This window comes from Halorubrum sp. JWXQ-INN 858 (assembly GCF_009806985.1).
Lineage (GTDB): Archaea > Halobacteriota > Halobacteria > Halobacteriales > Haloferacaceae > Halorubrum.
Map to the genome: position 1 here is coordinate 1 of NZ_WUAX01000001.1, position 55,675 is coordinate 55,675.

At 68.9% G+C, this 55,675-nt stretch carries 53 protein-coding genes and 3 tRNA genes (1 of these 56 cut by a window edge); 30 read left to right on the top strand and 26 right to left on the bottom strand.

Annotated elements, in window-relative coordinates; all coding sequences use genetic code 11:
* Positions 1 to 52 precede the first annotated feature (52 nt).
* From GRS48_RS00005 to GRS48_RS00015, 3 genes are all read right to left on the bottom strand, one after another.
* Positions 53 to 1,528, bottom strand: a complete 1,476-nt coding sequence (locus GRS48_RS00005; protein WP_159482907.1) for a hydantoinase B/oxoprolinase family protein — start codon at positions 1,526 to 1,528, stop codon at positions 53 to 55.
* Between the two features lie 144 nt (positions 1,529 to 1,672).
* Positions 1,673 to 3,028, bottom strand: coding sequence for a CapA family protein (locus GRS48_RS00010; protein WP_159482908.1), 1,356 nt, complete (start codon positions 3,026 to 3,028; stop codon positions 1,673 to 1,675).
* A gap of 149 nt (positions 3,029 to 3,177) precedes the next feature.
* Positions 3,178 to 4,944 carry a hydantoinase B/oxoprolinase family protein gene (locus tag GRS48_RS00015; RefSeq protein WP_159482909.1) on the bottom strand — a complete coding sequence of 589 codons (1,767 nt, stop codon included), beginning with the start codon at positions 4,942 to 4,944 and terminating at the stop codon, positions 3,178 to 3,180.
* Positions 4,945 to 5,227: 283 nt separating this feature from the next.
* Here GRS48_RS00015 and GRS48_RS00020 point away from each other — a divergent pair, with 283 nt between their 5' ends.
* Positions 5,228 to 6,637: an MmgE/PrpD family protein gene (locus GRS48_RS00020; RefSeq protein WP_159482910.1), complete on the top strand. Its 1,410-nt coding sequence runs from the start codon at positions 5,228 to 5,230 to the stop codon at positions 6,635 to 6,637.
* A gap of 153 nt (positions 6,638 to 6,790) precedes the next feature.
* On the top strand, positions 6,791 to 8,854 hold the full coding sequence (locus GRS48_RS00025; protein WP_159482911.1) for a hydantoinase/oxoprolinase family protein: 2,064 nt from the start codon (positions 6,791 to 6,793) through the stop codon (positions 8,852 to 8,854).
* 34 nt (positions 8,855 to 8,888) lie between these two features.
* Here GRS48_RS00025 and GRS48_RS00030 read toward each other — a convergent pair whose 3' ends face one another.
* Complete coding sequence (locus GRS48_RS00030; RefSeq protein ID WP_159482912.1) at positions 8,889 to 9,839, bottom strand: LLM class flavin-dependent oxidoreductase; 951 nt, start codon at positions 9,837 to 9,839, stop codon at positions 8,889 to 8,891.
* A 153-nt stretch (positions 9,840 to 9,992) separates the two neighbouring features.
* Here GRS48_RS00030 and GRS48_RS00035 point away from each other — a divergent pair, with 153 nt between their 5' ends.
* Positions 9,993 to 11,165, top strand: coding sequence for an MFS transporter (locus tag GRS48_RS00035; protein WP_200840174.1), 1,173 nt, complete (start codon positions 9,993 to 9,995; stop codon positions 11,163 to 11,165).
* A gap of 77 nt (positions 11,166 to 11,242) precedes the next feature.
* On the opposite strand, the gene GRS48_RS00040 is transcribed toward GRS48_RS00035, so the two are convergent.
* Positions 11,243 to 12,325: a mandelate racemase/muconate lactonizing enzyme family protein gene (locus GRS48_RS00040; RefSeq protein ID WP_159482913.1), complete on the bottom strand. Its 1,083-nt coding sequence runs from the start codon at positions 12,323 to 12,325 to the stop codon at positions 11,243 to 11,245.
* A gap of 77 nt (positions 12,326 to 12,402) precedes the next feature.
* Entirely contained in the window at positions 12,403 to 13,443 is a 1,041-nt protein-coding gene (locus GRS48_RS00045; RefSeq protein ID WP_159482914.1) for an LLM class flavin-dependent oxidoreductase, read from the bottom strand.
* Between the two features lie 405 nt (positions 13,444 to 13,848).
* On the opposite strand from GRS48_RS00045, the gene GRS48_RS00050 reads away from it, so the two are divergent.
* From GRS48_RS00050 to GRS48_RS00095, 11 genes are all read left to right on the top strand, one after another.
* Positions 13,849 to 14,616: an IclR family transcriptional regulator gene (locus GRS48_RS00050; protein WP_159482915.1), complete on the top strand. Its 768-nt coding sequence runs from the start codon at positions 13,849 to 13,851 to the stop codon at positions 14,614 to 14,616.
* A 547-nt stretch (positions 14,617 to 15,163) separates the two neighbouring features.
* A complete protein-coding gene (locus GRS48_RS00055) occupies positions 15,164 to 15,745 on the top strand; it encodes a cysteine hydrolase family protein (RefSeq protein ID WP_159482916.1) in 582 nt (193 codons plus the stop codon).
* 98 nt (positions 15,746 to 15,843) lie between these two features.
* A complete protein-coding gene (locus GRS48_RS00060; RefSeq protein ID WP_159482917.1) occupies positions 15,844 to 16,359 on the top strand; it encodes a twin-arginine translocation signal domain-containing protein in 516 nt (171 codons plus the stop codon).
* A 191-nt stretch (positions 16,360 to 16,550) separates the two neighbouring features.
* Entirely contained in the window at positions 16,551 to 16,721 is a 171-nt protein-coding gene (locus GRS48_RS14965) for an HVO_2523 family zinc finger protein (RefSeq protein WP_200840178.1), read from the top strand.
* A gap of 171 nt (positions 16,722 to 16,892) precedes the next feature.
* The gene (locus tag GRS48_RS00065) at positions 16,893 to 17,852 is read left to right on the top strand and encodes a phytoene/squalene synthase family protein (protein WP_159482918.1); all 960 of its coding nucleotides are present in this window, start codon (positions 16,893 to 16,895) and stop codon (positions 17,850 to 17,852) included.
* Positions 17,853 to 17,869: 17 nt separating this feature from the next.
* Positions 17,870 to 18,079 carry a hypothetical protein gene (locus tag GRS48_RS00070; protein ID WP_159482919.1) on the top strand — a complete coding sequence of 70 codons (210 nt, stop codon included), beginning with the start codon at positions 17,870 to 17,872 and terminating at the stop codon, positions 18,077 to 18,079.
* Between the two features lie 137 nt (positions 18,080 to 18,216).
* Complete coding sequence (gene hisD / locus GRS48_RS00075; protein ID WP_159482920.1) at positions 18,217 to 19,494, top strand: histidinol dehydrogenase; 1,278 nt, start codon at positions 18,217 to 18,219, stop codon at positions 19,492 to 19,494.
* Between the two features lie 59 nt (positions 19,495 to 19,553).
* Positions 19,554 to 19,919 carry an iron-sulfur cluster assembly accessory protein gene (locus GRS48_RS00080; RefSeq protein WP_159482921.1) on the top strand — a complete coding sequence of 122 codons (366 nt, stop codon included), beginning with the start codon at positions 19,554 to 19,556 and terminating at the stop codon, positions 19,917 to 19,919.
* A gap of 42 nt (positions 19,920 to 19,961) precedes the next feature.
* A complete protein-coding gene (locus GRS48_RS00085; protein ID WP_159482922.1) occupies positions 19,962 to 20,207 on the top strand; it encodes a DUF5816 domain-containing protein in 246 nt (81 codons plus the stop codon).
* A 68-nt stretch (positions 20,208 to 20,275) separates the two neighbouring features.
* Positions 20,276 to 20,611, top strand: coding sequence for a hypothetical protein (locus tag GRS48_RS00090; RefSeq protein ID WP_159482923.1), 336 nt, complete (start codon positions 20,276 to 20,278; stop codon positions 20,609 to 20,611).
* Positions 20,612 to 20,756: 145 nt separating this feature from the next.
* A complete protein-coding gene (locus GRS48_RS00095) occupies positions 20,757 to 20,957 on the top strand; it encodes a dodecin (protein ID WP_159482924.1) in 201 nt (66 codons plus the stop codon).
* An 18-nt stretch (positions 20,958 to 20,975) separates the two neighbouring features.
* On the opposite strand, the gene GRS48_RS00100 is transcribed toward GRS48_RS00095, so the two are convergent.
* Complete coding sequence (locus GRS48_RS00100) at positions 20,976 to 22,133, bottom strand: NAD-binding protein (protein ID WP_159482925.1); 1,158 nt, start codon at positions 22,131 to 22,133, stop codon at positions 20,976 to 20,978.
* A 191-nt stretch (positions 22,134 to 22,324) separates the two neighbouring features.
* On the opposite strand from GRS48_RS00100, the gene GRS48_RS00105 reads away from it, so the two are divergent.
* The 4 genes from GRS48_RS00105 (at position 22,325) to GRS48_RS00120 (ending at position 26,518) form a co-directional block, all read left to right on the top strand.
* Entirely contained in the window at positions 22,325 to 23,599 is a 1,275-nt protein-coding gene (locus GRS48_RS00105; protein WP_159482926.1) for a potassium channel family protein, read from the top strand.
* Complete coding sequence (locus GRS48_RS00110; protein WP_235027954.1) at positions 23,596 to 24,861, top strand: potassium transporter TrkA; 1,266 nt, start codon at positions 23,596 to 23,598, stop codon at positions 24,859 to 24,861. Before GRS48_RS00105 ends, GRS48_RS00110 begins: the two co-directional genes overlap by 4 nt.
* A 54-nt stretch (positions 24,862 to 24,915) precedes the next feature.
* On the top strand, positions 24,916 to 25,188 hold the full coding sequence (locus GRS48_RS00115) for a ubiquitin-like small modifier protein 1 (protein ID WP_159482927.1): 273 nt from the start codon (positions 24,916 to 24,918) through the stop codon (positions 25,186 to 25,188).
* A gap of 214 nt (positions 25,189 to 25,402) precedes the next feature.
* Positions 25,403 to 26,518, top strand: a complete 1,116-nt coding sequence (locus GRS48_RS00120) for a deoxyhypusine synthase (RefSeq protein ID WP_159482928.1) — start codon at positions 25,403 to 25,405, stop codon at positions 26,516 to 26,518.
* A gap of 124 nt (positions 26,519 to 26,642) precedes the next feature.
* On the opposite strand, the gene GRS48_RS00125 is transcribed toward GRS48_RS00120, so the two are convergent.
* Both GRS48_RS00125 and GRS48_RS00130 read right to left on the bottom strand, forming a co-directional pair.
* A complete protein-coding gene (locus GRS48_RS00125; protein WP_321168210.1) occupies positions 26,643 to 27,143 on the bottom strand; it encodes a DUF367 family protein in 501 nt (166 codons plus the stop codon).
* A gap of 218 nt (positions 27,144 to 27,361) precedes the next feature.
* Entirely contained in the window at positions 27,362 to 28,654 is a 1,293-nt protein-coding gene (locus GRS48_RS00130; RefSeq protein WP_159482929.1) for a KaiC domain-containing protein, read from the bottom strand.
* 124 nt (positions 28,655 to 28,778) lie between these two features.
* Here GRS48_RS00130 and GRS48_RS00135 point away from each other — a divergent pair, with 124 nt between their 5' ends.
* Positions 28,779 to 29,414, top strand: coding sequence for an alpha/beta hydrolase (locus GRS48_RS00135; RefSeq protein WP_321168211.1), 636 nt, complete (start codon positions 28,779 to 28,781; stop codon positions 29,412 to 29,414).
* A gap of 95 nt (positions 29,415 to 29,509) precedes the next feature.
* Here GRS48_RS00135 and GRS48_RS00140 read toward each other — a convergent pair whose 3' ends face one another.
* Entirely contained in the window at positions 29,510 to 30,007 is a 498-nt protein-coding gene (locus tag GRS48_RS00140) for a GNAT family N-acetyltransferase (RefSeq protein WP_159482931.1), read from the bottom strand.
* 31 nt (positions 30,008 to 30,038) lie between these two features.
* Positions 30,039 to 31,286, bottom strand: a complete 1,248-nt coding sequence (locus GRS48_RS00145; protein ID WP_159482932.1) for a TIGR00300 family protein — start codon at positions 31,284 to 31,286, stop codon at positions 30,039 to 30,041.
* Positions 31,287 to 31,504: 218 nt separating this feature from the next.
* On the opposite strand from GRS48_RS00145, the gene GRS48_RS00150 reads away from it, so the two are divergent.
* A complete protein-coding gene (locus GRS48_RS00150) occupies positions 31,505 to 32,407 on the top strand; it encodes a Vms1/Ankzf1 family peptidyl-tRNA hydrolase (protein ID WP_159482933.1) in 903 nt (300 codons plus the stop codon).
* A 153-nt stretch (positions 32,408 to 32,560) separates the two neighbouring features.
* Complete coding sequence (locus GRS48_RS00155; RefSeq protein ID WP_159482934.1) at positions 32,561 to 34,906, top strand: catalase; 2,346 nt, start codon at positions 32,561 to 32,563, stop codon at positions 34,904 to 34,906.
* 183 nt (positions 34,907 to 35,089) lie between these two features.
* Here GRS48_RS00155 and GRS48_RS00165 read toward each other — a convergent pair.
* Positions 35,090 to 35,161: transfer RNA gene (locus tag GRS48_RS00165), tRNA-Thr, on the bottom strand.
* A 124-nt stretch (positions 35,162 to 35,285) separates the two neighbouring features.
* On the bottom strand, positions 35,286 to 35,951 hold the full coding sequence (locus tag GRS48_RS00170; protein ID WP_159482935.1) for a hypothetical protein: 666 nt from the start codon (positions 35,949 to 35,951) through the stop codon (positions 35,286 to 35,288).
* Positions 35,952 to 36,010: 59 nt separating this feature from the next.
* Between GRS48_RS00170 and GRS48_RS00175 the strand changes: the two genes are divergently transcribed.
* From GRS48_RS00175 to GRS48_RS00185, 3 genes are all read left to right on the top strand, one after another.
* A complete protein-coding gene (locus tag GRS48_RS00175; protein ID WP_159482936.1) occupies positions 36,011 to 36,700 on the top strand; it encodes an enoyl-CoA hydratase/isomerase family protein in 690 nt (229 codons plus the stop codon).
* A gap of 253 nt (positions 36,701 to 36,953) precedes the next feature.
* Positions 36,954 to 37,024, top strand: a tRNA-Gly gene (locus tag GRS48_RS00180).
* Between the two features lie 100 nt (positions 37,025 to 37,124).
* Positions 37,125 to 37,607, top strand: a complete 483-nt coding sequence (locus tag GRS48_RS00185; protein ID WP_159482937.1) for a hypothetical protein — start codon at positions 37,125 to 37,127, stop codon at positions 37,605 to 37,607.
* Between the two features lie 113 nt (positions 37,608 to 37,720).
* Here GRS48_RS00185 and GRS48_RS00190 read toward each other — a convergent pair whose 3' ends face one another.
* The 3 genes from GRS48_RS00190 to GRS48_RS00200 all read right to left on the bottom strand — a co-directional run bounded on the left by GRS48_RS00190 (position 37,721) and on the right by GRS48_RS00200 (position 39,146).
* Positions 37,721 to 38,029 carry a DUF5827 family protein gene (locus tag GRS48_RS00190; protein WP_159482938.1) on the bottom strand — a complete coding sequence of 103 codons (309 nt, stop codon included), beginning with the start codon at positions 38,027 to 38,029 and terminating at the stop codon, positions 37,721 to 37,723.
* A gap of 220 nt (positions 38,030 to 38,249) precedes the next feature.
* On the bottom strand, positions 38,250 to 38,849 hold the full coding sequence (gene sod, locus GRS48_RS00195; protein ID WP_159482939.1) for a superoxide dismutase: 600 nt from the start codon (positions 38,847 to 38,849) through the stop codon (positions 38,250 to 38,252).
* Between the two features lie 213 nt (positions 38,850 to 39,062).
* Positions 39,063 to 39,146, bottom strand: a tRNA-Ser gene (locus tag GRS48_RS00200).
* A gap of 315 nt (positions 39,147 to 39,461) precedes the next feature.
* Here GRS48_RS00200 and GRS48_RS00205 point away from each other — a divergent pair.
* A complete protein-coding gene (locus tag GRS48_RS00205) occupies positions 39,462 to 39,668 on the top strand; it encodes a cold-shock protein (protein ID WP_159482940.1) in 207 nt (68 codons plus the stop codon).
* A gap of 144 nt (positions 39,669 to 39,812) precedes the next feature.
* Here the strand turns inward: GRS48_RS00205 and GRS48_RS00210 are convergent, their stop codons facing one another.
* The 4 genes from GRS48_RS00210 to GRS48_RS00225 all read right to left on the bottom strand — a co-directional run bounded on the left by GRS48_RS00210 (position 39,813) and on the right by GRS48_RS00225 (position 43,418).
* Positions 39,813 to 40,568 carry a DUF2064 domain-containing protein gene (locus GRS48_RS00210; RefSeq protein ID WP_159482941.1) on the bottom strand — a complete coding sequence of 252 codons (756 nt, stop codon included), beginning with the start codon at positions 40,566 to 40,568 and terminating at the stop codon, positions 39,813 to 39,815.
* A 209-nt stretch (positions 40,569 to 40,777) separates the two neighbouring features.
* Entirely contained in the window at positions 40,778 to 41,389 is a 612-nt protein-coding gene (gene idi, locus GRS48_RS00215) for an isopentenyl-diphosphate Delta-isomerase (protein ID WP_159482942.1), read from the bottom strand.
* 131 nt (positions 41,390 to 41,520) lie between these two features.
* On the bottom strand, positions 41,521 to 41,934 hold the full coding sequence (locus tag GRS48_RS00220; RefSeq protein WP_159482943.1) for an Lrp/AsnC family transcriptional regulator: 414 nt from the start codon (positions 41,932 to 41,934) through the stop codon (positions 41,521 to 41,523).
* A gap of 161 nt (positions 41,935 to 42,095) precedes the next feature.
* Positions 42,096 to 43,418: a M28 family peptidase gene (locus GRS48_RS00225; protein WP_159482944.1), complete on the bottom strand. Its 1,323-nt coding sequence runs from the start codon at positions 43,416 to 43,418 to the stop codon at positions 42,096 to 42,098.
* A gap of 72 nt (positions 43,419 to 43,490) precedes the next feature.
* On the opposite strand from GRS48_RS00225, the gene GRS48_RS00230 reads away from it, so the two are divergent.
* Positions 43,491 to 43,814, top strand: coding sequence for a hypothetical protein (locus GRS48_RS00230; protein WP_159482945.1), 324 nt, complete (start codon positions 43,491 to 43,493; stop codon positions 43,812 to 43,814).
* On the opposite strand, the gene GRS48_RS00235 is transcribed toward GRS48_RS00230, so the two are convergent.
* Positions 43,802 to 43,996, bottom strand: a complete 195-nt coding sequence (locus GRS48_RS00235; protein WP_159482946.1) for a hypothetical protein — start codon at positions 43,994 to 43,996, stop codon at positions 43,802 to 43,804. The two genes, GRS48_RS00230 and GRS48_RS00235, sit on opposite strands and share 13 nt — an antisense overlap.
* 121 nt (positions 43,997 to 44,117) lie before the next feature.
* On the opposite strand from GRS48_RS00235, the gene GRS48_RS00240 reads away from it, so the two are divergent.
* The gene (locus GRS48_RS00240) at positions 44,118 to 45,638 is read left to right on the top strand and encodes a metallopeptidase TldD-related protein (RefSeq protein ID WP_159482947.1); all 1,521 of its coding nucleotides are present in this window, start codon (positions 44,118 to 44,120) and stop codon (positions 45,636 to 45,638) included.
* Between the two features lie 128 nt (positions 45,639 to 45,766).
* On the opposite strand, the gene GRS48_RS00245 is transcribed toward GRS48_RS00240, so the two are convergent.
* From GRS48_RS00245 to GRS48_RS00265, 5 genes are read right to left on the bottom strand one after another with little or no spacing between them, the layout of a single operon-like run.
* Complete coding sequence (locus tag GRS48_RS00245) at positions 45,767 to 46,879, bottom strand: ABC transporter ATP-binding protein (protein ID WP_159482948.1); 1,113 nt, start codon at positions 46,877 to 46,879, stop codon at positions 45,767 to 45,769.
* Complete coding sequence (locus GRS48_RS00250; RefSeq protein ID WP_159482949.1) at positions 46,876 to 47,913, bottom strand: ABC transporter ATP-binding protein; 1,038 nt, start codon at positions 47,911 to 47,913, stop codon at positions 46,876 to 46,878. The genes GRS48_RS00245 and GRS48_RS00250 overlap by 4 nt, the downstream gene beginning before the upstream one ends.
* Positions 47,914 to 48,903, bottom strand: a complete 990-nt coding sequence (locus GRS48_RS00255; protein WP_159482950.1) for an ABC transporter permease — start codon at positions 48,901 to 48,903, stop codon at positions 47,914 to 47,916.
* 15 nt (positions 48,904 to 48,918) lie between these two features.
* Complete coding sequence (locus tag GRS48_RS00260) at positions 48,919 to 49,896, bottom strand: ABC transporter permease (protein WP_159482951.1); 978 nt, start codon at positions 49,894 to 49,896, stop codon at positions 48,919 to 48,921.
* Between the two features lie 48 nt (positions 49,897 to 49,944).
* On the bottom strand, positions 49,945 to 51,618 hold the full coding sequence (locus tag GRS48_RS00265) for an ABC transporter substrate-binding protein (protein ID WP_159482952.1): 1,674 nt from the start codon (positions 51,616 to 51,618) through the stop codon (positions 49,945 to 49,947).
* 416 nt (positions 51,619 to 52,034) lie between these two features.
* Here GRS48_RS00265 and GRS48_RS00270 point away from each other — a divergent pair, with 416 nt between their 5' ends.
* From GRS48_RS00270 to surE, 3 genes are all read left to right on the top strand, one after another.
* Complete coding sequence (locus tag GRS48_RS00270; protein WP_159482953.1) at positions 52,035 to 53,309, top strand: amidohydrolase; 1,275 nt, start codon at positions 52,035 to 52,037, stop codon at positions 53,307 to 53,309.
* A 204-nt stretch (positions 53,310 to 53,513) separates the two neighbouring features.
* Positions 53,514 to 54,575 (top strand): glutamine-hydrolyzing carbamoyl-phosphate synthase small subunit, encoded by a 1,062-nt coding sequence (gene carA / locus GRS48_RS00275; protein WP_159482954.1) that lies wholly within the window; start codon positions 53,514 to 53,516, stop codon positions 54,573 to 54,575.
* Between the two features lie 288 nt (positions 54,576 to 54,863).
* Positions 54,864 to 55,675 carry the 5' portion of a 5'/3'-nucleotidase SurE gene (surE, locus tag GRS48_RS00280; protein ID WP_321168212.1) on the top strand. 25 nt of this gene lie beyond the right edge of the window, so 812 of the gene's 837 nt are visible here — the first part of the coding sequence; it begins with the start codon at positions 54,864 to 54,866; its stop codon lies beyond the right edge, outside the window.

Sequence of the window (55,675 nt, forward strand, 5' to 3'; positions counted from 1 at the left end):
GGTCAGATCGTTGGCGTAGTTGGCGCAGGGCGTTGTCGGATTCATCCCCGCGCTAAAGCACGGGGCTTTCTCCTTGCCACCTCCGTAACCCCCACGGCTGGAAGTCGTGTCGGTCGCGCCGATGTGTGAGCGTGACGTCGTCCGAGAGGGTCTCGAACCGCTTCCGGAAGCCGAGCCCGCCGCGGTGTTTCCCGGGCCCGCCGGAGTCACGCCAGAGGTCGTAGCGATGGACGCGGATCGGGTACTCGATCTCCGTGGCCTCGGCCGTCGTGTTCATGCAGTTCGTCACGTCGGTCTCGATGCAGTCGAGCCCGTCCTTCGTCGGGCGGGCACCGCTCCCCCCCGCACCGACCTCGCCGTAGATCCACTGTTCGTCGTCGATCCCGGCGAAGGTCAACGCCGCCAGCTGGCCGCTTCCCGGGGCCGACACCCGGTCCGGAACCGCCTGCGCGAGCGCGCCGAGCAGCACGTCGGCGATCCGCTTGAACGTCACCGTCCGCGCGTTCACGGGGGCGGGCGGGAGCGGGTTGACGAGCGATCCCTCCGGCATCGTCACCTCCACCGGGAGGAAACAGCCGGCGTTGTTCGGGATGTCGGGGTCGGTTATCGCCCGGACGACGTAGTACACGCCGGAGAGCGTCGCCGCGGGCACCGCGTTCACGGGACCCGTCGCCTGCTCGTCCGTGCCGGTGAAGTCGACGTGCATGTCGCTCCCGTCGACGGTCACCGTCGCCTCGATCCGGATCGGCTGGTGCATCTCGACCCCGTCGTCGTCGATGAAGTCGTGGAACGCGTACGACCCGTCCGGGATCTCCGCTATCTTCGACCGCGTCAACCGCTCCGCGTGGTCGATTATCTGTTGGACCGCCGCGGCGAACGCGCCGTTTCCGTGTTCGTCGGCGACCGCCGCCAGCCGCCGCTCGCCCGTCGTCACCGCGGATATCTGGGCGTTGAGATCGCCGAGAACGATGTCCGGGATACGGACGTTCTTCGCGAGAACGGCCCGTGCGGTCTCGTTGACGGCCCCACGGTGGTGGTACCGTAGCGGCGGGAACCGGATCCCTTCCTGATAGATCTCGGTCGCGTCCGTCGGGATGCTCCCGGGCGTCTTCCCGCCCATCTCCTGGTGATGCGCCATCGTCACCCCGAGGGCGATCACCTCGCCGTCGTTGAAGACGGGTTTGACCACCGTGATGTCGGGAAGGTGGGTGCCCCCGTCGTACGGGTCGTTCATCAGGTAGACGTCCTCCGGCTCCATCTCCCCGGTCGGGAACGCCTCCAGGACGCTCTCGACCGCGGGCACCATCATCCCGAGGTGAGCGGGGATCGCGACGGCTTGGGCGATCGTCCGCCCGTCGGGGTCGAAGATCGCCGCCGACGCGTCCTGTGCTTCCTTCACGATGCTCGAGTACGCGCTGCGGAGCAGCGTCGACTCCATCTCGTCGGCGATCGCGTCGAACTTGTGTCGCAGGACCGACCGCGTGACGGCGTCGACGTCTCCCTCGGCGGGTGGGGTTCGGGCACTCATCCGGCGATCAGACTTGCCGAGCGGGCATAAATCTCTGGGTCATGTTAGCTAAACGCATGACGGACGGTTCCCGTCGACGCGCTCACCGACCGCCTCCCGTCGACACGACCGGCCACCGTCTCTCCCGTCGTCACGTTCGGCCGCCTACAGCGCTACCCGCGCGTGGTCGCCGTCGACGACCAACTCCGTGTCGTACGGTTCCGAGAGTTCGGCGATCGATCCGAGGATCTCCTGTGCGCGCTCGCCGCTCGCCAGCAGCGGCCGTCCGCGGCGTGGGCGGGGCTTCTCGGGGCCGAGGTCCAGCGGGTACAGCCGCACCGACTCGAGCTCCTTCGTCTCCGAGTCGAACGTACACACCGGGAGGACGCTCTCCCAGAACGCGCGGTCGCCGAGGAACCCGGTCCGCTCCCCGTCGTCGAACACGCGCGCGTCGAACGCGGCCGACGGGAGGTCGTCGTCGCCGAGGCCGTACCGCTCGTACATCTCGGGCGGGACGAACTCCACGGTCTCGTTCTGGAACAGGAAGTTCCCGAGGCTGTACCAGATCGGCGACCCGCGATACACCTCGACGCCGCGGAGGACGTGGGGGCCGTGCCCGAGGAAGGCGTCCGCGCCGTGGTCGATACACGACCGCGCGAACGACTCGAGGAACGGCGGGACCGTGTGGTCGTTGCTTCGACCCTGCGCGCCCTCGTGGGCGTGTAACGACACGACGACCCAGTCGGCCTGCCGGCTCGCGTCCTCGATCCGGTCGATGACTGCGGCGACGTCCGCTTCCCGGGCCCGCTGTTCGACGGCGAACTCGTCCCCGACCTCGAACGCGGGGTGTGCGCCACCGTCGAGGTTGAGGAGCCGGAGGGCGTCGTCGTCGTGGCCGGGGATGGGGAACCCGAGCTCCGCGCGGCGGCGTTTCAAGTCCTCCAGGCCGAGTGCCTCGCTCGTCTCCCGCAGGCGCTCCATCGCGTCGGGCGGCAGTCGGTATCGGGTGTCCAGCCGAAGGGGCGCGATCCCCGGACGGCCGCCGACGTCCGGCCCGCGCTCGCCCGCGACGCTTCCGGGGGTTATCGTCGAACAGACCGAAACGAGCGCACACCGCCCGGCGGGCGTGTCGACGTACGCCGGCGCGCGGGCCCGGGTGAGGGTGGTCCCCATCCCCGAGTACGGGATCGCCCGCGCCTCCAGCTCGCGCATCGTCGCCTCCATCCCGCCGTGTGAGTAGTCGAGCGCGTGGTTGGTCGCCACCGCGAACGCGTCGAAGCCCGCCCACGTCAGCTCGTCGGCGACCCACGGCGGCGACTGCATGTACGTCCCGGGCGCGTTCGCCGCGGGGTATCCCTCGTAGTCGTGGAGGAGAGTCTCGAGGTTCACGACCGAGAGGTCGGCCTCTCTGACCCGATCGACGATCGCCCGGAACGGTTCCTCCCCGTCGAACACCCGCAGTCGTCGGTTGAGTATCGCGTCGCCGGCCGCGGTGAGCGTGAACGTGTCGTCCGTGTCCATACCACTTGCCCGTAGGGGATCGTATTCAATACACGGGGCGTTCGCCGGGTCCCTCGTTCGGGACCGGACCCGATTCCCGTCGGCTCCGTTCACCCCAATTCGACCCCTTTCGACTCCCTTCAGCTCCCGTCAGTCCAGTTCGACCCCGCTCAGTCGGCCACCCGGCCGTCCCCTCGATCGAACGTCCCGGCGGGGCGTTCCGCCCGGAGCCGGTCGCGACGGGCGCGCGTCGCCTCCCGGTCGACCCCGCCGTCCGCGAGCACGACTCCGTACTCGGTCTCGGCGACGGCCTCCGACACCCGGTCCTCTCGGAGGTCGCGCACCACCGCCTCAACGGGGCGATCGATCGGCCGACCGTAGCCGCCGCCGCCGGTCGTGTGCACGTCCACGACGTCGCCGGCGTCGAGTCGGACGATCGCCTGAGAGGGGAGCGACTCCGTCTCGCCGGACGTGCGGTGAACGTCGGTTCGACACGTCGGTGCCGGGCGGCCGCCGTGGATCCCCCACGGCGGGAAATCGTGCCGGTCGCGGCGGTGGGTGAACGTCACGCCGTCGACCAACGGCTCGAACTGCTTCCGGTAGCCGAGCCCGCCGCGGTGCTTCCCGGGCCCGCCGGAGTCACGCCAGAGGTCGTAGCGACGCACCCGGATCGGAGCCGACAACTCCGTCGCCTCGACCGGCGTGTTCATGCAGTTGGTGATGTCGGTGTCGATGCAGTCGAGCCCGTCCTTCGTCGGGCGGGCACCGCTCCCCCCCGCGCCGACCTCACCGTAGATCCATCGTTCGTCGTCGTCGAAGCCGCTGAACCGGTGTGACAGCAGCTGTCCGTTCCCGGCGGCGGTGACGCTCTCCGGGGCCGCCTCCGCGAGCGCCCCGAAGAGGACGTCGACGATCCGCTTGACCGTCAAGCTCCGAGCGTTCACGGGGGCGGGCGGGAGCGGATTGACGAGCGAGCCCTCCGGCATCGTCACCTCCACCGGGAGGAAACAGCCGGCGTTGTTCGGGATCGTCGGATCGGTTATCGCCCGGACGACGTAGTACACGCCGGAGAGCGTCGCCGACGGGACGGAGTTGACGGGGCCCTTCGCTTGGGCACCGGTGCCGGTGAAGTCGACGTGCATGTCGCTCCCGTCGACGGTCACCGTCGCCTCGATCCGGATCGGCTGGTGCATCTCGACCCCGTCGTCGTCGATGAAGTCGTGGAACGCGTACGACCCGTCCGGGATCTCCGCTATCTTCGACCGCGTCAGCCGCTCCGCGTGGTCGATTATCCGGTCGACGACCTCCCCGAACGCCTCGTTCCCGTACTCGCCGGCGACCGCCCCGATCCGCCGGTTCGCGATCGAGACCGACGACACCTGCGCCCGCAGGTCGCCGAGCGTCGTGTACGGCGTCCGAACGTTCTTCTCGATGAGCGAGACGAGCGTCTCGTTGATCTCGCCGCGGTCGTGGTACTGCAACGGCGGGAGCCGAAGCCCCTCCTGATAGATCTCGGTCGCGTTCGGCGGGAGGCTTCCCGGGGTGAGCCCGCCCATCTCCTGGTGGTGGGCCATCGTCGCCCCGAGGGCGATCACCTCGCCGTCGTTGAAGACGGGTTTGACCACCGTGATGTCGGGGATATGGGTGCCGCCGTCGTACGGGTCGTTCATCAGGTAGACGTCCTCCGGCTCCATCTCCTCGACCGGGAACGCATCCAGGATGCTCTCGACCGCGGGCACCATCATCCCGAGGTGTGCGGGGATCGCCATCGCCTGCGCGATCGTCCGCCCGTCCGGGTCGAAGACCGCCGCCGACGCGTCCTGCGCCTCCTTCACGATGCTCGAGTACGCGCTGCGGATCAGCGTCGTCTCCATCTCGTCGGCGATCGCGTCGAACTTGTGTCGAAGGACCGACTGTGTGATCTCGTCGATAGTCATGAGGAATCGTGTCGTGTGGGTTCATACCATGACTGAGTACTTATATTTACGCGCGACAGCCGCCGCGTCGTGGAGCCGCCCCCGACACGGCCGCTCCGCACGCCGGCACGGCCACTCCCGACATGCCGCTTCGACGCCGACACGGCCGCTCCCGACATGCCGCTTCGACGCCGACACGGCCGCTTCCGTCCCCGTCAACTGCACCGCGACCGCGTGGAAGCGTCCGCCGTCCGCCCGCGATCCCGTCGTATAGGTTTAAGCGACCCGAGCCGTACACGAACCCATGGCAGGCACGGACACGCATGCGATGCGTCTCGGCCGGTTCGTCGACGGGTTCTCGCTGGACGACGTCCCCGACGACGTGCTCGAACACGTCCGGCACCTGGTGTTGGACTCCCTCGGGGTGACCCTCGGCGGGTCGCGCCTCCCACAGGCGGAGGCCGTCACGGGGTTCTGGGCCGAACGGGGAGGCACGCCGGAGTCGACGGTCCCAGGCGCCGACGGACGGCTCCCGCTGACGACCGCCGCCTACCTCAACGGCTACCTCGCGAACCTCATGGATTACGACGACACCTACAGCGGCCGCGCCATCGGCCACCCGGGCGCGACCGTGATCCCCCCGACGCTGGCCGTCGCCGAGGCGATCGGCACGGACGACCGGTCGTTCCTCGAGGCGGTGATCGTCGGCTACGAGGTCTCGATCCGCGTCGGCGACGCAATCATGCCGTCGCCGGAGCGGTCGAAGGCGGTCGTCGGGACCGGGACGTGGCAGGTGTTCGGGCCGGCCGCCGCGACCGCGAAGCTGCTCGACTGCTCGCCGGCGGCCGTCGCCGACGCGCTCGGGATGGCCGCGATGAACGCGCCAGTTCCGCTCGTCCGAAAGGTCGGCATCGAGGCCGACCGGTTCCAGTGGCTGAAGAACAACTACGGCTGGGCGTGTCTCGGCGGCGTCGTCGCCGGCGAGCTCGCATCCAGAGGGTTCCGCGGTAGCCGCGACGTCTTCGATGGCCCGACGGGGTTCTGGCGGATGGCGGCGTCCGACTCGTTCGACGCGGACGTCCTCCATCGCGACGTCGCGGAGTGGTTCGCCGTCTCGGACGTCTCCGTGAAACCGTACTCCTCCTGCCGATGGACACACGCCGCGCTCGACTGCGTCGACGAGGTCCGGTCGCGGAGCGTCGACGTGGAGGCGATCGACCGCGTCGACGTGGCGACGTTCCACGAGGGGGCGAGCCTCGATTCGGTCCCGGAGACCGTCTTCGACGCCCAGTTCAGCCTCCCGTACGTCGTCGCGGTCTCGCTCCTGGGGTACCCGCCGGGGTTCGAGTGGCTCTCGGCGGAGCGGCTTCGGGACCCGGCCGTCCACGCGTTGATGGAGCGCGTCCACGTCCGCGCCGACGAGGCGATGTCCGCGCGGTACGAATCGACCGGCGGGATGGGCGCGGCCGTGACGGTCAGGCGTCGTGACGGGACGGAGCTGCACGCCGAGACGGACGACCCCCGCGGCGATCCGGAGCGACCGCTGCCGTACACGTCGGTGCGGTCGAAGTACCGCGACCTGGCGGAGCCGTTGTTGGGAGGGACGGGGGCCGCGGAACTCGAGACGCGCGTCCTGTCCATGCCGACCGACCGTCCCGTCGCCGAGGTGGGGGCGGCACTCGACGGCGCGTCCTGCCCCGTAACGGACGACTGAGGCGGCCGGGGGGTCGACGGGACTTTCGGTGTCCGACGATACGAGATTCCCGATGTTCGGCGATACGAGATCTCTTGATAGTCGGCGATACGAGTTCCCTTGATAGTCGGCGACGCAAACCGTTATGTATGATACCAATCCACGTGACAGTGTATGACGGTCCAGATAGCGATCGATATCGGCGGGACGTTCACGGACGTCGTCGCCCGGGAGGACGATGCAGTGTATTCGACGAAGGTCCCGACCACGCCCGAGGACCTCATCACGGGCGTGAGACGCGGGATCGACGAGATCGTCGCCGAGACGTCGGGCGAGCGCGCGGACGTCGAGCGGCTCGTTCACGGAACGACCGCCGGGACCAACGCGGTCATCGAACGGGAGGGCGGCCGGGTCGGCGTCCTCATGACCGAGGGCTTCAGGGACACGCTGGCGATCGGTCGACAGAAGCGGCAGGACATGTACGACCTGTTCTTGGACGAACAGACGCCGACGTTCCTCGCCCCGCGTGAACGCCGCGCGGAGGTCACGGAGCGGGTCGGCCCGGACGGGGAGGTCCTCACCCCGCTCGACGAGGCGGACGTCCTCGACGGTGTGACGCGACTCGTCGACGAACACGACGTCGACTCGATCGCCGTCTGTTACCTCTTCTCGTTCGCGAACACCGACCACGAGGAGCGCACCGCCGAGCTGATCGCGGACGCCTTCCCGGAGGTGGACGTCTCGCTGTCGTCGTCGATCAACCCGCGCTTCCGCGAGTACGAGCGGCTCGTCGTGACGGCGTTCGACGCGTACCTCCGGCCGGTGATCGAGTCGTACATCGCGCGGATGAACGACATGCTGCACGAGGAGGGGATCGGCTGTGAGCTCCAGATCATGCAGTCGCGCGGGGGGATCGCCGGGGCGGAGCTGATGCAGGAGAAGCCGGTCGGGTCCGTGCTCTCGGGGCCGGCGGCCGCCGTCTCGGGCGCGAGCGACATCGGGGGTCGGATCGACCGGCCGGACCTGATAACGATCGACATCGGCGGGACGTCGAGCGACGTCTCGCTGGTCGAGGGCGGGGCCGCACAGATCACGAGCGAGGGGGAGATCCAGGGCTACCCCCTCCGGATGCAGATGGTCGACATCAACACGATCGGCTCCGGCGGCGGATCGATCGCCAGCCTCGACGAGGCGGACAGCCTCCACGTCGGCCCGGAGAGCGCCGGCGCGGACCCCGGCCCCGCCTGCTACGGCCGCGGCGGCGAACGTCCCACCGTCACGGACGCGTCGGTCGTCCTCGGCTACCTGAACCCGGAGAACTTCGCGGACGGCTCGTTGGACCTGGACGTCGACGCCGCGCGAGCCGCGATCGAGTCCGAGGTCGCGGACCCCCTCGGCTACGACCTCGTGGACGCGGCGAAAGGGATCCACAAGATACTGAACACGAAGACGGCCCAGCAGCTCCGGCTGACGACCGTCCAGCGCGGCTTCGATCCCCGCTCGTTCAGCCTGTTCGCGATGGGCGGGGCGGGCCCGATCCACGCCGGGCGGCTCGCGGAGGAGCTCTCGATCCCCGAGGTCGTCATCCCGCGGTCGCCCGGCGTCCTCTCGGCGAGCGGGCTCCTGTCGGCGGCCGTCGAACACGACCACGAGACGACGTTCCTCCGGTCGCTCGCGGACCTCACCCCCGGCGATCTCGAGGACCGATACGCGCGCCTCGTCGACCGCGGGGAACGGGCCATGACTCGAGAAGGGGTGCCGCTCGACGCGGTCGACGTCGCGTTTCAGGCCGACATGCGGTACGAGGGACAGTCGTTCGAGATCGAGCTCTCGATCCCCGACGCGGAGGCGTACGACGCGGCGGTCGTCGACCGGATCCGCGACCGGTTCCACGACCGCCACAAGGAGGTGTACGGCCACGAGAACGTCGACGACCCGGTCGAGTTCGTGAACCTCCGGGCGGTCCACTCGTACACGCCCGAGAGGCTTTCGATGCCGACCCCGGCCGCGGACGGGTCCCTCGACGACGCGAAGGTCACCGCACGGGAGGCGCATTTCGTCGACGACGGCTCCTACGAGACGCCGGTGTACGCCCGATCGGCCCTGCCCGCCGCCGAGGCGTTCGAGGGGCCGGCGATCGTCGAGCAGAGCGACACGACGACCGTCGTCTACCCCGGACAGCGCTGCCGGACCGACTCGTTCGGGAACCTCCTCATCGAGACGAGCCACGCGGAATAACACGGCCGACGGGGCCGCGACGGCGGGATCAGGGTCAGTCGAACCGCGGGATCACGTGCTCCGCGAACACCTCCGCACCGTCGAGGCGGGGGAAGTCGACGAACTCGACGACGACCTCGTCGATGCCGACGTCGACGTATCGCTGGATGTCGTCCGCCACCGTCTCCGGCGTTCCGACCAGGAAGTGTTCGCCCTCCGCGGCGTTCTCCGGGCGGAACCGGGGAACGACGTCGAGCAGCTCCTCGACTTCCGCCTCGGTTTCGCGGATCACACAGCGTGCGAACCACGACTTCTGTATCTCGTCGTACTCCGTCTCATACGTCTCACAGTGGTCCGCGAGCACCGACAGCTTCCGAGTCATGACGTCGAGGGGCCCCCAGTAGTTCCACACGTCGGCGTGTTTGGCGGTGATGCGGAGCGTGAACTCCTCCCCGCCGCCGCCGACCATGATGGGCGGGGCCGGCTCCTGGACCGGTGTCGGCTTGCAGATCGCGTCGTCGAGCTCGTAGTAGTCGCCCCGGTACGTGACCGGCTCGCCGGTCCAGAGCTCCTTCGTGAGCTCGATCGCTTCCTCGAGCTCCCGGAGGCGGGTCGGCGCGTCCGGCCATTCGTAGCCGTACGCCTCCGCCTCGTCCGCCTTCCACCCCGCGCCCATTCCGAGCTTGAGGCGGCCGTCGCTGACGACGTCGAGCGTTGCCATCGCCTTGGCGAGCAACGGCGCGTGTCGGAGCGGGTTGTTGATCGTTTTCGGGTAGAGGTACACGTCCTCCGTCACGGCGGCGAGAGCGGTGATCGACGTGAGACACTCCATCGTGGACCCGTTGCCCGTGATCAGGTGGTCCGGAACGGCGAGGCCGTCGAAGCCGAGCGCCTCGATCCCGGTCCCGAAGTCGCGCTGTTTCTCCCAACTGATGGCGTCACAGAACGCCAGGTTCGTGTACTCGCCCGAGCCGCAACTGGTTGGAACGTTCACGGCGAATTCCATGTCCCCGCTACGCGAACGGGTCATTTAAATCTACGTCGCCCGCCGGAACCGCCGAGGTTACCGGCTTCGACACGGCTTTGACCGCTGACCCGAAACCGGGGGACCGTACCCACCGTGTCATCGTTTGCCGTAGTCGGACCGATCCGCTCGACCGTGCGTGACCTCCGCGAAGGGGGCCGCGGGCCGATCCTGCTCACCGTCGCGGGCGGCTGGTTCCTCGCGCTCGGGACGCAGCTGATCTTCCCGGCGATCCTGCCACAGCTTCGCGCCGAGTTCGGGCTGGACCTCACGACGGCCGGGCTGTTGCTGACGGCGATGTGGACGACGTACGCGCTCTGTCAGCTCCCGAGCGGCTTCGCCGGCGACCGGTTCGGGGGCGGCCGCGTGCTCGTGGCGAGCACCGTCGGGGCGGCCGCCGTCCTCGCGGCGCTCGCGCTCTCGACGACCGTCGCCGCGCTCGTGGCGGCGACCGTGCTGTTCGGATTGGCGACCGCCCCGTACGGGCCGCTACGGTACTCGATACTCACCGACGTGTACACGAGACGCGACGGCACCGCCATCGGGGTGACCCTCGCCGCCGGGAACGTCGGAAACTCCGTGCTCCCGGTCGCCGCCGGCGCCCTCGCGGCGTACTACTCCTGGCGCGTCGGGTTCGGCCTGTTGGTCCCGCTGTTCCTGCTCGCGGCCGTCGGCCTGTGGAGGTTCGTCCCCGCCCGGACGGGCCCGCCCGCCTCCGCCGCCCGCGTGTCGCTCGGCTCGCTCCGATACGTCGTTCGGAACGTCGGGTCGAAGCAGGTCCTCATCGTCGCGGTGGTCCAGATCTGTGCGTTCTTCACGTGGCAGGGCTTCGCCGGGTTCTACCCGACGTACCTCGTCGAGGTCAAGTCGCTCGCGCCGGCGGTCGCGTCGCTCGTCTTCGGCCTGTTCTTCGCCGTGGGGGTCGTCGTCCAGCCGCTCGCCGGGGCCGGCATGGACCGGTTCGGGATCAAACCCTGTCTGTACGTCCTCGGAACGGTGACGGTGCTCGCGCTCGCGGCGACCCCCTTCGTCGACGGGATCGTCGGGATCGTCTCGTTGACCGTCCTCTCGAGCGCGCTCCTCGGGTTCACCCCCGTGACACACACGTACCTCACGAACCGGCTCCCGGCCGATATGAAGGGACGCGGGCTCGGACTCCTCCGAACCGTGTTCATGACCGTCAGCGGGGCGGGCCCGCTGGTCGTCGGCGCCTTGGCCGACCGCGGGTCGTTCGAGTACGTGTTCGTGCCGCTGGCCGGCGTCTGCCTGTGTGCGTTGGTGCTCGTGTTCGTCCTGCCGGCCGACTGATACGCTGCGGGGCCGCCTCGCGGCGTCGCATCCCCGTCGAAGCCGCCCTCGCTGAGCGGGCGATCCCCGCGAGACGGTCAGAACAGCGAGTCGCCGAGTTCGACCCCGACCCCCGGTCCGTCGGGGACCGGGATCGTCGGTGCCTGGTCCATGGGCGGGACGCCCTCGACGTCGGCGAGCAGGTCCGTACAGATCTCGACGCCCGCGGAGAGGTTCGTCACGACCGCGGCCAGGTGGAGGTTCGCCGACGCCTCGAGCGACGTCCCGAACGCGCTCACGACGGACGCGGTCATCCCGTGCTGGCGGGCGCTCGTCGCCATCCGCGCGAGCTCGCGCAGCGACCCCGATTTGGCGAGTTTGAGATGGAAGCCGGGGATGGACGCGTCGCGGGCGTACCGTTCGACGTCGCGTACCTCGCCGACGGACTCGTCGGCGAACACCGGCACGCGGAAGTCGGCCCACAGCCGCTCCATGTGGTCGACCCGGTCGACCCCGACCGGCTGTTCGAGGTATTCGATCCGCTCCAAGTCGTCGATCCCGTCGATGGCCCGCGCGGCGGTCGGGTACGTCCCCCACGACGTGTTGGCGTCGACACGGAGCGTGCCGTCGGGGGGGAGCTCCGCGAGCACCGCGTTGATCCGGGCGACGTCCCCGTCGACGTCGCCGTCCGCCTTCACCTTCAGTCGGGTGTAGCCATCCGCCACCGTCGCGGCCGCCCGGTCCGCCGTCTCCTCGGGCCCGAGCGCCGGGAGGACCGAAACGACGGGGATCTCGTCGCGGACCGCCGCGCCGAGGAGCCGGTGGAGCGGCGCGTCGAGCCGTTTCGCCTGCAGGTCGAGCAGCGCCATCTCGACGGCGGCCGTCGCGCCGTACGCCCCGGGGAAGTCGTCCTGAAACGCGGTCAGCTCGGTGAATGCCCCCTCGAGCGTCCGGCCCTCGATCAGGGGTCGGATCCAGTCGTCCGCGACGGACTCCAAGCCCGCCGTCACGTCGCCCGTGAACCACGGAAGCGCCGTGCCCTCACCGTACCCGGTCAGTCCCTCGTCCGTCGCGATCCGAACGAAGACGTGGTGCGTGCTGTGTTCGATCCCGTAGCTGACGGGGAAGTCGTCCGCGAACGGGACCTCGACGCCGGCCACGTCCGTGTGAGTGATCTCCATTACTGATCCGTGTGGACACACCTCAATATAAAGCTATTCGCCGAGCCGTTCGCCGGAGGACGGGGCGAGGACGTCGATCAGGACAACGCCGGGATGACCTCCTCGCCGAACAGCCGGAGCGCGTCCGCGTGCTCCTCGAACGAGAGCCCCGGATGCCACATTCGGGCGAGGAAGTGGAGCTCGCCCGGGACCGCGTCCTCGTACGCGCGGAGCCGTTCGATCACGGATTCGGGGTCGCCGACCATCGCGCCGGCCCGGAGCCCGGCGAGCCGCTCGTCGGTCATCGTCTCCCGGTCCCACCGCGAGGCGTCCCGGTTGTCGGCGTGTTCGGCGTACTTCCGCCGCGAGTAGACGAGCGGGGGTTCGAGCGTCTCCCACGCCCCCTCCGGGTCGTTCTCGACGTGCGTGTACTGCATCACCGAGAGAGTGAACGCGTCGGCGGCGACGTCCCGCATCGACTCGAGGAGCTCGACGTTGTCGGCGAACTGCTCGAAGGAGGACTTGTACTGCATCGCGCCGTCGTAGTAGACGATACCGATGTGGCCGTCACACAGGTCGGCGGACCGACGGATCGCCGGCTCCGAGGTCCCGCCCAGATGGATCGGCGGGCCGCCCTCCTGTACCGGCTTCGGCTCCACGCGGAGGTCCTCGTACGCGAAGAGGTCGCCGTCGAAGTCGAACGAGCCCGGTTCCCACGCGCGTCGACAGATCTCGACCGTCTCCTCGACGCGCTTGGCTCGCTGTCGGCGCGGGGAGTCGAACACGTCGAACTCCCGCTGCATGTAGCCGTTCGCCAGCCCGAGGGTGAACCGTCCCCCGGACAGGATGTCCACGGTCGCGGCGTCCTCCGCCAGCCGAACCGGGTCGTACAGCGGGGCGAGCGCGATGCTGGTTCCGATCCCGACGCTGTCGGTCTCCCGCGCGATCGCCGCTGACAGCGGGAGCACCGACGGGGAGTACCCGTCGTCGAAGAAGTGGTGCTCCGACGTGTGGACCGTGTCGAAGCCGTACTCCTCGGCCATCGCCGCCAGCGCGAGCGTCTCCTCGTACACCGTCTCGTAGGACGCGTCGGACCCCGGCGGCCGTTGCCCCGTCAACAGTCCGTAGCCGAACTTCATACGGATCCCGTCACCGTGTGACCGCTTAACTCCGCCGACGCCGGTAAGGGAGCTCTCTCCCGCGCGATCGGAGATGATCCACACCGTCGGCACGTCGCGAATGTGCGTTCGCGTGTTGCGAACGAAGGGGCGATTTATACGAACCGTTCGGATCGTGTATTAACAACACCGCCGGCAAATATTGCTACGGTGCGACGATCCTGCGGATCGCCGATCGGATCCATCCGTTCGCTCGTAGCGAACGAGATTTGGTACTCATTGTCACGGGACTCGATAAGTCGGTTCGAATATCGCGACACTCTTCGGGGGTACGTATCGTCCCGTCGCCGAGACGGGCGATCCGGTTCCTTGGTACCTGTTCACAATAGGCGAACGTATATGTAGCACCTCCCCGTAACGGGTGCCATGACCGCCCCGAAACCACGGACGGTGAACGCCTCGCGGACGCTACTGGAGATCCTCGAATCGCTCCGGGAACTCGACGGCGCGGGAGTGACCGAACTCGCCGCCCATCTCGACATGGCCAAGAGCTCGGTTCACAGCCACCTCGCGACGCTCGAGGAGACGGGGTACGTCACGAACGACGACGGCACCTACACGATCGGGTTCAAGTTCCTCAGGTTGGGCGAGTACACCCGGACCAACCACGACGCCTACCGGATGGCGAAACCGATCGTCGCCCAGCTGGCCGAGGAGACGAACGAACGGTGCCAGTTCATCGTGGAGGAGCACGGGAAGGGCGTCTTCGTCCACAGACGAACCGGCGAGTACGCGGTGCGTACGAACACGAACATCGGGAAGCGGATCTACCTCCACGCGACCGGCGCGGGAAAGGCGATCCTCGCGCACCTCCCTCCGGACCGGATCGAGGCGATCGTCGACGGGATCGGGCTCCCCGCCCGAACGGACCAGACGATCACCGACCCCGACGAGCTGTACGACGAGCTGGCGGCGGTCAGGGAGCGCGGGTACGCGTTCAACAAGGAGGAAGGGATGCACGGGCTTCGAACCGTCGGAGTGCCGGTGTTCGACCCCGACGGCGACGTGTTCGGCGCGCTGAGCGTGTCGGGCCCGTCCTACCGCATGCGAGGGGAGCGCTTCAACGAAGAGATCCCGAACATGCTCCTCGGGAAGGCGAACGAGCTCGAGTTGAAGATCGAGTTCGAGTCCTGAGCCGCCACGTCGACGATCCGCCACCCGAGACGGAACGGCGACGTCCCACCCCCGATCGTGTCCCCGTGAACAGGACGTATTACACCCGATGTAAATTACAATAATACGCCTGTAACGAAGACGAAAGCCGGCCGGGGACGAAGGAGCTTCCTCGAACGAGACGAACCGAGTCGGAACGACTCTTGGCGAGGTTTGAAACGGAGAGAAGGACATAGCCGGTATGGCAAGAAATATAAATTTTGATGAATGTATTTCTTTTTGATTGTTGAATATACCACCATCTAATAATCAATGAAGAACGAGCATAGAACATAACGTGATTGAGGCCTTACAAGGCATAAGAACCGCAATAGCAGTCAAAGCACCGATATTCGAAGTACATCGGAATGCAGTGAGTGCCAAGCCATCCAATAACAGAATAGTATATATTTTTGGTATTTAAGAGCAATAGTAGTATATTTATCTCTCGGCCGTCGCTCACGTCCGCCACCGAGCCGTCGACGACTCACGGACCGGGTTTTTGTCGCTACGGGCCGAACTCCTGTCTATGCCGTACGATCCGAACGACGCGGCGGTCGTCGTCGTCGACATGCAGAACGGCTTCTGTCACCCGGACGGGAGCCTGTATTCGGAGCCCAGTGAGGCCGCGATCGGGCCGGTGACCGACCTCGTCGGTCGCGCTCGCGACGCCGGCGCTGCGGTCGTGTACACGCGGGACGTCCATCCGCCCGGACAGTTCGACGGGAACCACTACTACGACGAGTTCGAGCGGTGGGGCGAACACGTCGTGGAGGGGTCGTGGGACGCCGAGCTCGTCGCGGACCTGGACGTCCGCGGGAGCGATCACGTCGTCGAGAAACACACGTACGACGCGTTCTACCGGACCGGTCTCGAGGGGTATCTGGAGGCGCACGGCATCGACGACCTCCTGATCTGCGGGACGCTCGCGAACGTCTGCGTGTTACACACCGCCGGCAGCGCCGGGCTGCGCGACTACCGACCGGTGATCGTCGAGGACGCGTTGGGGTACCTCACCGACGACCACAAGGCGTACGCCGTCGAGCACGCCGGCTGGCTGTTCGGCGAGACGACGACGCTCGACGCGGTCGCGTTCGACGCGTCCGCCTGAGCCGGCGTTCGGCCGACCGATCGGAGGCGCGCCGTCCGGGTTATCACTCCTGCGAATCGGCGTGAAACCCTTTTGAGGCGGGACGGCGAGCCGTGCGTATGGAACTCTCCCGACGCGGAGTGATCGGCGGGCTCGGGGCGGCGTGTGCCGTGGGCGTCGTCGGGCTCGTGGGCGCGTCGACGGTCGACGACCCGCTCGCCGACGACGCGGACGACACGGAAGAGGAGGAGTCGCGATACGTCGCGGTCGACCCGGACGCGCCGTTCGTGGCCCGGCTCGACGACGGGTCGACGGGAACGACGCTGTTCGACGCGGCCGACCTGTCGCACGTCGAGGGCGTGTACCCCAGCGGCGACGACCACGTCGTCGCGCTCGAGCTCACCGACGACGGCCGGGACGCGCTCCGGTCGACCCTCGAGGACGAGGGGGCGACCGACGACCCGGAACCGTTCGCGATCGAGATGACGCTGGACGGCGATCCCGTCCGCGAGATCGACCTGGACGAGGCGACCGTCGACGCGCTCGCCGGGGACGACTTCGACGGCGTCGTGACGCTGTCGTTCGACGACGCGGACGTAGCCGAGACTCTGTACGACTCGCTCGCCGGAGAGTGAGACCGGAGTCGAGAGACGTGGAGTGAGACCGGGAGTGGAGTGAGACCGGGAATCGAGAAAGACTTGGAGTGGAGTGAGACCGGGAGTCGGGAGAGACTTGGAGTGGAGTGAAAGGGGGGTCGCGGCCGGAGACGACACCACCGCTGCGGTCGAACGGGGGAATTAACCCTCGGCGGTTCGACCGGGCCGGCATGACGGAGGGGAACGCTGATTCGGGACCCGTGGATGACCAAGCCGACGCGCCCGTCCGCCGACAGGGGCGCCCCTGTCCGCTCTGTGGCTCGTCGATGGACCACCGACACTGCAAGTACGTCTGTCCGAGACACGGCGTGGTGTACGACTGCAGCGACACGTTCTATTGAGGCGATCCTGCGGCGGTACGTCCGACGGAGGGACGGCCGATCCGATCGGTCTCCCCCGCCACGGCACCGCAAAATCGACGATGTGCGAACTGTTATGTCCGTGCAGTCCGAACCCGATGTTATGTTGGGCGACCCGCTTGCGACCCTCCCTGCGGATCTTTCGGAGCCAGCATGGTAGACCGGAACCAGGTCGCCGAAGGGAAACGGATCCAGCGCCGAACGGGCAAGACGTTCCACGTCGCCACCCGGCTGCTCCCGGAGCGGATCCGCCACCCGACGTACGTGTTGTACGGCTTCTTCCGCGTCGCCGACGAGGTCGTCGACGCGGCGGAGACGGCCCCGCCGGACGAGCAGCGTGCGGAGCTCGAGCGGCTGCGACGGGCCGCCCTCGGCGAGGAACCGACCGACGACCCCGTACTGGACGCGTTCGCGACGGTCCGCTCCCGGTACGCGATCCCCGACGCGGACGTCGACGCGTTCATCGACGCCATGGCGTCCGACATCGACGTCGACCGGTACGAGACGTACGCCGACCTGGAGGAGTACATGGACGGCTCCGCGGCCGCGGTCGGGCGGATGATGACCGCGATCATGGACGTCGAGGACGAGGCGGCGGCGTTACCGCACGCCACGAAGCTCGGCGAGGCGTTCCAGATGACGAACTTCCTGCGGGACGTCGGGGAGGACGTCGTCGACCGGAACCGGGTGTACCTCCCCATAGCGACGCTTCGCCGACACGGCGTCACGGAGGAACAGGTGCTGGACCGGGAGTTCGACGAGGGGCTCGCGGCCGCGATGCGCGAGCTCCTCGCCCGGACCGAGCGGCTCTACGAGGAGGGCATCGCGGGGATCAAGCACCTGCCCGACGACTGCCAGCTCGCGGTGCTGCTCGCGGCGGTCCTCTACGCCGACCACCACCGTCTCATCCGTGATCTCGATTACGACACCGTCTCGACGACCCCCCAGCTGTCGCTGTTGCGCAAGCTGTGGCTGCTGGCGCGGACCCGGTGGGCCTGGCAGTGGAACCGCGACCCGGAGACCGTCTTCTACACGGTGAGCCACGGGTTCGACGGCGAGACGGGCACGCGGCGGCACGGACCGCCGGACCCGACCGTCGTTCGGACCGACTGAGGGGGACGAGACGACCGATGCACCGCGCCAGGTTCGTCCGGCTCGCTTTGCTCGCGTTCGCGCTCGTTGCCGCCTCCTTCGTCGTTCGAGGAACGACCCGGCTCGTCGCGCCGTACGACGTCGCCGTCCTGCTGTCCGCGCCGCTGCTGTTCGCGGCCGCCGCGCTGTTGGCCGGCCTGTTCGTGTTGGCGACGTTGGACGCCGTCGGGATCCGGCCGATGGAGTGAGCGGGACGGCCGACTGCGCGGAGCCGTGTGGGACGGCCGACTGCGCGGAGCCGTGCGGGACAGCCGACCGAACGGGACGAGGGGACCCGCCGGCCCCAAGCCGGAACGCCCTTTTCCCGTCGGCCCCGACGACGGGTATGAACGTACGAGCCGTCGCCGACCTCTCCCCCGCGGAGCGGCGCGCCTTCTTCGAGCGCGACGCCGGCGTGGAGGCGGTCCGCGAGGACGTCGAAGCGATCGTCGACCGGGTGCGCGAGGAGGGCGACGTGGCGCTGCGCGAGTTCTCCGAGGAGTTCGACGGGGTGAGCGTCGGCAACATCGACGTCACGGACGAGGCCGCACGCGCCCACGCCGAGCTGGACGACGCCGGCGACCCCGTGCTCGACGCCGTCCGCGAGGCCGCCGCCAACGTCCGGGCGTTCCACGAGCGCCAGCGGCCCGAGGACTGGCGCGAGGAGTTCGACGGCCGCGAGCTGGGTCGCCGGTTCCGCCCGATCGACCGGGCCGGGGTGTACGTCCCCGGCGGCGCGGCCGCGTACCCCTCCAGCGCGCTCATGGGCGTCATCCCGGCGACGGTCGCGGGCGTCGACCACGTCGCGGTCGCGACCCCGCCCGCCGACGAGATCAACCCGGTCACCCTCGCCGCGATCCACGAGGCGGGCGCGGACGCCGTCTACCAGGCCGGCGGCGCACAGGGGATCGCGGCGCTCGCGTACGGCACCGAGACCGTCACCCGGTCGACGAAGGTGGTCGGCCCGGGCAACAAGTGGGTGACCGCCGCGAAGGCGGCGGTGCAGGGCGACGTGGAGATCGACTTCCTCGCCGGCCCGAGCGAGGTGCTCGTGCTCGCCGACGGGACGGCCGACCCCGAGTTCGTCGCGGCCGAGCTGCTCGCACAGGCGGAACACGACCCGAACGCGTCGGTCGTCGCCGTCACCGACGACGCGGCGCTGGCCGAGACGGTCGCGACGGCCGTCGAGGACGGGGCTCCGAAGCGGGACCGGACGGAGACGATCCGCGCGGCGCTCGCAAACGAGGCGTCGGGCGTGCTGACGGCGCGGTCGATGTCGGAGGCCGTTCTGTTCGCCGAGGAGTACGCGGCCGAGCACCTCACGATCCTCGCCGACGACGACGAGGCGCTGCTCGACCGGATCCCCAGCGCCGGCTCCGTCTTCCTCGGGCCGTACTCCCCGGTCGCCGCGGGCGATTACGCCTCCGGCCCGAACCACGTGTTGCCGACCAACGGCGGCGCGAAGCGGTACGGCGGGCTCTCGACGGACACGTTCCTCCGGTCGTCGACGGTCCAGCGGCTCGACCGCGACGCGCTCGCGGGGATCGCCGACACGGTGACGACGCTCGCCGAAGCGGAGGGGCTCGAAGCCCACGCCGAGAGCGTGCGGACGCGGTTCGACTGACGGCGTCCCACCGTGGATCCGCCGCCAACGTTTTGCCCCTCCAACGGGTACGTTGGTCCATGAGTACCGAACCGGCCCGGCCGATCGACGACGCGGCCATCGAGGTGACGCCCGACGCCGCCACGGAGGCGCTCTCGCTGCTGGAGGGCGAGGGGCTCGACACCGACGTGGCAGGACTACGACTGTTCGTACAGCAGGGCGGCTGTGCGGGGCTCTCCTACGGGATGCGCTTCGACACGGAGCCCGAGGAGGACGACCTCGTCGTCGAGCATCACGAGCTCCGCGTGTTCGTCGACCCCGCCAGCCGGAACTACATCGGCGGGAGCAAACTGGACTACGAACACGGGCTGCAGGCGGCCGGCTTCCACGTGGAGAACCCGAACGTCGTCTCCGAATGCGGCTGTGGCGAGTCGTTCCGAACCTGATCGGGCCACCTTTTTAAGTCGATCAGGCGGCTATCGTACGGTATGGAACTCGAAGCCGCGACGACGGGCGAGAACGAGCGAGTGTACATCGACCGGGGGCATGCCGAGCGCGGGGCCGAAGGACGGTTCTACGTCGTGTTTTCGGACGATAGCAGGCAGGATCGCTGGGGGTTTTACTGTGACAACTGCGGCTCGCTCGACACCGCGGTGGACACCATGGGCCGGATCGAGTGTAACGACTGCGGGAACCTCCGCAAGGCCGACGAGTGGGACGCCGCCCACGAATGAGCGCGTCGTGACCGTGACAACCAGATCGTGAGAAAGTTTATCACGCATGCGGGCGAACGTGAGGGTAGATGGCCCCTGCGAGCATCCCACCGACGACGGAGGCCAGAGACGTCTTTCGCGAACTAGGATACACCGTCACCGACGGCGGACGGGAGTTCGTCGCGGAGCGGAAGTGGCGTCGTGTACACGTCACGACGCTGTGTTCGGACGGTGTCGACGACCTCGGACCGTATCTCGCGGACGGTGGGGAGACGCCGCGGCTCCGCTGTTTCGTCACGTGGCGCGAGAACGCCGCGGCGCTCCGGGACGGACTGACGTCGATGAAGCCGCCGTACGACTGGGCGGTGATCGGCGTCGACGGCGACGACTTCACCGTGATGGAAGGCGCGGCCGGCAGTCCCTGAGACCGTCCCGAACACGACCAACGATCCGCGACCACCAGTCACCGTCTCGGGCGCGGCCGGCGGCACCGAACCGTCTCCGCCTCGACGGTCGACGGGTTCGGCGGCGCCTGCTTTTATAAGTCCGTGCGTGCAAGTAGCAACCGACATGGTCTTCAAGAAGATCACGCTGATCGGTACGAGCGACGAGAGTTTCGACGCCGCCGCGGACGACGCGATCGACCGCGCGGAGGACACCCTCCAGAACGTCTACTGGGCGGAGGTGGTCGAGTTCGGCGTCGAGGTGAAGAACGCTCCCGAGCGGGAGTACCAGGCGGAAGTGGAGATCGCCTTCGAGCTCGAGGACTGACCGGCCGATCGCGCGGCGTCAGTCGTCCTGGGCCGGGCCCGGAGTCCGTCGACCGTTCGTCTCGAACGCGGTGCCGACGAGGAGGTGTCCGCCGAGCGTCGCCGGCGAGATGACGTGGTCCGCGCCGGCCCGGCGGAGCTTATCGACGTTCTCCCGCTGGGTGGCGGCCGCCACGATACGGACGTCGGGCGCGAGCTGTCGCGCGGTGAGGATCGCCAACGCGTCGCGGGCGTCGTCGGTCGTCGCGACGATGACGGCCCGGGCGTCCTCGACGTGGGAGCGCTCGAGCGGCTCCACGTCGCTCGGATCCGCGGTCAGGACGGGGACGTCTCGCTCGCCGAGCGCGCGGGCCGCCGACTCGTCCGCGGTCACCACGGCGTGGACGACGTCCCGATCGGCGAGCTGTTCGAGTATCGGCTCGGTCAGCTCCCCGTAGCCCAGCACGAGGACGTGGTCGCTGAGGAGGTCGAACTGTTTCTCCGTCATCTTGCCGAGCGCCTTCGACAGCTGCGCCTCGATGGCGGGCGTCAGGAGGACCCCGAGCGCGACGGCGAACGCGGCGACGTTCATCACCAGCGAGGAGAGCACGAACAGCTGGGCGATGTCCGACGACGTGCCGGTTTCGGGCGTGATGTCGCCGTACCCGACCGTCGAGGCGGTGACGACCGTGAAGTAGAACGCGTCGACGATCGTCTCGATCCCGTCGAACTCGTCGCGGAGCGCGTACGACCCGACGGTGCCGTAGGCGATGGCGCTCGCGAGCGCCGCCCCCGCCGCGAGCTGGGTCGGCGACGGCGAGTACGATCGATCGAACCGGCCGCGGTTGAACACGAGCGCCGGCACCGAGACGACCGACAGCACGACGAGCGGGAGCGAGAAGACGGACACCTGCATCAGCCCTTGGATCGCGGTGAGCGGGAGCAACACGGCGGTGGTGTACCAGCCGACCCGATAGCCCCGCTTGAGGGCGAACCCGCTCCCCAGCATCGAGAAGCCGGTGATGGTCCCGGTGAAGCCGACCGTCCGCCTGACGATGTCGGGGATGTACGGCGAGAGCGGCCCCTGCACGCTGAACCCGCTGATGTGCAACAGCCCGACGACGATGGACAGCAGGGCGACCGCGAACGTCAGGCCGATCGACGCCCTGACCGACACCCACTCCCGGCTCCACTTCATACTCGCCCGGTGGCCGAGGTCGGACTTAAAACCCCCCAAGGACGGCGACCCGATACCTCGACCCGTCGATATCGACTCCGTTCGTCGGCGACCTCGGTCTCCGATCCGCCGATCGTGATCCCGTGTATCGGCGGGAGCCAGGGCCGTCTGCATGACGGTACTGGTTTAACCTCTCCGACGGAGATGGGGGTATGTCGCTTCCCGTCGAGATCCTCTTCGGCATCTATCTCGGCGTCATCACGGGGATCATCCCCGCGCTGGTCGCCGGGATATTGGGGTTCGTTTTCAAGTACTTCACCGGAGTGACGGTCCCGGGGCTCGGGGTCGTCGTCCTCGCGCTGGCGATCGCGGGGATCAACGGCGGACTGCTCGCGCTCAACGACGAGACGATCCGGTCGGCCGAGCGTGCTCCCGCGCTCCTGACCGCGATCCTCGTCGTGTTGATGCTGGCGCTGTACGCACACGCACAGGGGGACAAACTCGGCGCGAACGCGCCGAAACGCCTCTCGCTCCGGAAGCTCCGCGACCGGACGCTCTCGACGGACGTCATCGAGCTCGTCGGGGGGCACGGGCGGGTCCGCGTCACCGTCGTCGGCGAGGTCGGCGACATGGAGGGGTACCCGCCGCTGCCCGCCGCGACCAGACAGGCGATCGCGGACGGGGAGTGGACGTTCCCGGCGGAAGCCCAGCTCGCGGACTTAGAGGAGCGGTTCGCGGAGCGGCTCCGAACCGAGCTCGAACTCACCGACGTCTCCGTGTCGATAGACGAGAAGGCCCGCGCGACGGTGTCGGCCGCGCCGCCCTCGGGCGGGCTCTCGAAGCGCGTGCCGTCCGGCAAGCGCGCGGTGTCGCTGCCGGCGCTCGTCCCCACCGGGCTCGCCCGCGGCGACGTGGTTCGGGTCGTCACGCCCGACCTCGTCGTCGAGGGGGCGCTACTGGCCGCCAAGTCTGACGGGAAGGCGGGGCCGAAAAAGGACGAGAGCTCCGCGAAGCCGACCCCGACGGACGGCGACGGGGCGGCCAGAACGGACGGAAGCGGGACGGCGCGGACCGACGGCGGCGAGACGGCGCCGGCCCCGACCCCGGTCTCGCCGACGACGACCGGCGGCGAGGGGCGGGTGACCGTCGCGGTCGATCGATCGGACGCGGCCGCGCTGCTGCGCGCCGATCGGGGACGCGTGATCGTGCTCTCGCGCGGGACCCGCACGGAGTACGAACTCACGACGCTGCTCCGTCGCGCGGGGAAACGGTTCCGACGGGTCTCGGTCGTTGCCGACGGCCCGCTCGACGGACACACGATCGGCGATATCGGGGTCCGTGAGGCGTACGACGTCGCCATCCTCGCGTCCCGTCACGACTCGTGGACGGTCGCTCCGCGCGGCTCACAGGCGCTCACGGCGGGCGACGAGCTGTTCGTCGTCGGGAACCGTGAGGCGCTCGATCGGTTCGCGGAGGTGGCGAAATGAACCCGTCCGCCGTCGACCCCGTGGGGATCGCTCAGGTCACGTTCGGGGACCCGTACGCGGCCGCGATCACGCTGGCGACGTTCGCCGTCCTCGCGGTCGTGGTCTCCGGGACGGCCGCGCTCGTGTACCGCTGGTACTTCCGGACGGAGATCCCGGAGGGCGTCGCGGTCCTACTCGGCGTCGCCATCGTCGCCTTGTACCTCAACACGGCCTCGCTCGGCGACCTCGTGGGCGGCGGGGAGTCGGTGCTCCTCACGCCCGAGGGCGTCTTCTTCAACGTGGTCGCGCTCGGTCTCGCGGCGGCGGTTTCCCCGGCCGGACGCTACGCGGGCGATCGGGTCGCGGTCGACGTGTTCGCGCTCACCGGCGTCGCCGGCCTCGACGGCGACCTGAGCGCGGTCGTCAAGTCGGTCGGCCGCTTCACGGCGGTGACGCTCCCCGACGCCGACGAGATCGCGGACATGGACACGTACGAACCCGTCTCCACGGAGAAGAAGGCCGAGATCGCGGGGAAGACGCTGTTCTTCTCCCGCCGGCTGACCACGGAGGCGCTTCGCGAGCGACTCGTCGACCGGGTGAAGACGGACTACGGCGTCGGCCACGTCGACGTCGACCTCGCGGACGACGGGACCCTCGAGTACTTCGCCGTCGGATCGCGGGCGACCGGGATCGGGCCGACCCTCGCGCCCGGTCGGGCCGCGGTCGCGATCGCCGCCGACCCCCCGAACAACGCGACCGCCGGCGACATGGTCCAGGTGTGGCGAACCGACCCCGACCCCGTCCGCGTCGCCACCGGCGAGCTCCGGGGCGTGGCGGACGACGTCGCCACCGTCGTCCTCGACGAGGCGGACGCCGCGAAGCTCTCCGTGGAGGGCGGGTACCGACTGCTGACGCTCCCGGCGGAGCCGCAGGCGGACCGCCAGTTCGCCTCGCTGCTCCGCACCGCCGACGAGACCATGGCGGCCGTGAGCGTCGCGCGCGACAGCGGGCTCGTCGGCACCGCGGTCGGCGACGTGGCCGCCGTCGTCGCGGCGGTCCGGTCGATCGGCGGCGAGGTGCAGGCGATCCCGGCACGGGCGTACACCTTCGCGGCCGGTGATACGGTGTATTTGGTCGGACGTCCCGACGCGATCCGCCGGTTCGAGGCGGACGCCGCGGCGCGGCCAGCGGAGTCCGAGACGGGAGGAAGCGACGGGTCGCCGACGGACGAGGACGATCCCGACGCGAGAGGGGGCGGGATGGGGGACGGAGAGAACGAATGACCCCAGTCGGGGCCGGGGCGTAATCCTCTTAGGGCGGCCCGCCGGGGTTGACGTATGGAGTGGAAGCTGTTCGCTGACCTCGCCGAGATCGCCGGCGACAGGGTCGTCGAGGTCGACGTCGAGGCCGGCGACACCGTCGGCGACGCCGTCGACGCCCTGTTGGAGGCACACCCCGATCTGCGCGAGCGCGTGCTCGACGACGGGGGGATCGCCGATCACATCAACGTTCTCCGGAACGGCCGGAACGTGTACCACGGTGAGGGGCTGGCTGAACCCCTCGAGGCCGGCGACGAGCTGGCGCTGTTCCCGCCCGTGAGCGGCGGGTAACCGGTCGCGGGCCGCGGCCGTGGACTCGGCCCGGGCCACAGCCCGATCCCGGCCACAGCCCGATCCCGGTTTGGGCTCCAGTCTCGACCTCAGCCTCGGCTCCAGTCCCGGCTTCGTCCCTGGTGCCAGCCTTGACCTCGATCGTGGTCCCGGCCGACGAGCGACCGGGAGTGCGATCGGTCGTTTCAAACGCGGGCGGGTCACACGTCCGTCAATGAGCGACGACCACGACCGCAACGGTGGCGAGGAGCACGACAGCGAGGGCCACGACGGCGAGGAACACGACGGCGAGGAACACGACGGCGAGGAACACGACGGCCACGCCCCCTGTCGCGAGGAGTTCTCGACGGATCCGGTCGGACACACGCGGGTCGCGGCGGGGATGACCGTCGCGGAGCTGCTCGAGGAGTACGGCGACGCGGGGATCGGTGCGGCGTCGGTCCACGAGGCGGGCGACGTCCTCGCCGAGATGCTCGACTCCGACGACTGCACGGTGTTCCTCTCGCTGGCGGGCGCGATGGTGCCCGCGGGGATGCGCCGAGTCGTCTCCGATCTGATCCGCGACGGCTACGTCGACGCGCTCGTGACGACCGGCGCGAACCTCACGCACGACGCGATCGAGGCGATCGGCGGGAAACACCACCACGGCCGGACGCACGACCCCGAGCGCACGCTCCGCGAGCACGACGAGACCCTCCGCGAGGAGGGCGTCGACCGGATCTACAACGTCTACCTTCCCCAGGAGCACTTCGCCGAGTTCGAGGGCCACCTCCGCGAGGAGGTGTTCCCGGCGCTCGAGGCGGCGGCCGACGGCGGCTCCGTCTCGATCGCGGAGCTGTGTGCGGAACTCGGGCGTGCGAACGCCGCGGTCAACGACCGCGAGGGCGTCCCCGAGGACGCCGGCGTCGCCGCGGCCGCCTACGAGTCGGACGTGCCCGTCTACTGTCCGGCCGTGCAGGACTCCGTCCTCGGGCTCCAGGCGTGGATGTACGGACAGACCGCCGACTTCACGCTCGACGCGCTCGCGGACATGACGCCGCTGACGGACCTCGCGTTCGACGCCGACGAGGCAGGCTGTCTGCTCGTCGGCGGCGGCGTCCCGAAGAACTTCACGCTCCAGACGATGCTCGTCACGCCGCGCGCGTACGACTACGCCGTCCAGATCACGATGGACCCGGAGGCGACCGGCGGGCTCTCCGGGGCGACGCTGGAGGAGGCGCGCTCGTGGGGGAAACTGGAGACGGACGCGCGCAACGCCTCCGTCTACGGCGACGCGACCGTGATGCTCCCGCTGCTCGTCGCTGCGGCTCGCGAGCGTATCGAGAACTGAGCCCGCGGACGCCCACCGGTTAGCGGCGGTGGACACTCGTCAGTTCGGTTCGGGACGATGGATGTCCACCGGTTCGGGACGGCGGACACTCGCCGGTTCCGGGTGCGGAAGCCGACCCGCCCCGTCAGCGGTCGAGGTACTCGCCCTGCACCGCGACCACCTCGGCGGAGTCCTCGCAGGCGGCGTACCGCCGGAGCGGCTCCTCGTTGAGTTCGAGGAACGTCTCCCCCCAGGTGAACTTCGCCATGACCCGCTCGGCGTGTTCGGGCTCGCCGAGGATCACGAGCGCGGCCGCGAACGCCTCGACGGTCGTCAGCCGCATCGGCCGGCCGAAGTTCACGGGGTTGCCGGCGACGAGGTACGGAAGCGCGCGGTGCTCGCCCGGCAGCGAGAACCGCTTCTCGCCCGCCGACTCCCACGAGCAGTCCAACGCGACGAGCGCCCCCTCGCGCGCGACGTCGGCGTCCGCGGGCGACAGCGCTCGCTCGGCGTGCGGGTTCAACACGACGCCGTACGGCGTCGCCCGGTCCGAACGGTGCAGCGTCGCGAGGTCGAACCGGGCGAGCTTGCGGGCCGTACACTTGGCGGGGTCGTCGTCGCCCTCGTACCGGACGTGAAGGTCCACGCCGGTCGTTGGCCGGACTCGCTTATAGGTGGCTCGGAGGGGCCGACGGGGTGCTTAAATAGGTGGATCGGAAGGGAGGGCCACGACAAAGGCGATAACACGCCCCGACGCAAGCGACGAACGGCGGTCGAGGCGTCGACCCGTCCAGGCGTCGATCCGTCCGTTGGATCGCGCACCGGTCCGGTGTTTAAAAGCGAGAAGGGACGCTCCTCGATCCCTTAAAAGATGTTCGCCTGTCGGTACACCGAGATCCCGGTGTCGGTGATCTCGTACGGCTTGGTCTCGCGGGAGTGGTTCGCGTCGCGGATCTTCTGGATCTCGATGGCGAGTCGCGTCTCGCGGAAGTCCGACGGCCGGACGTACTGTAACACGAACACAGCGTCGGTGAGGTACTCGACGATCCCGTGTCTGGAGGCGTACGCGTTCTCCTCGCTGGCCTCCGAGGTCAACAGCGTCGTCACCCCGGACTGCTTGAGCGATCGGGTGAAGTCGAACACTTCCGAGCGGCGCTTCGAGGGATGGTCGTACATCATCTCCAGCAGCGAGACGGAGTCGAGCACGAGCCGCTCCGCGCCGAAGTCCGTGATGAGCCGGACGAGGTCGTTACGGATCGACGACAGCGAGTTCGCCATCTCGATCGGGTCCAGCTCGAGGACCGCGATCCGGCCGTCCGACACGTACTCCCGGAAGGGCCACCCCTTCTCCTCGGCGGTTTCGATCATCGATTCCCGACTCTGTTCCAAGGAGATGTACACCGCCTTCTCGCCCGACTGCGCCCCCTCGTTGAGGAACTGCAGCCCGAACGTCGTCTTCCCCGTCCCCGCCGAGCCGATGACCGACAGCAACGAACTGGTCGGAACGCCGCCGAGGATCATCTCGTCGAGCCCCGCGATCCCGACGTCGATCCGCTCGATGTCCGATTCGAACTCCGCCTCCTCGTCGAACCCCACGGGCGGGTCGTCAACGGGGCCGTCGAAGTCGGCGAACCCGAAGCCGTCGCCGTCTCCCCCGAACGGGTCCTCCCCCTCGGTAGCGCCCCCACCACCGAACGGGTCCTCGCCTTCACCGGCGCGTCCACCACCGAACGGGTCCTCGCCTTCACCGGCGCGTCCACCACCGAACGGATCGTCCGTATCGGCGGCGTTCCTCGTCGTCCCGGAGGGATCCGCGTCGGTCGGCCCTCGATCGGACCGGTCCGAGTCGTCGTCGGCCGTCTCGTCGTCGGCCCGATCGTTTCCGGTCCGATCGTTTCCGGTCCGATCGTTTCCGGTCCGATCGTCGGCGTCCGGGTCGCCGCCGTGTCGGACCCCGCCGAACGGATCCGGTTCCGGATCCGGATCGCGGGTGTCGTCCTCGACGGCCGTGTCGCTCTCCGCGGGAACGGGGGCGTCCGGGCCCCGGTCTTCGGAGCCGCCATCGCGGTCGCTCCCGGCCGCGTCCTCGTTCTTCCCGTCCTCCTCGTCGAGCTCGCGGAGCGCTCGCTCGAACCAGTCGTCGTCGCCGTCGGTCATCGTTCCCGGCGACCCTGCGGGGTCGTCATGTCGCGGGCAAGGCGGGCCGACGGCTTGAACCTTTCCAGGCCGCGACGGCGGCCACACCCGACCCCTTTTGCCGGTCGATAGCGTTGGTCCTCCCGTGAACGAGACCGTTCTCGTCCCCGGCGGGCGCGACGTGCGGGCGACGCTCGACCGCGCGCGAACCGAAACGGGAGGCGTCGACGCCGACGCGGTCGTCGTCGCCTGCCCGCCACACCCACAGCAGCGCGGCCACCGCGGCGACGAGCGGCTCGTCGCGGTGAGCGACGCGCTCGTCGACCGCGGCATCGACTGTCTCCGGTTCGACTACGGTCCGTGGGACGACGGCTACGGGGAGTGTACGGACGCCGACAACGCGGTCGGCTGGGCGCTCGAACGGTACGACCGGGTCGGGCTGTTCGGCTTCTCCTTCGGCGGCTGCGTGGCGCTGGTGACGGCGGCGATCCGCCCGGAGTTGGCGGCCGTCTGCTCGCTGGCCCCGGCCGCCCGGCTGAATCCCGACGCCGACGCGGTCGACGCGCTCGACCGGCTCCGCGTCCCCGCCCGCGTCGTCTACGGCACCCGCGATACGACCGCGGACTGGCGGCCGGTCGTCGAACGAGCCCGCGAGCGGGGCGTCGAAACGGTCGGGATCGAGGCGGACCACTTCTTCGTCGGGCGCGCGGGCGACGTCGCCGCCGAGGCGGTCGGCTTCCTCGCCCCGCGGCTCCGGGACGGAAACGAGGGCGGGGACTGAAAAACGGACAGGTGAGAGAGACGGGAGGATAAGGTGGGAGGAGGGGGACGGGAGGATAAGGTGGGAGGAGAGGGACGGGGGGTGATCCGCCCGCGTCAGTCGTCGCCGAGGTCGCGCGCGATCAGCTCGCCCCACGGCTCGAAGCCGTGTCGGTTATAAAAGGCTCGCGCGCGGCCGTTGTCCGGGTCGACGTCGAGGAGGATCCGGTCGAGCGGGAGGTCCTGGTCGACCGCCAGCGCGAGGGCGGCGTCCATCAGGTCGTCGGCCACGCCCGTCCCGCGGTGGTCGGGAGCGACGTACACCTCGTTTATCACCGCCGCGTCCCAGATCATCGCGAGCCGCTCCGGGAGACAGAAGACGTAGCCGACGACCGCCCCGCCATCGATCGCCACCGTCACGCAGCGCTCGTCGCCGTCGACACACCGGTCCACCCACGCGAGCCATCGCTCGCGGTAGGCGTCGGTGAGCTTCCCCTCGTACGTCTCGGCCTTGGCGTCGCCGCCGGTTCCCGCTCCGAGCCCGCGCTCGAACGCGAGCTTACAGTCGTACAGTCCGTCGGCGTCCGTCGCCGGGTCGTACGGTCGTGTCTCCATACGCCACGTCCGACGGCCCGCGAAGTAGCGGTTACGCTTCCCCGTCGTCGAGGACGAACTCGGCGAGCGTCGGGACGAACGTGCCGATGTCGGTGACCATCCCGACCGCCTGTGCGGAGCCCCGATCGAGCAGCTGGGTGACCGTCGCCGGGTTGATGTCGACGCAGACGGTCTTCGTCGTCGACGGGAGGCAGTTCCCGACCGCGACGGAGTGAAGCAGCGTCGCGAGCATGAGCACGACGTCCGCCTCGTGTGCCTGCTCCCGGATGGCGTCCTGCGCCTCGACGGCGTCCGTGATCGTGTCGGGCAGCGGCCCGTCGTCGCGGATCGACCCCGCGAGGACGTACGGGACGTCGTTCTCGACGCACTGGTACATCACGCCCTCGGAGATCATGCCGTCCGCGACCGCCGCCTCGATCCCGCCGGCCCGGATGATCTCGGAGATCGTCCAGATGTGGTGTTTGTGTCCCTTCCGCGAGTGTTCGAGCGTCTCGACGTCCATCCCGAGCGACGTCCCGTACACGGCGCGCTCGAGGTCGTGGGTCGCGAAGCCGTTGCCCGCGGAGAGCGCGTCGACGTAGCCGGCCGCGACGAGGTCCGCGAGCGCGTCGCCCGCCCCCGAGTGGATCACCGCCGGCCCGGCGACGACCATCACGTTGCCGCCGTCCGCCTTCACCTCGCGGATCGCCGCGGCGACCTCGCGGATCGTCGACTCCGACGGGCGCTCCGAGGAGACGCCGCCCTGCATGAACCCGAACGCGCCGCCGCCGCTCCGCGGGCGCTCGGGCGGTTTCACACGGATCCCCGACTCGTCGGTCGCGACGAGGTCGCCCGCCTCGACCGCGTTGAGCACCTTCGTGTACGCCCGGGGGCCGCCGTCGGATCCGCCGGTCGGGTCGACGACCAGCGCGCAGTCCATCTCGATCCGCTCGACGTCGATCCACGTCCCCTCGTACAACACCTCGGTCGGGTGGTTGGTCGTCGAGTAGAAGCCGTGCGGGACGACGTTGTCGGCGGGCGCGGGGACGAGGTCGACGTCGGACGGGTTCTCCAGGACCGCCCCGTTCTGGTGGAGCTCGTGGAGGATCGCCTGTAGCGTCCCCGGGTCGTCGGCGAACACGGTCATCCGGCAGTACGACACCTCGTCCTCGTGGACGCCGACGTCGAACTGCGCGACCTCGAAGGAGCCGCCGAGGTCCATCACCGCGCCGAACGCGCGCTGCATCGTTCCGCTGTCGATGATGTGGCCCTCGAGCTCGACGGTGCGCGAGTGGTTCATACACCCACGTGACCGGGCGGGGGGAAACCGGTTTCCCCTCGCCGAGCGACGCCCGCCGTCTGCTCGCCATCCGCCTCCGGTCAGTCTGTCGTCCGCCCACCATCCGCCTGCCTGCCGTCCGCCCGCCGTCCGTCTGTCGTCCGCCCGCCATCCGTCCGTCGTTCACCCGCCGTCCGCCCGACGCCACCATTTAAAAAGACGGAACGCCGTCTACCCGTATGATCGACCGGCTGCTCGGCCGCGCCGAGCTCAAAGAGCGGATCGAGGAGCTCGAGGAGGCGAACCACCACCTCGAACGGCGGGCCGACGCGGAGGCCGAGCGGCGCTCGGACGCCGTCGCCGACCGCCAGGACGCCGAGGAGCGGGTGAACCGGCTGGAGGACCGCCTGGAGTCGCTGGAGGACCGCCTCGAACGCGCGACCGGCCACGAGGAGACCGTCGAGTTCCGCCGCGTGAGCGACGCCCGCGGCGACCGGCTCCGGGACGTGCTCGGTCGCCTCCGCGGGGTGGCGAGCGACGACCCCGAGGGGTTGCTCACCGCGTTCGTCCCGGGCGCGGACGCGGTCCCCGCGTCGATCGCCGACCGGCTCGGCGACCGGAGCCGGCTCGTCAGGCGGGCCGCGCCCGCGGTCGTCGTCGTCGACGACACGGAGGCCGTGAGCGCCGCGATCACGCCCGCACTCCCCCCCGCACCGTTCGACCGATGGGACGACCGGTTCCGGCTGCCGAACGAGTGGTTCCTGCCGACCGGCCGCTTCGCGTTCGCGCTCGTCCGCTCGGACACGTTCGCGCTCGGGACGTACGCGGACGACGAGCGCGTCGCCTTCGAGGGGTTCACCGCCGACGTGATGGGGGCCCACTCCAAGGGCGGCTTCTCGCAGGGGCGCTTCGAGCGCCGCCGCGAGGGGCAGATCGACGACCACCTCGGCGAGGTGCAGGCGGCCCTCGCGGCGGTCGCCGACGACGTCGATCGAACGATCGTCGTCGGGGAGCGGAGCGTCCTCGGCGACGTCCGCGAACACGCCGACCACACCGCCGTCTCCGACGCGACGGGCGCGCCGACCGAGGCCCTCGACGACGCGTTCCGCGACTTCTGGACGGCCCGGATCCACGCGATCTGAGCGGGCGCTCGGCGAGGAGATCCCGGCGCGTGGACGGTAAGCCGCAACAAAACGCGTACAATCCCGTATATACGCTTATTCCGTTCAGGGCAAACGGTAGCACGTCCGGGGCGTACCGAGACGGGAACCACATCGCTTCAGGGCGTTCGACAGATGGGAGACGAATCCAGCAGCGACGGCGGGGAACAGCACGACGACCGACCCGAGGGAGCCGAGCGTGGGGAGGAGGAGACGGCCGGTGAGGGTGCGGCCGATGAGAATACGGCCGATGAGGATGCAGCCGATGAGAATACCGCAGATAAGGATGCGGCCGACGAGAATGCGTCCGAGAGCGAAGCCGGACGTGAGGGGACCAGCGGAGCGGAGGGGGACGTCGACGAGGAGCGCAAGCAGCGCCAACTCGACGGGGCTCGGGAGGACTCCGCCGGTGAGAAGCTGACCACCGACCACGGCATCCCGCTCACCGACACGGAGGACTCCCTGAAAGCCGGCCAGCGCGGGCCGACGGTGATGGAGGACTTCCACTTCCGGGAGAAGATGACGCAGTTCGACCACGAGCGCATCCCGGAACGGGTCGTCCACGCGCGCGGAACGGGCGCTCACGGGTACTTCGAGCCGTACGAGGACCCCGACCTCGGCGGGTACGACGACGTCTCCGAGCTGACGAAGGCCGGCCTCTTCCAGGACCCGAACACACGGACGCCGGTGTTCGTTCGGTTCTCGACGGTCGTCGGCTTCCGGGGATCGGCGGACACCGTCCGCGACGTGCGTGGCTTCGCGACGAAGTTCTACACCGAGGAGGGGAACTGGGACCTCGTGGGCAACAACATGCCGGTGTTCTTCATTCAGGACGCCATCGAGTTCCCGGACCTCGTCCACGCCATCAAACCCGAGCCGGACACGGGGACGCCGCAGGCGGCGGCCGCCCACGACACGTTCTGGGACTTCGCCTCCCTCAAACCCGAGACCACGCACACGCTCATGTGGGTGCTGTCCGGTCGGGCGCTCCCCCGCGCGTACCGGATGATGCAGGGGTTCGGCGTCCACACCTTCCGGCTCGTGAACGACGCCGGGGAGGCGACGTTCGTCAAGTTCCACTGGACCCCGACGCTCGGGACGCACCAGCTCGTCTGGGACGAGGCTCAGGAGATCGCGGGGAAGAACCCGGACTTCAATCGGGCCGACCTCTACGACGTGATCGAGGCGGGGTACGAGCCGGAGTACGAACTCGGCGTCCAGGTCTTCGACGAAGCCGACGCCGACGCGTTCGATTTCGACGTGCTCGATCCGACGAAGCTCGTCCCCGAGACCGAGGTGCCCGTCAGACCCATCGGCCGAATGGTGCTCAACGGGACGCCCGACAACTTCTTCGCGGAGGTCGAACAGGTGGCGTTCCACCCCGGAAACGTGGTGTCGGGCATCGACGTCACGAACGACCCGCTGTTACAGGGACGGCTCTTCTCGTATCAGGACACCCAGATCAACCGGTTCAACAGCGCCAACTGGGACGAGCTCCCCATCAATCGCCCCCTCGCCGAGCGACACAACAACCAGCGTGACGGCTTCATGCGCCACGAGATCAACGAGGGGCCGGTGGCCTACAAGCCCAACTCCATCGCCGACGACCACCCCCGTGAGGCGTCCGAGGAGGAGGGCGGCTACGCCCACTTCGCGGAGACGGTCTCCGGCGAGAAGACCCGCGAGCGCAGCGATAGCTTCGACGACCACTTCACGCAGGCCCGGCTGTTCTGGAACTCCATGGCCGACCACGAGCGGCAGAACATCGTCGACGCCGCACGCTTCGAGCTCGGGAAGGTCAAGCGGATGGAGATCCGCGAGCGCACGGTGTACGACCTCTTCAACAACGTCGATCACGAGTTCGCCAAACGGGTCGCGGAGGGCATCGGCGTCGAGCCGCCGGCCGAGCCCGGCGACCTGATGCCGACACACGACCGGACCGACCCCTCGCTGAGCATGGCCAACCGGACGGCCGACACCATCGAGACGCGGACAGTCGCGGTCCTGCTCGAGGACGGCTACGACCACGAGGGGTTCGAGGCCGTCCGGTCGGAGCTGTCGGATCAGGGTGCCCGCGTGGACGCCGTCTCGACCGCCCTCGGCGACAGGGAGAGCGCGGGCGGCGACGCGGCGGCGACCGACGAGACGTACGCCACCACCGAATCGGTGCTGTACGACGCCGTGTTCGTCCCCGGCGGCGGTCGACACGCGGAGTCCCTTCTGGAGCAGGGGGCGGCCAAGCACTTCGTCGCCGAGGCGTTCACACACAAGAAGCCGATCGCGGCGCTCGGCGAGGGCGTCGATCTCCTGGAATCGATCGGGTTGCCCGACGTGGAGACCGCCGAAAACGAGGGAACCGTCAGCGACCTGGGCGTCGTCACCGGCCGCGGGGGTGACCTCGACGAGTTCGCGGCGGCGTTCGTCGACGCCATCGCTGCGCATCGGCACTGGGAGCGGGACCCGGAAGGGGTGTCGGCGTAGGTAATGGCGGCGGAGGCGGTGTCGGCGTAGGTAATGGCGGCGGAGGCGGTGTCGGCGTCGGTGGCGCCGGTGGAGGCGGTGTCGCGGAGAGGTGTTCCTGTGGTGGAACAGGCCGTTCTTGGGTTCGATCCCTCCGTCTCGAGGAAGACGCAGAACGGGGATAACAGGCCTGAAAACGTGGCAAGCCTAGGCCGGGATTTGAACCCGGGGTCTCGTCCTTACCAAGGACGCGCTTTACCGCTAAGCTACCCAGGCGCGCAGTCGTTCGTTGACCGGAGTCGACTTTAGGGGTTTCGATCCGGGGCGACACCGCTAGCGATCCGCACGGCGGCGACGGGACGGGGATGTCCGGGAGGCCGCCGCCGGGAGCACCGCCCGCTCATCGGTCCGTCGCGCTCACGGCGCGCTCGGAGATGTCGGCGATACGGTCGCCGGCCGTCTCGGGCAGGGCCCGTCCCGGCGGCGGAAACTCCCCGTCGTAGTCGGCGGCGAGCTCGCGGGCGTACGTCAACAGCTCGGCGGGCGGATCGCCGCCGACGGCGGTCGTGCCGGCGACGACGGCGAGCTCGAGCGCGTCGATCTCGAGGTTCCGGTCGAGCGCGGCGGCGTCGTCGGAGGTGGTCCCGTCGCGGTCGCGGAGCGTCTGGTCGCGGCCGAACGCGCGGACGACCTCGACCGCGGCGGCGGCGGCGTCCGTGTGTGCGAGCAGCGAGAACCCCCGCGAGACGAGTACGTCCGCGGCGAGGACCTCCATGTCGGCGTCGATGTCGGCCTCGTGGGTCGCGGCGGTCGCCCACGGCTCCTCGTGGGCGAGTCGGCGGGTGAGCCGAAGCCCCTCATAAATGAGCTGTACCCCGGCGGCCCGATCGACGACGTCGTCGAGGTCCACGTCCGGGTCGAGAGCGCGGGCGGTGACGAGCGAGAGGACACCGGGCGTCACCGCCGCGTCGACGAGGCGGTCGTCGATGGTGACGCGGAGCCGCTCGGGGTCGATGTCCACGAGCGCCCCGCGTGCGGCCTCACGCGCCCGCGCGGCATCGTCCATTATCGTTCGGTAGCGGCGGCAGGGGCAAAGACCTTTGGAAACGACGCCCATCGGAGCGCATGATCCGCACCCGCGGCGACGGCGACGTCCGTGTCGTCACCATCGACCGTCCCGACCGACGGAACGCCCTCCGGCCCCGCGAGCTGACCGCGCTCGAGTCGGCGATCGACGCCGCGCGCGAACCCGTGATCTACCTCCGCGGAGCCGGCGACGCCTTCTGTGCGGGGGCCGACCTCGACGTCGTCGCCTCGCTGTCGGACCCCGCCGGCTTCGCGCGCCACGGCCAACGCGTGGCGTCGGCGATCGAGTCGGCGGACGCCGTCGTCGTCTGCGGCGTCGACGGCGCGGCCCGCGGCGGGGGCGTCGAACTGGCGCTCGCCGCGGACGTCCGGGTGGCGACCCCCGAAGCGACGTTCGGCGAGCCCGGGGTCGCGCTCGGGCTGTTCGGCGCGTGGGGCGGGACGGTTCGGCTCCCACGAGTGATGCGCGAGGGGGACGCGCTGGATTTCGCGCTCTCCGGTCGCGTGTTGGACGCCGACGCCGCGCTTCGGACCGGGCTCGTCTCGCGGGTGGTCGACGACCCGCGTGGGGTCGCCGACGCGATCGCCGCGGGGGACGCCGCCGCCCTCCGAACGATCAAGCGACGGGTCCGCGACCGTGGCGCTGTGCGGAGCCAGGAGGCCGCCGAAGCCGACGCGTTCGCCGACCTGGTTCGGGCCCGTCAGGAACGCGATGACGACGACGCTTGAGCGTCGAGAAGGACGGTCGACGGCGGAGCGACGGCAGGACGACAGCGGAGCGACGGCAGGGTGATGACGAGGGAACGGCAGGACGACAGCGGATCGGCGGCGGGGTGATGACGAGAGAACGGAAGGACGACGGCGGATCGACGGCAGGGTGGTGGCGAGAGAACGGCAGGGTGACGGCGAGGCGACGGCGTCGTGGTCGGCCGAATGTGACAGGTTTAAGTGTCTCTCCGAAAGAGGAACGAATGCAGGAAGCGCACCGGTAGTGTAGTGGTATCACGCAACCTTGCCATGGTTGCAACCCGAGTTCAAATCTCGGCCGGTGCACTGTTCTTCGACGCCCACTCCCGAAGCGACGCGAGTCCGCGATGACCGACGGAACTGGCAACGGACGCCTTTAAAGGGTTGCCGACGAAAGAAACGTGACATGAGCGAGAACGTCTTCCTGATCCCCGTCGACCCCGAGAACTTCGATCGAACCGTCCGCTCCCCGGTCGACCTGACCGACTACGCGGACCGCCCGGAGCCGCTGGCCGACGACGACGAGGCGCGCCTGTGGGCCGTCGCCGACGACAGCGGCACCGGCTCGACCTTCGACCAGATGTCGGCCGACGACCTGCTCCTGTTCTACCACGACGACGAGTACGTGGGGACGGGACGCGTCGGGACGACGTTCGAGGACGCCGACCGCTGGGTCAGCGGGACGTTCTGGACCGCGTTCCCCGCGACGCGGATCTACACCGTCGAGTCGTTCACCCCCGTCTCGGTCCCCAAGCGCGGCGTCAACCGTATCTTCGACTACGCCGACACGTACACGCCGGGGCTCATGCGGGTCGCCGACTCGCGTGTCACCACGCAGGTCGGGTCGATCGAATCCGCGCTCGCGCGCTACTCCGAGCGAAACGCCTGAGACAGGTCGTTCGACACACCAGCATCCCGGCCGTTCACACACTGATCGGCCTCACGTACCAGCACATCGGCCGCTCGCTGCGCTACCCACCCCCGCGCGCCGACCGTCCCCGCTCACTCCTCGTCGCCGTCTTCTTCCCCCGCAGCGTCGAGCGCGTGCTCCGCGACCCCGTAGTACCCCGGTCCGTTCTCCTCGAGCGGCTCGGCGATCACGAGGTCGTCGCCGTTGACCAACACCCACGGCACCGCCCAGTCGATGAGCACCGCCTCCGTTCCGTCGTCGACGGGAGCGTCCGGGTCGAGTCCCTGGAGCAGGCGGGCGATCTCGGGGACCGTGTACAGCTGGTCGGGCTCGAACAGCTCCGCCGGCGTGTAGAAGTCGCACGGGAAGACCTCGTCGAACCGCGATCTCGGCTCGGGCATGGCCGGCGCTACGTCGGCGACCCCCGTAAACGCTATCGGTCGACGGCGGTCCCCCTGGACGCGACCGATCGGGGGCGCGACGGCGCCGGTGCGGTTGCTGACGCGGTCGCTGGTGTGATCGTTTGCGCAATCGTCGGTGCGGTCGCTGGCGCTCGCAGTCGCTGGTGGTCGCGGTCGTCGTCAAAAAAACGGGGTTCGACGCGTCCGAGTGGACGCTCGCTTACTCGAAGAGCTCGACGGCCTGCTCGTAGCGCGCGGACGGCTCCTCCCAGTCGACGACCTCGAAGAAGTTGTCCACGAACTCGCCGCGGGCCGGGCCGTAGTCGTGGTAGTAGGAGTGCTCCCAGACGTCCAGCGCGAGGATCGCGTGGCTGCCCCAGAGCGCGCCCTGGTCGTGCTTGTCGACCACGACGTTGCGGAGCTGGTTCGAGAAGCTGTCGTACACCAAGAGCGCCCAGCCGCCGGCCGCGGAGGCCGCCGCCTCGAACTCGCCCTTCCAGGCGTCGTACGAGCCGAAGTCCTCCTCGATCCGGTCGGCGAGCGCCCCCTCGGGCTCGTCGCCGCCCTCGGCGGACATGTTCTGCCAGAACAGGTCGTGGAGCACGTGGCCCGAACCGTTGTGGGTCACGTTCCGCAGCGCGCCGCCCGACGAGGAGAAGTCACCCTCCTCGCGGTTGGCCTCGAGGGTCTCCTCGGCGGCGTTCCAGCCGTTGACGTAGCCCTGATGGTGGGTGTCGTGGTGCCAGGTGAGCACCTGCTCGGAGATGTGGGGTTCCAGCGCGTCGTACTCGTACGGAAGCGGATCGAGTTCGTGGCTCATAAACGAATCACCTGTTCGTTTGATCGGTCGGATTCGTGTTAAAGATAATGCGTGTCGTGATATCACACGACACTGGACGTGACCGTTACCGGGATCGGCGAGTCACGAACGGTGGTGTTGCGGTTCGGCCCGAAAAACGACCGACTCCGCCCCCGTCGATGAGCCGCGCGCGCGCAACTCTTCGTAGCTACTCCGCGGTTACGTCGTGGAACGCGGTGGGACTGGGATTCGAACCCAGGAAGCCGTGAGGCTACCTGCTTTCAAGGCAGGCGCAATGGGCCGCTCTGCCATCCCACCCGGACGGTGACTTCCGATCCTCGTCCCCCTTTGCGGTTTCGAGCCTTCGACCCGAACCGAAGCCGAAACGACGTGGTTCCATTCCGGCTCGGTCGAACCGATTCGTCACGGCCCAGATCCGATCTCGTAGGGGATACAACCATGTCTAACCGCGATCGGGTTCAAAGTATCGTTGTGGACTACCCCACTCGGCCCTACTCGCTCACGGCTGACACCGTTCGCTCCGTGACGCGAGAGCTTCCAGTTCCTCCGACGGGGCGTGGTATCTCGACCCTCGGAAGGGTTATTCCGTGGAGGGCACTACGTTCGGTTGCAATGGCAAACGGAAAGGTTGATTTCTTCAACGACACTGGCGGCTACGGTTTCATTACGACTGACGACGACGCGGTTGACGACGACGAGGACGTGTTCTTCCACATGGAAGACGTCGGCGGCCCGGACCTCGAGGAGGGGCAGGAAGTCGAGTTCGACATCGAATCGTCCCCCAAGGGACCCCGCGCGACGAACCTCGTCCGCAACTAATCGCGACGTTCACCCGTCGCTCGTCGCGACGGTGATCGCGTTGTTTTTCCATTTTCACGCCCCGGAGCCGAAGGCCTGTAGCGATCCGGCACTCACGTCGCGCGGAGCGGACCCGCTCGCTCGACCGTCGTTTCCGACCGTCCGTCAGTCCCGAACGATCCGTTCCGCGCCGTCCTCGAAGACGACGTCGATCCCGTGGTCGTAAACGAACGCCGCGAGGTGGTCGGGGACGATCCGCTCGGCGGCGACCCGGGCGCGTAACAGGGGGATCACGTCGAGCAGGTCGTCGCCGGACTCGACCGACGGGAGCGACTCGACGAACTCGACGTCGAGGCCGGCGTCGCGTCCCCGGGTCGCCAGCGTCGCCACGCTCGGCGCGTCGAACGCCCCCGCGAAGTCGATCGGCTCGGTGAAGCCGGCGTAGTAGGTCCGGCCCCGCGACGACGGCCCGAGGACGACGCCGTTCGTCCGGAGCTTCATCGCCGCGGCGTCGATCACCCGCCGCGAGAGCAGCGAGGCGGCGGGAGTGACGACGGCGACCGAGTCGGCCCCCTCCTCGCGGAGGAGGTGCGTGACGGTGTTGCCCGCGCGGGCGTCGAACGACGAGCCGACCTGCGGCTCGAACCGAACGTCCTCGGTGCCGCCGAGGGTGTCGGCGACGACCGCACGCAGCGCCGCCTCGGGGCTCGTCTCCGTCCGGTGTGCCGCAGGGATGGCCCCCTCGTCCGGGTAGTTGACGAGCAGGTCCCCGCCCGAGCGGTCGACCGCGAGGACGACGTCGCGGAGGAGGGCTTCGTACAGGTCGGCGGCCTCCGCGGGCGACAGCGGAGTCGACTCGGCGAGTTCCGTCCCGACGAGCCCCTCACGGGGCGGGTCCGCAAGCAGCACGACGATGGTCATACCGGTACGTGGCGTCGGGGTTCCCTTGAAGTCGCCGCTTCGCGTCGAGGCCCCGCGGCTGTCGGATCGGCGGCCGGTCGGCAGCTCTTCGATCAGTGGCCGATCGGCCGGTCGGCAGCTCTTCGATCAGTGGCCGATCGGCCGGTCGGCAGCTCTTCGATCAGTGGCCGGTCGATCGGCGGCCCGCCGATCGGGCTACCGGTCGGTGGCTACTCCGCGAAGTCGCGCCGCATCGCGATCTCGAACCAGGGGCAGAGGCGGAGCTGTCGGTACAGCGCGGGGTTCTCGTGGAGGTGATCGTAGTCGACCCACAGCATCCCGCCGATCTCCTCGTCGTCGGGGTCGAGCGTCGTGTCCTCGAGGGTGACCTTCAACACCGCACAGACCTCCCACTCGACGCCCTCGTTGGGGTAGTAGCGTTTGTACTCGAACTTGTCCGTCACGCGGACGCCGTCGTACTGGTCGGGGGCGATCCCGAGCTCCTCCTGAAGCCGCTGTTTCGTGGCGTCCTTCTGGGACTGTCCCTCGACCGGGTGGGAGGCGACGGTGCCGTCCCAGTGGCCGTCCCACAGCCGCTTGGTCGGGGCGCGCTGGGCGAGGAGGATCCGTCCCTCGGCGTCGAAGACGAGGCAGGTGAACGCGCGGTGACGGATGCCGTCGCCGGTGTGGGCGTCGAGACGGTTGACGGTGCCCTGTTCGGTGTCGTCGGGGTCGACCGCGATGACGTCCTGGAGGGCGTTCTCGTGGTCGACCGCGTCGTCGGCTGCGTCGGCGCTTCCTGACGGGTCCGCGTCGGAGGCGTCGGCGTCCTCTGTGCTCATGCGGGATACGTCGTCGACGGGGGGTAATAAGCGTTCGATACGCGACCGTCGACGGTCCGGTTCCGACGGCCGGTCCGGCGGTTCCGGGTCCGAAGCTTCGACGCTCCCCGTCCGGCGTGCCGAACGCTCGGTCAGCCGAGCCGCTCGTCGAGGATGAGCCGCGTCTTCGTCGACTTCACCTCGTCCATCTCCCGCGCCTGCGTGATCAGTTCGTTGACCGCGCGGGTGTCGACGGCGTCGACGACGAGGACCACGTCGTCCTCGCCGGACACCTGCCAGACGAAGTCCACCTCCTCCCACTCGACCATCCGATCGCCGACCGCCGCGGTGTTGACGTTCATCTCCACGGAGATCTCGATCATCGCCTTCACGTTCCCCGTGCGCGTCGTCACCGTGAATCGCTCGATGACACCCTCATCGGTCATCCGGTCGACGCGATTGCGGACCGTCCCCTCCGAGGTGCCGACGCGGTCGGCGATCTCGGTGTAGGGGGTCCGGGCGTCCCGCCGGAGGATCGAAAGGATGCGGCGATCGAGGTCGTCCATACCGACGGATGCCGCTCCGACGACTTACCGGTTGCGAATATCGTAGCGTCGCTACGATCCGCGTCGTGATCGACGTGTCTCGGTCCGAGATCCGCAACCCGTTCGCGACGCGGATCGGAGACGGTGCGCGGCGATCGCGCCTACCGACCGCTCCGTCCCGGTCAGAACGGCCAGTCGCCGGCGACGCGCATCGGGGTTTCGAGGTCGTTCGCGCGGAGCTCCTCGGCGATCCCGTCGGGGTCGCGCGACGCGATCCGGTCGCCGTTGGCGAGGTGTTCGACCAGGCGGGTCACGTGGATCCCGTGTTCGCGGATCGCGCGCGGGTCCGTCTTGTCGAGCGTGTCGGCGAACGTGTGGCCGAAGCCCCGCCCGTCGCCGGTGTCGGATTGGATCTGGACGCCGGGGACGCCCCGCTGGACGAAGGGCCAGTGGTCGCTGTGGGTGTTGACGCCGGGGACGATCTGGACCGGGTGTCTGAGCGACCCAACGACGGATTCGGCGGCGTCGCGCATGCCGGGGAACCCGCAGGTCTTCGCTATCAGGTCGCGTGCGCGCCCCGCGCCGTCGCAGTTGACGACCGCGACGACGTCATCGAGGTCGTGTGCCGCCGCGTAGCGCTCGGAGCCGATGAGGCCGAGCTCCTCGGAGCCGAACCCGATCAGCGTGACCCGCCGATCGAGCTCGTCCTCCCGCTCGGCCAGCGCGCGGGCGACCTCGCTCAACACCGCCGTGCCGGAGGCGTTGTCGAGCGCCCCCTCGGAGATGTCGTGGCCGTCGACGTGGGCACAGACGATGACCTCCTCGTCGGTGTCGGGGCCGAGCGTCCCGACGGTGTTGCGCGACTCGCCGTCGCTCACCGTGACGTCGATCGAGACGTCGCCCGTCACGGTTCCCTCGCCGGCGTACATGGCGATCCGCTCGCCGGCCTCCTTGCTCACGCCGATCGCGGGGAGCGGCCCCATCACCTCGTCGGAGCCGCCGAGCGACCCGGTCGGGGGGAGACAGCCGGGGACGTGGTTCTGGAAGACGAACGCCTCCGCACCGCCCTCGTACGCGCGGTAGTACTTCTCACGCCGGTGCATCCAGCGGTCGTGGTGTTTCGGCACGTCCGAGCGCGCGACGACGATCTTCCCCTCCAGGTCGGCCCCCTCGAAGTCGTCGACCAACCCGTAGCCGAGGTGAACGATCTCGCCGGAGGCCTCGCCCGCCGGGCTTCCCGGCAGCGCGATGGCGTCGAACGACCGGTCCGTCGGTGCCGACAGCGACAGGCCGGCGTCGCCGCGTTCCCACTTCGGGATGTCGAACGGCTCCTCGTGGACGTCGCGGACGCCCACCGACTCGAACGTCTCCGCGACGCGCTCGTGACCCCGGCGTTCGCCGTCGCTCGCTCCGAGCCGGTTCCCGATCTCCGCTAAGTCGTACAACAGTTCCCAGCCGACGTCGGACGTAAACGTCCGTCCGATCCACTCGACGTCTTCGGACATTGGTACCACCTTCCAGTATAGACGTATAAACCCTACCGAAGCGGCTACCCGGACGGAGAATAATGGGGGGATATGAACGACATGCCGCCGCCGTCGGAGACGGGGGACGGAGCCGACGGCGACGATCGCTCGCGCGGGCGGAACCGGAGCCGCGGACGGAAGCGAACGCTACCCGGCGAGGGGATGGCGAAGGTGTCGCTCGGGATCTCCCTGCTGCTGGCCGTCGCGGGATTCCTCTACTTCTACCTCCAAGCGGACTACGTGACCGGGGTCGGCATTGCCGTCGTCTTCGTGCTCGGCGGCCTCTGGGAGTACCGCCGTCGCCGACAGGACGCGATCGCCGCCGACAGGTACGAGACCGACGCAAACGACCGTCGAAGCCGCTATCGGCGGTGAGCGGCGGCCGAACGGCGCTCGAGGAGGACGAAGCTCCCGATACCGACGGTCACCGCGAGTCCCCCGAGGATGATCACGTTCCCCGGCAGATACCCCTCGACCCCGACCGCGTACATGAGGACGCCCAGCGGGATCAACGTGGACCCGCCGAACACCGCCAGCTGCGGCACGCTCCGTGTCATGTGTGATCAACGGTCGAAGACGTATTAACTCGTCCCCCCGGTCGCGGCCGGCGACGACGGACCGCGGTCGTCGCCCAACGCGAACGACACCGCTAACACCCGTCGGCCGCGACACGCACGCATGACAGACGACTTCGACTTCGATTCCCTCGTCGACGCGGTCGATCGCTTCGCCGATCGAGTCGACCGCCGCGAGGAGGTCGCGTACGCGGAGATCGGCGGCCGAACGCGGACGGGCGCCCGTGTCGTGGTGACCGGCGACGGCTCGGTCAGGTCGGCCACGCCGCTGTCGGGGCTCGTCCTCGGCTGCCGGGTGTTCGCCCACGGACACGCCGACTATCGGGCGATCACGAGCGCGACGGCCGACGCGATGGACGACGTGCTCGACCGCGCGCTCCGGACGTGTAAACACACCGCGAACGACGACACGGCCGTCTACGATCCGGTCGCGGTCCACCGAGACGTCCACGACGGGTGGGCCGCTTCCGACGGCGGCCTCGACGCGCTTACCCCCGACGCCGTCGCCGACGAGATCGGTCCGGCGGTCACCGGCGCGCTCGACGGCGCGACCTTCGAACGGGCGCGCGTCACCTACGAAGGCGGTCGCCTCGTCGACGTCACGACGACGACGACGGGATCGACCGTCCGGACGACCCGCGACCGCGCGAGCGTCTCCGCCACGCTCGTCGGCGAGACGACGGTCACCGACCACGTCGGCAGCTGTACCGGCCACGAGCTCCTCGAGGGGCTCCAGAGTCGGATCGAACGGCTCCGTCGCCGGGCCGAGCGGCAGTGGGCCCTCCCGGTCGCCGGCGACGCTGCCGCTCCCGCCGACCCCCCGGACGGCTCCGTGGACGCGTACCTCGGGCCGCTCGCGGCGGCGCGAGTCTTCCACGCGGTCAGTCGGTACCTGGAGGCGGACACGGCGCTCGCGGGCTCGGCCCCGTTCGCGCCCGGCGACCGCCTCGGCCCGGACGACCTGACGATCGTCGACGAGGTTGGCGCGGGCTCGTGGGGCTCAGTGGCCTACGACGCCGCCGCGCGCCCGACGAGCCCCGTTCGGCTGGTCGCCGACGGCCGCGTCCGTGGGCGGCTCCACGACGCGACGACCGCCGCCGCGTTCGATGCGACCCCCTCGGGGAACCTCGTCCGCGCCGTCTCGACGGAGGACGCGCCGCGGATCGCCGCGCGCCACCTCCGCGTCGAGCCCGGCTCCCACGGGACGGCGGCGCTCCGGGACGAGGCCGACGTCGAACTGACACGCCTCGGTGAGCCGACGTTCGAGAACGAGGCCACCCGGACGAAACGCGAGAGTCGGCGGCCGCCGTACGGGACGTACGCACGGCGCGCTGCCGAACAGACGCCGGACGCGTTCGCCGACGAGCCGACCGATCAGCTCCTTCGCTTCCCGGTCGAGGACGGCGTCGTCCTCGCGGGCGGCGACCGTGTCGCGCGTTTCGAGGGACGTGACCTCCTCGTCGACCCGACCGCGCTCGCCGACGCGCTTCTCGGTTCCCGGACCGACACGCTCACCGGCACCACGGAGAAACACGGGTCGCGCCTCCCGCTGACGGCCACGGCCCCGGAGACGCGGCTGGACGGCGTCGAACTGGGCGGCGGCGAACCGAACGGGTCGAACTGAACCGAGATCACGAAACGGATCGACCGGCGAACGGTCGTCCGTCGTCCGACGCCGCACCGGCGACGCCTCTCAGGGTCATTTAAAAAACGGTCGGAAAGCGATCGATGGGGCGCGTCCCCGAGCCGCACTCAGTCGTCGGCGGTTGCGGGGTCGTCGGCGGTGTCGCTCGCGCCGGGGACCTCCGCGTAGGGGTCGTACCCCTCCGCGCTCTCGTAGAGGTGACAGCCGATGCCGCGGTCCCCTTCGACGTCAGATTTGGTCTCCAACGGCGGTGAGACCGTGTCACAGACGTCGCCGATGTACTCCTGACACCGGTCCTTGAACCGGCAGCCGGTGGGGACGTCGACGGCGTCGCCGACCTCGCCCTGGAGCTCGACGCGCTCGCGTCCGAGGTTCGGGTCGGGAACCGGGACGGCGTTGACGAGCGCCTTCGTGTACGGGTGTTTCGGGTTCTCGATGATCTCGTCGGTCGGGCCGTACTCGACGATGCGGCCGAGGTACATGATCGCGAGCTTGTCGCACATGTGCCGCAGCAGCGAGAGGTCGTGGCTGATGTAGACGACCGAGAGCCCGTACTCCTCGTTCATCCGTTCGAGCAGCTGCAGGACGCCGGCCCGGAGGCTGACGTCGAGCATCGACACCGGCTCGTCGGCGACGATGAAGTCGGGGTCGAGCACCAGCGCCCGCGCGATGGCGACCCGCTGTCGCTGTCCGCCCGAGAGCTCGTGGGGATAGCTGTCGAAGAACTTCTCGGCGGGCGTCAGCCCCGCGAACTCGAGCGACCGCGCCACGCGCGCGGTCTTGTTCCCGATCTCGTGGATCTGTAGCGGCTCGACGAGCGTGTCGTACACCGTCCGCTTTGGGTTGAGCGACTCGAACGGGTCCTGGAAGATCATCTGGGCGCTTCGTCGGAACGCCTTCAGCTCAGGGCCCTCCAGGTTGGTGACGTTCTCCCCCTTGTAGTGGACGGTCCCGCCCGTCGGTTCGTACAGCTTCGCGAGGGTCATCCCCGTCGTCGTCTTCCCACAGCCGGACTCGCCGGCGAGTCCGAGGGTTTCGCCCTCCTCCAGCTCGAAGCTCACGCCGTCGACCGCGTGGACGTAGTCCGGGTCGTCGCCGCGTAGCTTGTTCGTGATCGCGCTGACGAGCCCCGTGTCGACCGGGAAGAACTTCTCCATCTCCTCGACGCGCAACAGCGGCTCGTCGCTGTCGTCGTCGCCGAGGGTGACGCGGTCACTCATTGGGACACCTCACGGGCCGCCTTCGTCTCCTCCCACGTCGCGCGCTCGTCCGCTCGGTCGCGGAACCCGCCGTCGATCTGGTCGACGTGGTGACAGAACGTCCGGAGGTCGTCGGCGTGGTCCGTCACTTCCGGCGGGTCCTCGCTGTAGCAGACGTCCGTCGCGAGCGGACACCGGTCCGCGAAGCGACAGCCCGTCGGCGGATCGACGAGCTCCGGCGGGTGGCCGGGGATGCTCACGAGGTCCTGGTTCGGCTTCCGGATGTTGGGGAACGCGCCCTTCAGACCGACCGAGTACGGGTGATACGGCTTGTCGAAGATGGTCGACGCCGGCCCCTCCTCGGCGACCTTGCCCGCGTACATCACGACGACGCGGTCACACGTCTCGGCGACGACGCTCACGTCGTGGGTGATGATCATCATCGACGAGTTGATCTCGTCTTGCAGCGCCGAGATCCGCTTGAGGATCTGGTCCTGCATGATGACGTCGAGCGCCGTCGTCGGCTCGTCCGCGAGGATGAGCGCCGGGTCGAGCGACAGCGCCATCGCGATCATCGCACGCTGGCGCATCCCTCCCGAGAACTGGTGGGGGTAATCGTCGGCGCGGTCTGGGTCGAGCCCGACGAGCTCGAACAGCTCGTCGACCCGTTCGTTCGCCTCCTTCTTCGACATCTTCCGGTGGGTGAAGATCGACTCCAGGATCTGTTCACGCACCGTGTAGACGGGGTCGAGCGCGTTCATCGCGGACTGGGGGATCATGGAGATCTCGTCCCACATGATCCGCCGCCGTTCGGCCCCGGTCAGCTCGGTGAGGTCCTCTCCCTTGAACCGGATCTCGCCGCCGGCGACGTAGCCGTTCTCCTCGAGGATCCCGAGGATCGCGTCGGCGAGCGTCGTCTTCCCGCAGCCGGACTCGCCGACGATGCCGAGGTTCTCCCCCTCGTCGATCGAGAAGGAGACGCCGTCGACCGCCTGAACGGGTCCCGCGCTTGTTTCGTAGTGAATCCGTAGATCGTTTACTTCCAGTAGGGTCATTCAGTGCCTCTTGCGGAGTTTCGGGTTGGTGATCTCCTCGTAGCCGCGGCCGATAAGGAAGCCGCTGATGACGACGAGTGCGATACAGATCCCCGGCGGTACGAACCACCACCACGTGCCGAAGCTCATGGCGTTGTACGTGTGGGCGCTCTGTAGCATCGTGCCCCACGACACCTGGCTGGGGTCGCCGAGCCCGAGGAACGAGACGCCCGCCTCGGTCAGGATCCCCCAGCCGATCGCGAACGCCGCGTACAGGAACGTCAGGGGAAGCACGTTCGGGGCGATGTGTCTGGAGATGATCCGCCAGTCGCTCGCGCCGGCCACGCGGGCCGACTGGACGAAGGGGCGCTCGCGGAGCGAGAGCACCTGCGACCGGATGACCCGGGCCGACGAGCGCCACTGCAGCAGACAGACCGCGATGATGACGTTGAAGAAGTTCGGTCCGAGGTACGCGACCATGAGGATCACGGTCGGCAACAGCGGGAGACCGTACGCGATGTCGACGATCCGCATCAACACGTCGTCGGTCCGGCCGCCGTAGTAGCCGGCCGTGAGCGCGACCATCGTCCCGACGGTCGCCGTGATCACCGCGGCCGCGAAGCCGACGATGAGCGCGGGGCGCGTCCCGAAGATCAGCTGGCTGAAGATGTCGTACCCCTCCGCAGTCGTCCCGAGGAGGTGACCACCCTCGCCGCCGAGCCAAAAGGGCTCGAACCACTGCGAGATGAGGATCCCGTCGGCGCCGTACTGTCGCTCCAGCGGGTCGTGGGGCGCGATCAGCGGCGCGATCACCGCGATCACCGCGAAGAAGGCGATCGTGACGATCCCGAACACGACGAGCGCGTCCTGCTTGAGCAGCCCCCACTGCTCGGCGAGCGTCTCGCGCCACAGTTCGTACGTGCGCTGTAGCTTGGTGCGGTCGTCGCCGATGTCCGCGTACTCCTCCAGGTCGCTGAAGATCGATTCTCCGGGTTCGTCTTTCACTCCCATCTGTGTGCCTCCGATTCAGTCATACGTCACCCGTGGGTCGAGATAGCCGTACGCCAGGTCCGCGATGAAGTTCATCGTGATCACGAACCCGGCGAGCATGATGAACGCGCCCTGCGCGACCGGGAAGTCGCGTCGGATGACCGACCGGACCATCTCGCGGCCGAGGCCGGGCCACCCGAACACCGTCTCGATGAGGACGGAGCCGCCGACGGCGAAGCCGAGCGACACCGCCGCCGCCGTGACGATCGGCAAGAACGCGTTGCGTGCGGCGTGTTTGAAAAGCACTGTGCGTCGCTTGAGTCCCTTCGCCTCACAGACGTCGATGAACTCCTCGCCGAGGATCTCCAGCATGCTGTTCCGCATCAACAACAGCGGATAGCCCATCGCGTAGAAGGCGAGACACGCCGCTGGGGCGATGAGATGCCAGAAGAAGTCGAGCGAGAACACCATCGCGAGGAAGCTGTCCGGGCTGGCCCCGGGCGAACGCATCCCCGCCATGGGGATGACCCCGAGGTACGCGCCGAACACCCACAGCACGAGGATCCCGACCCAGAAGGTCGGCATGCTCCGCTGGACGAGCGCGAGGACGATACCGCCCTTCTCGAACTTCGTTCCCCGGCTCGCGCCGACGAAGACCCCGAGGATCACGCCCGCCGTGTACGCCATCGTGAACGCGGCGAGCATCAGGATGAGCGTGTTCGGCAGCAGGCGGAAGATCACGTCCTGAACCGGCTCACTCGTGTGGAACGACCGACCGAAATCGAGGAAGACGGCGTTAGTCAGGAACGAAATGTACTGTTCGTGCATCGGTGCGTTGAGTCCGAAATCCTCGACGATCTGACGGCGAGCCTCGGCGTCCATCCCCGGCGAGAGGATATAGGACGTCGGGTCGCCCGGCATCAGTCGGAAGATAACGAAAAGCATGGTCCCGACTGCCCAAAGCGTGAGGACGAGCTGGAACACCCGACGGATCGCGAATTCTAGTTTACCCATGTGTTTCGAAAGTCAACGGTTGAAAGGCGGTACACCTGTGTCAGTCGATCAGTTCGGGTAGTGCGCGTAGCCGTCCTCGTCGAAGAGGAAGCCGGCGTCCTCCATGACCGCCAGACCGTTGTCGACGCCCTCCTCGTAGATGGTGATGTCGTCGGTGTAGAGGTCCTCGAACGCGGAGGTGACGATGGAGGTGCCGATCTCGCCGAAGCCGTACTGGAGCTGGTCGCGGACCGCGGTCTTCGGGATCGCGTGGGCCAGCGCCTGTCGCACGGGGAGCTCCCCGAGTGGCTCCTCGCGCAGGTTCATGCTGAAGTGCCACCAGGAGTCGCTGGGGGTCTCCGCGATGCTGATGTTCGGCTCCTCCTGGTTCTCGAAGAGCTGACGGCCGACCCGCGAGAACGGGAGGTAGTCGATCTCGCCGTCACGGAGCAGCTGCCAGTTGGTGGACTCCTCGGGGATGATCTGCCAGAGGCGGCGGCTGAACGGCATCTCGATCCAGTGGTCGTCGTTGCGAACGAGCGAGAACTCCTCGCCGCGGTCCCAGTAGTCGAACTGCATGACGCCGGAGCCGACCGGCTCCTCGACGACCTCCTGAAGCGGGTTGTCGATGTCCTCCCAGATGTGCTGGGGCAGGATGGCGATCTCCGCCGAGAGGATCTGGTGGAGCGGGCCGACCGGCTGCGTGAGGTTGAGCTGGACCGTGCGGTCGTCGATGACCTCCGCGTCCTCGTAGAGGGAGCGCTGCACGGCGAACGCCGGCATCTCGTGCTCCTGGATGTAGTTGTACGTGAACGCGACGTCCTCGGCGGTCAGCTCCTCGCCGTCGTGCCACTGGTGATCGCGCAGGTGGAAGATAACGGTCGTTTCGTCCTCGAGCTCCCAGTCCTCCGCGAGGCTGAGGTCCGGGTCCGCCTCGACGGCGTCGTCGAACCTGACCAGGTAGTCGTAGATCATGCGGTTCTGCACGCGAACCTTCGTCTGCGTCCGAACGTTACTGACGGGACTGAGGTTCTCGAGGACCTCCGCCCAGGTGCCCCACAGCTCGTCGTCGTCCCCGATCGGTTCGATGTGCATCATCGTCCACAGGTAGTTGAACCCGCGGATGTGGCCCTCGAAGTTCTCCCAGGTCTCGTTGTTGTACGCCATCAGCTCCGCGACCTCGATGATCGGGGTCATCGGAACGTCCTCGGAGATCTCCTGCTGGATGTCCTGCCACTGGTCGCGGCGGGCGGCGGGGTCGGTTTCCATCTGCTGGGCGTCGAGGAGCTCGTCGACCGTGTCGTCCTCGTAGCCGTAGAAGTTGCCCTCGCCGGGGCCGGTGTTCCGGGAGTGGAACATCTCGACGATACGGGTGGCCGGGTCCACGCCGAGCCCACGGGACCACGTCGAGATCCCGTAGTCGTAGTCCTCGGTTACCTGTCCGAGCAGCGTCCCCCATTCGAGCACTTCGACGTCGACCTCGAGGCCGACTTCCTCGAGCTGGTCGGCGACGAGGTTGATGGCGTCGTGCCGGGCCGGGTTGTAGTTCTCGGGGTTGTTCAGGTAGGTGACGGCGGGAAGCTGCTCCCCGAGGTCGTCCGGGTCTGCAGCGCTGGAACCGCTGTCGTCGTCCGGGTCGTCCTCCGCACAGCCTGCGATCGCAGCCGTCGCACCGACAGCTCCGATGGAGCCGGCGCGGCGAAGGAAGGAACGTCGGTTGTACTGATCTGTGATATCGCGCATCAACTAAGTGGACTCATGGCGAGGTATAAGCGTTTCGCAATTATTCGTATGATTGATATACTTTTAAATAATGTAAATGTCAACGATGGTCGAAACAAACCCATACTCCCCGAAGAGTATGGTTTCGATCACGTTTCCCGACGAATAATACCCGTACCGGCACCTCTGGAACCGTCCCGAACACCCGATCAACGACCGATCGAAATACGCGATCGCCTTTATATAGTCATGCCATGAGAAGGCATGTATTGGACGATCACAGGCAACTTCCGTGGATAGTCACGTGTCGTTCCGTGGCTAGTCGCGTGTCGCTTCCGTGACAGCCACGCGCCGCCTCCGTGACAGCCACGCGCCGCTTCCGCGATCTCGGTTCCGGCTCCGGTACAGTTAACTCCCGCATGCGGCACTGGTGATGTATGTCATGGTACGCTGACGAGGGGCTCGTCGGGATCCGACGGGACCTCCACCGCCACGCCGAGGCCGGCTGGAAGGAGTTCAGAACCACCGCGCTCGTCGCCGAGGAACTCGAACGACTCGGCTACGACGTCGCGCTCGGTCCCGACGCGGTCGTTCCCGAGAAGCGTCTCGGGCTCCCGAGCGACGACGTGCTTGCGGCGGCCGAGGATCGCGCACGCGAGGCTGGCGCGCCGGAAGCGTACCTCGAGCGGATGGACGGGATCACCGGGGCCGTCGCCACTCGATCGTTCGGGGACGGCCCGGTCGTCGGGGTCCGGGTCGACATGGACGCGCTCGAGCGCGACGAGTCGCGGGCGGACGACCACCGACCGGCCGCGGAGGGGTTCGCGAGCGTCAACCCCGGGGAGATGCACGCGTGCGGCCACGACGCCCACACGGCGATCGGGATCGGGATCGCCCGCGAGTTCGCCGACGCCGACGGCACGGACGAGGGGTTCGACGGGACGCTCAAGCTGTTCTTCCAGCCGTCGGAGGAGGGCGGTCGCGGCGGCCTCCCGATGAGCGAGACCGACCACCTCGACGACGTCGACCTGCTCGTCGCGCTCCACGTCGGGCTCGACGAGGAGACGGGCACGGTCGTCACCGCCTACGAACACCCCCTCTCGAACGCGAAGCTCGACGTCGAGTTCTCCGGTGCACCCGCCCACGCCGGCGGCGCGCCCAACGAGGGCCGGAACGCGCTACAGGCGGCTTCGACGGCGATCACGAACCTCTACGGGATCCCCCGGCACGGCGACGGGGTGACCCGGGTCAACGTCGGAATGGTCGAATCGAGCAACGCGCAGAACGTCATCTCCGAGCGGGCGACGCTCCGCGTCGAGGTGCGGGGCGGGACGGCCGACCTCAACGAGTACATGCTCTCACACGCGAGACGGATCGTCGACGGCGCGGCGTCGATGCACGACGTCGACGTCGGGACCTCGCTGTACGGCAAGACGACGACGTTCGAGGCGGACGACGAGGCCGCGACGCTCGTCGCCGAGGCGGCCGCGGGCCTCGACGCGGTCACGGAGGTCCGGCCGCGAAAGGAGTTCGGGGGGAGCGAGGACGCCTCCTACCTGATCCGGCGAGTCCAGGAGTCCGGCGGGATCGCCACGTACGTCGGGATCGGCGCGAGCAACGTCGCTGGCCACCACACCGCCGAGTTCGACATCGACGAGGAGTCGATGCGGATCGGCGTCGACACCGTCGTCGAGGCGCTTCGGTCCTTCTGAGGCGCGCCGCACGGCGTTCGGGGCGGTTCCTGCCTTCGCGATCCCCCACCCTTCGATCCGGGGAAGCGGAAGGTTCACCCCCTGTAGCCCGTCCGTGACGTACTTCGGACGTACCGAGGATCCGGCGCTCGACCCATGATTACGAATATCGTAGCGTATCTTCGAACGACGCACTTATTACGCTCGGTACATACGTATCTCGTAATGTCGGACGCCTACATCGCGCTGGCCGACGGACGCGTGTTCGAAGCACGCGGCCGTGCGCCGGGGCGTACACGTGGTGAACTGGTGTTCACGACCGCGTACACTGGGTACGAGGAGTCGCTCACCGATCCCTCCTACGCCGAACAGGTCCTTACCTTCTCGTACCCGTTGATCGGGAACTACGGCGTCCGATCGGAGCGATTCGAGTCCGACTCCGTCCAGCCGCGCGCGGCGATCGCCCGCGAGCTCACCGCCGACGTCGCGGAGTGGCTCGCCGCCGAGGGCGTCCCGGCGGTCGACCACGTCGACACCCGCGAGATCGTGACCTCCGTCCGCGAGGAGGGCGCGATGGCCTGCGGGATCGTCGCCGGCGAGGACGTCACGCCCGAGGACGCGATCGCCGAGATGGAGGCGTGCGTCCCGATGAGCGACCACGTCGACATCGGCGCGGGAGTGTCCGTGTCGGAGCCGGTCGTCCACGAGGGCGGCGGCGAGGTCGACGTGGCGCTCATCGACTGCGGCGCGAAGGGGTCCATCATCTCGTCGCTGACGGAACGCGGCGCGGACGTCCACGTCTTCCCGTACGACGCTGCCGCGACGGAGGTCGCCGCGGTCGACCCCGACGTCCTGTTCGTCTCGAACGGCCCCGGCGACCCGGAGAACTTCGTCGACGCACAGGCGGTCGTCGACGCCTTCGCGGGCGACCTCCCGATGGCCGGCATCTGTCTCGGCCAGCAGATCGTCGCGAGCGCGCTCGGCGGCACGACGGAGAAGATGGCGTTCGGCCACCGCGGCGTCAACCAGCCCGTCAAGGACCTCCGGACGGGGAAGGTCGTCATGACGACGCAGAACCACGGCTACACCGTCGCCGACACCGGTCCGCTGGAGGTGACCCAAGTGAACGTCAACGACGACACCGTCGAGGGGCTCGACAGCGAGGAGCTCGACGTCATCACCCGCCAGTACCACCCCGAAGCGAACCCCGGCCCGCACGACTCGCTCGGCTTCTTCGACGACGTGCTGGCGCTGACGGACACCCGGACGCGCGTCGCGGCCGACTGACCACGGTCGCCGCCCGAACGGTCACCCGATCCGCCCGACCGCTCTCCCCCGTCCGACCGCACGGAGTACCAGTTCCCCTCCCCGACCCACCGCTTCTCCCGCCCACCCCGCCGCATCTCGCTCCGCGACTCGGCGCCTTTCTCACCCAATCCACCGCTTCTCGCCCGGCGAATCGACGCTTCTCGCATCCGGACTCCTCGACACCCACGTCCCCGGTCCGGCCGCCGTTCGACCCCGACGACGGCACGTTCCGGCGGCGTTTTGTCGCGTCGGCCCGGAGGGATCGACGTGACACGCGATATCCTCCTCACGAACGACGACGGAATCGACGCGGTCGGGCTGCGGGCGCTGTACGACGCGCTCGCGGCCGATCACGACGTGACCGTGGTCGCGCCGGCGACGAACCAGTCCGGGGTCGGCGGGGCCCGGTCGTGGTGGGACACGACCGTCCAATACTCCGAGACCGACCTCGGGTACGCCGTCGAGGGAACGCCCGCCGACTGCGTGGCGGTCGCGGACGTCGCGCTGGGCCTCGACCCGGACCTGGTCGTGTCTGGCTGTAACCACGGGCCGAACATCGGCGCACACATCCTCGGACAGTCGGGGACCGTCGGGGCCGCGATGGAGGCGTCGTTCCTCGGGATCCCGGGGATCGCGCTGTCGCTGTACGACCGGGGGAACCTCCCGATCTCCCCGACGGCCGGCCACGGCGACTTCGCGCTCGCCGGCGAGGTCGCCGCGGACCTCGTCACGCGGTTCGAGGACGAGGGGTTACCGCTCGGGGCCGACGTGGTGAACGTCAACGTCCCCGCCGCCGACGACGAGGCGGCGGCCGACCCGACCTACCGCGTGACCGAGCCCGCCCGCGGGTTCGACGTTATCGAATACCACCCGGGCGACGACGCCCCCTCCGAGGGCGGGTCCGCCGGGCGGCGCGGCGAGATGGGGATGGAGCTTCGCGACCGCTTCTGGCGGGAGTTCCTGCGCGGCGACGTCGCGGACGACCCCGGCTCCGACCGGCTGGCCGTCGTCGAGGGCGAGGTGAGCGTCTCGCCGTTGGCGACCTCGCGCGCGGTCGCGAGCGACCGGGTGGGCGAGAC

What these genes read in the sequence shown, in the direction of transcription:
- GRS48_RS00005 (WP_159482907.1), bottom strand. Translation starts at nt 1,528, where the DNA reads ATGAGTGCCCGAACCCCACCCGCCGAGGGAGACGTCGACGCCGTCACG.
- GRS48_RS00010 (WP_159482908.1), bottom strand. Translation starts at nt 3,028, where the DNA reads ATGGACACGGACGACACGTTCACGCTCACCGCGGCCGGCGACGCGATA.
- GRS48_RS00015 (WP_159482909.1), bottom strand. Translation starts at nt 4,944, where the DNA reads ATGACTATCGACGAGATCACACAGTCGGTCCTTCGACACAAGTTCGAC.
- GRS48_RS00020 (WP_159482910.1), top strand. Translation starts at nt 5,228, where the DNA reads ATGGCAGGCACGGACACGCATGCGATGCGTCTCGGCCGGTTCGTCGAC.
- GRS48_RS00025 (WP_159482911.1), top strand. Translation starts at nt 6,791, where the DNA reads ATGACGGTCCAGATAGCGATCGATATCGGCGGGACGTTCACGGACGTC.
- GRS48_RS00030 (WP_159482912.1), bottom strand. Translation starts at nt 9,839, where the DNA reads ATGGAATTCGCCGTGAACGTTCCAACCAGTTGCGGCTCGGGCGAGTAC.
- GRS48_RS00040 (WP_159482913.1), bottom strand. Translation starts at nt 12,325, where the DNA reads ATGGAGATCACTCACACGGACGTGGCCGGCGTCGAGGTCCCGTTCGCG.
- GRS48_RS00045 (WP_159482914.1), bottom strand. Translation starts at nt 13,443, where the DNA reads ATGAAGTTCGGCTACGGACTGTTGACGGGGCAACGGCCGCCGGGGTCC.
- GRS48_RS00050 (WP_159482915.1), top strand. Translation starts at nt 13,849, where the DNA reads ATGACCGCCCCGAAACCACGGACGGTGAACGCCTCGCGGACGCTACTG.
- GRS48_RS00055 (WP_159482916.1), top strand. Translation starts at nt 15,164, where the DNA reads ATGCCGTACGATCCGAACGACGCGGCGGTCGTCGTCGTCGACATGCAG.
- GRS48_RS00060 (WP_159482917.1), top strand. Translation starts at nt 15,844, where the DNA reads ATGGAACTCTCCCGACGCGGAGTGATCGGCGGGCTCGGGGCGGCGTGT.
- GRS48_RS14965 (WP_200840178.1), top strand. Translation starts at nt 16,551, where the DNA reads ATGACGGAGGGGAACGCTGATTCGGGACCCGTGGATGACCAAGCCGAC.
- GRS48_RS00065 (WP_159482918.1), top strand. Translation starts at nt 16,893, where the DNA reads ATGGTAGACCGGAACCAGGTCGCCGAAGGGAAACGGATCCAGCGCCGA.
- GRS48_RS00070 (WP_159482919.1), top strand. Translation starts at nt 17,870, where the DNA reads ATGCACCGCGCCAGGTTCGTCCGGCTCGCTTTGCTCGCGTTCGCGCTC.
- hisD (WP_159482920.1), top strand. Translation starts at nt 18,217, where the DNA reads ATGAACGTACGAGCCGTCGCCGACCTCTCCCCCGCGGAGCGGCGCGCC.
- GRS48_RS00080 (WP_159482921.1), top strand. Translation starts at nt 19,554, where the DNA reads ATGAGTACCGAACCGGCCCGGCCGATCGACGACGCGGCCATCGAGGTG.
- GRS48_RS00085 (WP_159482922.1), top strand. Translation starts at nt 19,962, where the DNA reads ATGGAACTCGAAGCCGCGACGACGGGCGAGAACGAGCGAGTGTACATC.
- GRS48_RS00090 (WP_159482923.1), top strand. Translation starts at nt 20,276, where the DNA reads ATGGCCCCTGCGAGCATCCCACCGACGACGGAGGCCAGAGACGTCTTT.
- GRS48_RS00095 (WP_159482924.1), top strand. Translation starts at nt 20,757, where the DNA reads ATGGTCTTCAAGAAGATCACGCTGATCGGTACGAGCGACGAGAGTTTC.
- GRS48_RS00100 (WP_159482925.1), bottom strand. Translation starts at nt 22,133, where the DNA reads ATGAAGTGGAGCCGGGAGTGGGTGTCGGTCAGGGCGTCGATCGGCCTG.
- GRS48_RS00105 (WP_159482926.1), top strand. Translation starts at nt 22,325, where the DNA reads ATGTCGCTTCCCGTCGAGATCCTCTTCGGCATCTATCTCGGCGTCATC.
- GRS48_RS00110 (WP_235027954.1), top strand. Translation starts at nt 23,596, where the DNA reads ATGAACCCGTCCGCCGTCGACCCCGTGGGGATCGCTCAGGTCACGTTC.
- GRS48_RS00115 (WP_159482927.1), top strand. Translation starts at nt 24,916, where the DNA reads ATGGAGTGGAAGCTGTTCGCTGACCTCGCCGAGATCGCCGGCGACAGG.
- GRS48_RS00120 (WP_159482928.1), top strand. Translation starts at nt 25,403, where the DNA reads ATGAGCGACGACCACGACCGCAACGGTGGCGAGGAGCACGACAGCGAG.
- GRS48_RS00130 (WP_159482929.1), bottom strand. Translation starts at nt 28,654, where the DNA reads ATGACCGACGGCGACGACGACTGGTTCGAGCGAGCGCTCCGCGAGCTC.
- GRS48_RS00140 (WP_159482931.1), bottom strand. Translation starts at nt 30,007, where the DNA reads ATGGAGACACGACCGTACGACCCGGCGACGGACGCCGACGGACTGTAC.
- GRS48_RS00145 (WP_159482932.1), bottom strand. Translation starts at nt 31,286, where the DNA reads ATGAACCACTCGCGCACCGTCGAGCTCGAGGGCCACATCATCGACAGC.
- GRS48_RS00150 (WP_159482933.1), top strand. Translation starts at nt 31,505, where the DNA reads ATGATCGACCGGCTGCTCGGCCGCGCCGAGCTCAAAGAGCGGATCGAG.
- GRS48_RS00155 (WP_159482934.1), top strand. Translation starts at nt 32,561, where the DNA reads ATGGGAGACGAATCCAGCAGCGACGGCGGGGAACAGCACGACGACCGA.
- GRS48_RS00170 (WP_159482935.1), bottom strand. Translation starts at nt 35,951, where the DNA reads ATGGACGATGCCGCGCGGGCGCGTGAGGCCGCACGCGGGGCGCTCGTG.
- GRS48_RS00175 (WP_159482936.1), top strand. Translation starts at nt 36,011, where the DNA reads ATGATCCGCACCCGCGGCGACGGCGACGTCCGTGTCGTCACCATCGAC.
- GRS48_RS00185 (WP_159482937.1), top strand. Translation starts at nt 37,125, where the DNA reads ATGAGCGAGAACGTCTTCCTGATCCCCGTCGACCCCGAGAACTTCGAT.
- GRS48_RS00190 (WP_159482938.1), bottom strand. Translation starts at nt 38,029, where the DNA reads ATGCCCGAGCCGAGATCGCGGTTCGACGAGGTCTTCCCGTGCGACTTC.
- sod (WP_159482939.1), bottom strand. Translation starts at nt 38,849, where the DNA reads ATGAGCCACGAACTCGATCCGCTTCCGTACGAGTACGACGCGCTGGAA.
- GRS48_RS00205 (WP_159482940.1), top strand. Translation starts at nt 39,462, where the DNA reads ATGGCAAACGGAAAGGTTGATTTCTTCAACGACACTGGCGGCTACGGT.
- GRS48_RS00210 (WP_159482941.1), bottom strand. Translation starts at nt 40,568, where the DNA reads ATGACCATCGTCGTGCTGCTTGCGGACCCGCCCCGTGAGGGGCTCGTC.
- idi (WP_159482942.1), bottom strand. Translation starts at nt 41,389, where the DNA reads ATGAGCACAGAGGACGCCGACGCCTCCGACGCGGACCCGTCAGGAAGC.
- GRS48_RS00220 (WP_159482943.1), bottom strand. Translation starts at nt 41,934, where the DNA reads ATGGACGACCTCGATCGCCGCATCCTTTCGATCCTCCGGCGGGACGCC.
- GRS48_RS00225 (WP_159482944.1), bottom strand. Translation starts at nt 43,418, where the DNA reads ATGTCCGAAGACGTCGAGTGGATCGGACGGACGTTTACGTCCGACGTC.
- GRS48_RS00230 (WP_159482945.1), top strand. Translation starts at nt 43,491, where the DNA reads ATGAACGACATGCCGCCGCCGTCGGAGACGGGGGACGGAGCCGACGGC.
- GRS48_RS00235 (WP_159482946.1), bottom strand. Translation starts at nt 43,996, where the DNA reads ATGACACGGAGCGTGCCGCAGCTGGCGGTGTTCGGCGGGTCCACGTTG.
- GRS48_RS00240 (WP_159482947.1), top strand. Translation starts at nt 44,118, where the DNA reads ATGACAGACGACTTCGACTTCGATTCCCTCGTCGACGCGGTCGATCGC.
- GRS48_RS00245 (WP_159482948.1), bottom strand. Translation starts at nt 46,879, where the DNA reads ATGAGTGACCGCGTCACCCTCGGCGACGACGACAGCGACGAGCCGCTG.
- GRS48_RS00250 (WP_159482949.1), bottom strand. Translation starts at nt 47,913, where the DNA reads ATGACCCTACTGGAAGTAAACGATCTACGGATTCACTACGAAACAAGC.
- GRS48_RS00255 (WP_159482950.1), bottom strand. Translation starts at nt 48,903, where the DNA reads ATGGGAGTGAAAGACGAACCCGGAGAATCGATCTTCAGCGACCTGGAG.
- GRS48_RS00260 (WP_159482951.1), bottom strand. Translation starts at nt 49,896, where the DNA reads ATGGGTAAACTAGAATTCGCGATCCGTCGGGTGTTCCAGCTCGTCCTC.
- GRS48_RS00265 (WP_159482952.1), bottom strand. Translation starts at nt 51,618, where the DNA reads ATGCGCGATATCACAGATCAGTACAACCGACGTTCCTTCCTTCGCCGC.
- GRS48_RS00270 (WP_159482953.1), top strand. Translation starts at nt 52,035, where the DNA reads ATGTCATGGTACGCTGACGAGGGGCTCGTCGGGATCCGACGGGACCTC.
- carA (WP_159482954.1), top strand. Translation starts at nt 53,514, where the DNA reads ATGTCGGACGCCTACATCGCGCTGGCCGACGGACGCGTGTTCGAAGCA.